The following is a 56454-nucleotide window of genomic DNA, read 5'->3' on the forward strand; positions in this document are numbered from 1 at the left end:
CGTTCGCGACCAATTCATGGAAATAAGTTGGCGAAATCCAGCTAGACGCGGCAGAGCAGCCCTCATCTAGCTTCAAGTCCGACAGACTGCTAGGGCCGCCGCCGGGGCCGCCGGCGCCGGCGGGGCCATCGGTTAGAATGGCGCACCACCGCAATCGTCACCAAGGATACGTATGAGACTCGTTCGCTATGGCCGTCCCGGCAAAGAAAAACCAGGCCTGATCGATGATGAGGGCAAACTGCGCGACCTGTCCGGCGTGATCGCCGACATCGACGCCAGCACCCTGTCCGACAAGGCGCTGCGCAAGCTGGCCAAGGTCGCCAGCGCCAGCCTGCCACTGGTGCGCGGCACGCCGCGCTTCGGCGTGCCGCTGGCCGGCATCGGCAAGTTCATCGGCATCGGCCTGAACTACGCCGACCACGCCGCCGAGGCCGGCCTGGAGGCGCCCAAGGAACCGATCGTGTTCATGAAGGCGATCAGCTGCCTGAACGGCCCGGACGATCCCGTCATGCTGCCCAAGGGCTCGAAGAAAACCGACTGGGAGGTCGAGCTTGGCGTGGTGATCGGCACCCGCGCGCGGTATGTCGGCGAAGCCGAGGCGCTGAACCATGTCGCCGGCTACTGCGTCGTCAACGACCTGTCCGAGCGCTCCTTCCAGCTCGAACGCGGCCCGCAGTGGGACAAGGGCAAGGGCTGCGACACCTTCGGCCCGGTCGGCCCCTGGCTGGTCACCCGCGACGAGGTGCCCGACGTGCAGCGCCTCGACCTGTACCTGGAACTGAACGGCAAGCGCATGCAGACCGGCAGCACCGAGACGATGATCTTCACGGTGGCGCAGATCGTCAGCTACCTGTCGCAGTTCATGACCCTGGAGCCGGGCGACATCATCGCCACCGGCACGCCGCCCGGCGTGGGCGCCAGCCGCAAGCCGCAGCGCTTCCTGAAGAAGGGCGACACGCTGCGCGCCGGCATCGCCGGCCTGGGCGAGCAGCAGCAGGACGTGATCGCCTGGCAGGCGGCCTGAGGCCGCCAAGTCGGGAAAACCCGGGGGCGTGAAGCCGGGGTCGGACCCGCTGGGTCCGCCCCCCGCCGTGCGCCGTCGGGTGGTTTTGTGGCCGCCGGCAGCAACGACAAAGGGACCCGCGCGGGTCCCTTTGTCGTTTGGCGCGCGCCGGCTCAGTCCAGTTCGGCCAGCGCCGCGTCCAACGCCTCGGCCAGCCGCGTCACGATCTCGCCCAGCTCGGCCTCGCTGACGATGAACGGCGGCGCCAACAGGATGTGGTCGCCGCGCTCGCCGTCGACGGTGCCGCCCATCGGATAGATCATCAGCCCGCGCGCCATCGCCTGCCGCTTGATGCGCGCGTGCAGTTGCAGCGCCGGCGCGAACGGCGCCTTGCTGGCGCGCTCGCGCACCAGTTCCAGTCCCAGCAGCAGACCGCGGCCGCGGATGTCGCCGACGTGCGGATGCGCGTCGAAGGCCCGGTGCAGCAACGCGCGCAGTTGCGCGCCGCGCCGCGCCGCCTGCGCCACCAGGCCGTCGCGCCGCAACACCCGCTGCACCGCCAGCGCCGCCGCCGCCGCCACCGGATGGCCGCCGTAGGTGTGGCCGTGCTCGAAGGCGCCGCCGCCCTCGCTCAACTGGCGCACCAGCGGCGCGCGCGCCAGCACCGCGCCGATCGGCTGGTAACCGCCGCCCAGCCCCTTGCCCAGCGCCACCAGGTCGGCCACCACGTCGTCCTGCTCCAGCGCGTGCAGCGTGCCGGTGCGGCCCATGCCGCACATCACCTCGTCGGCGATGAACAGGATGTCGTGCTTGTCGCACAGCGCCCGCACGCCCTTGAAGTAGCCCGGCGTCGGCGGGATCGCGCCGCCGGTGGCGCCGACCACCGGCTCGGCGCAGAAGCCGATGACGCGCTGCGGCCCGGCGCCGACGATGCAGGCCTCCAGCTCGGCCAGCAGGCCGGCCGTGTAGTCGTCCTCGCTCTGGCCGGGCGCGCGCTCGCGCCAGGCGTAGCAGGGCGCCACCCGCGCCACGTCGATCAACAGCGGGGCGAAGTGGCGCCGGCGCTGGGTGTTGCCGCCCAGCGCCAGCGCGCCCAGCGTGCTGCCGTGGTAGCTCTGCCGCCGCGCGATGAAGATGGCGCGCTGCGGCTCGCCGCGCTCGACGTAGTACTGGCGCGCCAGCTTCAGCGCCGCCTCGACCGCCTCCGAGCCGCCCGAGGTCAGGTAGACGTGGTCGAGGTCGCCCGGCGCGTCGGCCGCCAGCAGCGCCGCCAGCTCCTCGGCCGCCTCGGTGGTGAAGAAGCCGGTGTGGGCGTAGGCGGCGCGCTCGATCTGCGCGTGCATTGCCGCCAGCACGTCGGGATGGCCGTGGCCCAGCGAGGAGACGGCGGCGCCGCCGCTGGCGTCGAGGTAGCGGCGGCCCAGGCTGTCGTCGACGTAGACGCCGCTGGCGCCGACGGCGACCGGCGGGCGCTGGCAAAGATGGCGATGGATCAGGTGGCTCATAGTGTCCTTGCGGAAGAAAAGCGACGGGGTGTCCGCAAACGATAAGCGCGGCGGGCTTGTGCTCTGTTGATTTTTCCCTGACTATGGGCAAATAGTTTCCCCACCAAAAGGATGTCCATGATGCAGGATAGACTAGGCCCGATTCCCTTCGCGCAGATGAGCGCGTCCCAGCAACTGGCCGCCCAGGCCGTCATCGACGGTCCGCGCGGCGCCCTCTACGGCCCCTTCGTGCCGCTGATCCGCAGCCCCGAGCTGATGGAGAGCGCGCAGAAGATGGGCGCCTACCTGCGCTTCCGCAGCGCCATCGGCCTGCGCCTGAGCGAGCTGGCCATCCTGGTCACGGCGCGGCAGTGGAGCCAGCAGGTCGAATGGGCCATCCACGCCCCCATCGCCGCCGAGCAGGGCATCGCCGCCGGCGTCATCGACGCCATCGCCGAGCGGCGCCGGCCCGCCGTCATGGGCGCCGACGAGACGCTGGTGTACGACTTCTGCACCGAGCTGCACGAAAGCAAGCGGGTCGGCGACGCCACCTACGCGGCGGCGCTGGAGCGCTTCGGCGAGCACGGCGTGATGGACTTGATCGGCATCAACGGCTACTACACCCTGCTGGCGATGGTGATGAACGTCGCCCAGACGGCGGTGCCTGAGTCGCCGGCCGCGCCGCTGCCGGAGTAAGGCCGGAGTAGGGCCGGAGTAGGGCCGGAGGACGCGCCGGCGCGCGCCGGGCGCGCCGGCTGGGCCAGGCCCACGGCGCCGCGCACTGCTGGCGCGCCAACGGCAAATTGCGCAGGCTGCAAACGCAAAAATCCCCGGACCGGCCGGGGATTTTTGTGAGGAACTGAAGGTGTCGCGGATGCCGGCGAACCCCAGCGGCAAAGAGCCGGGGTCAGACCCGCCGGGTCCGACCCCGGGTGTCGTCCTTGGGTTTTGCCGGCGTCGCCGTCCCGCCTACAGCAGCACGCGCTTGAGCCAGGCGCCGATGTGCGCCACTTCCTCCTGGCACACCGAGTGCTGCATCGGATACTCGTGCCATTCGACCTGGTAGCCGAGCTGCTTGAGCAGGTCGCGCGACTGCTCGGCGCGTGCCACCGGAATCACCGGGTCCATGCGGCCGTGCACCATGAAGATCGGCGTGGCCAGGCTGGCCGCCGTGTGCTCCTTGACCGCCAGGTCGGCGATCGGCACGTAGCCGGACAGGCACATCAGGCCGGCCAGTTTTTCCGTCTGCCGCAGGCCGGTCTGCAAAGTCATCGCGCAACCTTGCGAGAAGCCGGCCAGGATGATGCGGTTCGGCGGGATGCCGCGCGCCACTTCGCGTGCGATCAAGGCTTCGACCTTGAGCTGCGAGGCGCGCAGGCCGGCCTCGTCCTCGTGCCGACCCAGGTCGGTGGCGACGATGTCGTACCACGAGCGCATCACATGGCCGCCGTTGATGGTGACGGGCATGGTGTCGGCGTTGGGGAAGACGAAGCGGATCGCCGGCAGGCCGCGCAGATCCAGCTCGCGCACCATCGGCACGAAGTCGTTGGCGTCGGCGCCCAGGCCGTGCATCCAGATGATGGCGACACTCGCGTCAGGCGCCGATTCGATGTCGATGGTTTCTAACAATGTGCTCATTCGTTTCCTAGGGCTTCAGGCGGCGGGCGGACGCAGCGCCGACTTCGGCCGGAACGTCTTGCTCACCGCTGGGTTGGTTTCCATGTAGGGGCCGCCGATCAGGTCGACGCAATACGGCACGGCGGCGAAGATGCCGCCCACCAGCAGCTTGCCGTCGGCGTCGCGCAGGCCTTCGAGGGTTTCCTTGATGGCCTTCGGCTGGCCCGGCAAATTCATGATCAGGGCGGCGTGGTCGGCCGTCTCGCGGATCACCGCCAACTGGCGCGACAGGATCGCGGTCGGCACGAAGTGCAGGCTGATCTGTCGCATCTGCTCGCCGAAGCCGGGCATTTCCTTGCTGCCGACGGCCAGGGTGGCCTCCGGTGTGACGTCGCGCCGCGCCGGGCCGGTGCCGCCGGTGGTCAACACCAGGTGGCAGCGCACCGTGTCGACCAGCTCGATCAAGCTCGCCTCGATCTGCGCGCGCTCGTCGGGAATCAAGCGGGTCTCGACGCGGAACGGCGTGCTCAACGCGGCCGCCAACCATTCCCGCAGGGCCGGAATGCCCTGGTCCTGGTAGACCCCGCCGCTGGCGCGGTCGGACACCGACACCAGGCCGATCACCAGCTCCGCCGCGCCGCCGCTGCTGCTGCCGGCGCCGCCGTTGCCGATACCGGCGCTGTTACTCGTCATCTTCTTCGTCGTCTTGCGCGTCGGCCGCGGCGGCCGCGTCGGCGGCCTTCGCCTTGGTCTTCTTCGCCTCGACCTGCTTGAGGATCTGGAAGATCTCGCGGTAGGCCTTCGGCGGCTTGCTCTCGGCCTGCTCTTTGCGCGCGTTGCGGATCAGCGTGCGCAGGTGCTGCGCGTCGAGTTCCGGGTTTTCCGCCAGCAAGGTTGTCAGAATCTTATCGTCGGTCAGCAGCTTCTCGCGGCGGCGCTCCAGCGCGTGCATGGCGTTGGTGTCGGCCTTGGACAGACCCTTCCAGCTGTCGATCGCCTGTTGGATCGCCGCCACTTCGGCCTCGTCCAAGGTGCGCATCTTCTTGCCGACGTATTGCAGCTGGCGGCGGCGGCCTTCGTGGTTGGTGATCAGCTGGCACTCGAGGATGGCGTCGCGCACGTCCTCCGGCATCGGCACCCGCTTGACGCGGTCGCGCGGCTCGGCGATCAGGGCGGCGCCCAGTTCCTGCAGGGCGTTGACCTGGCGCTTCATTTCGGATTTTGACGGACGTTCGTATTCCTGCTCGAACTCGGATGATTGGAAGCCGCAAGCGCCCCGGTTTGGATTTGGCATATTATTAACTCCAGGTTTAGCGCAAGGCCGCCCCTGTAAACTGTAAACGACTGCTATGATACCTGTTTTAGCGGCCATCCGAAGAAAACAGCCCATGAACGACTCCGTATTTACCCACAGCCAGGACCAATTGAAACAACTCGCCCGCGACGTCTTGACGTTCGCCCGGGAGAAAGGCGGCACCGATTGCGCCGTCGAAATCAGCGAGGGTAGCGGGCTGTCGGTGTCTGTGCGCAAGAGCAAAATCGAGACCATCGAGCAGAACAAGGACAAGGGCATGGGCGTGACGGTCTTCATCGGCCAAAAGCGCGGCAACGCCAGCACCTCGGACTTCTCGCCGGCGGCGCTGCGCGCCACGGTCGAGGCGGCCTACAACATCGCCTGCTTCACCGCCGACGACGACTGCGCCGGCCTGGCCGACGCCGACATGCTGGAAATGGCGCCGCGGGACCTCCAGCTGTTCTACCCGTGGACCATTTCCACCGAGGAAGCCGTCGCCCTGGCCCAACGCGCCGAGGCGGCCGCTTTCGCCGTCGACCCGCGCATCACCAACAGCGAGGGCGCCGGCGTCCACGTGCAGCAATCGCACTTCATCTCGGCCAACTCGCGCGGCTTCATCGGCGGCTACCCGTATTCGCGCCACACCCTGTCGGTCGCGCCGATCGCCGGCAAGGGCGCCAAGATGCAGCGCGACGACTGGTACACCTCGGTGCGCGACCCGGAAAAAATGTCCTCGGCCGAAGCCGTCGGCCGCTACGCCGCCGAACGCGCGCTGGCGCGCCTGAACGCGCGCAAGCTCGACACCCGCACCTGCCCGGTGCTGTTCGAGGCGCCGCTGGCGGCCGGCCTGCTGGGCGCCTTCGTCCAGGCCACCTCGGGCGGCGCGCTGTACCGCAAATCGACCTTCCTGCTCGACTCGCTCGGCACCGCCGTGTTCCCCAGCCACATCCAGGTCAAGGAAGACCCGCACGTGGTCGGCGCCGTCGGCTCGGCGCCGTTCGACGAGGAAGGCGTGCGCACCGTCAAGCGCGACGTCGTCAAGGACGGCGTGGTGCAGGGCTATTTCCTGTCGACCTATTCGGCGCGCAAGCTGGGCATGCAGACCACCGGCAACGCCGGCGGCTCGCACAACCTATCGCTGACCTCCAGCCTGACCAAGCCGTCGGACGACTTCGTCGCCATGCTCAAGAAGATGGGCACCGGCCTGCTGGTCACCGAGCTGATGGGCCAGGGCACCAACTACGTCACCGGCGACTACTCGCGCGGCGCCTCCGGCTTCTGGGTCGAGAACGGCATCATCCAGTACCCGGTCGAGGAGATCACCATCGCCGGCAACATGAAGGACATGCTGGCGCAGATCGTCGCCGTCGGCGCCGACGTGCTGGTGCGCGGCACCAAGCAGACCGGCTCCATCCTGCTCGAAAACATGGTGGTGGCTGGCGGCTAGGCGCGAGCGCGGGCCGCCGCCGCGGCCCGACTGTTGTTTGTGACTGTTGTTTGTCCATGCCCGATGGCCGCCCCGCGCGGCCATTGTCGTTTCCGCCGCCATATTTTCGTTGCACGGCGCCGGGACAGCTCATACACTGTGCCCAGCATTTATCAATGCTGTAACGTTTTCGTGACGTCAAAAAACACTAGGAGACTTTAGGTATGGAACGTCGTTCCTTTCTGAAAAAAACAGCAGTCGGCGCCGGCGCCGGCGTCATCGCGGCCCCCGCCCTGGCGGCCGACGCATTGCCGACCATCAATTGGCGGCTGGCCTCGAGCTTCCCCAAATCGCTCGACACCATCTTCGGCGCCGCCGACACCTTCACCAAACGCGTCGCCGCGCTGACCGGCGGCAAGTTCAACATCCGCAGCTTCGCCGCCGGCGAAATCGTCCCCGGCCTGCAAGTGATGGACGCGGTCCAGGCCGGCACCGTCGAGATGGGCCACAGCGCCTCGTACTACTACTTCGGCAAGGACGCCACCTTCGCCTTCGACTGCGCCGTGCCCTTCGGCCTGACCTCGCGCCAGCACACCGCCTGGTACGACCAGGGCGGCGGCCGCGAGCTGACCCGCGAGTTCTTCAAAGGCTACGGCATCATCAACTTCCTCGGCGGCAATTCCGGCACCCAGATGGGCGGCTGGTTCCGCAAGGAGATCAAGTCGGTGGCCGACCTGAAGGGCACCAAGATGCGCGTCGGCGGCTTCGCCGGCCGCGTGCTGGAACGCCTCGGCCTGGTGCCGCAACAGCTGGCCGGCGGCGACATCTACCCGGCGCTGGAAAAAGGCACCATCGACGCCGCCGAGTGGGTCGGCCCCTACGACGACGAAAAGCTGGGCTTCTACAAGGTCGCGCCCTTCTACTACGCGCCGGGCTGGTGGGAGGCCGGCGCCTCGTTCTCCTTCTACGTCGGCATCAAGGAGTGGGAAAAGCTGCCCAAGGAATACCAGGCCGCGCTGGAAGTGGCCACCTACGAGGCGCATCTGGTGATGCAGGCCGAGTACGACGCCCGCAACCCGGCCGCCCTGGCCCGCCTGCTGAAGAACGGCGTCAAGCTGCGCAACTTCCCGAAAGACACGATGGATGCCTGCTACAAGGCCGCCAACGACGTCATGAACGAGGAGGCGGCGAAGAACGCCAAGTTCAAGAAGATCTACGAGCCGTGGAAGCGCTTCCGCCAGGACCAGAACCAATGGGCCTCGGTGGCCGAGGCGACCATGCAGAACTATCTGATCAGCGCCGGCCGCGGCGGCAAGTAAGCCGCCCCGTCGTGCGCTGCCAGCGAACCCGCCACGGCGGGTTTTTTTACGTCCGCCGCGGCGGCCGTCAAGGCGCCTCGCCTTCCCATTTGACGCGCAGGCGTTCCAGCGTGCCGTCGCCGCGCAGCTGGACGATGGCCAGGCGCATCCGCTCGACCCGCTCGGCCGGCAGCTTGCGCGAGGCGACCATGTACAGGCCCTCGCTGAGGATCGGCGGCGACAGCAGCTTGATCCGGTTGTCCATGCCGGCGCGGCTGATCTCCCACTGGATGCCGGGCGCGCGGTGCAGGTAGAAGCGGCCGCGGCCGGCCAGCAGCTTGTTGAAGTTGGTGACCGAATCGTTGCCGCCGTCGTCGACGCGCAGGCCGCCGATGCGCTTGAGGCGCTGGGCGATGCCGAAGCCGTGCATGACCAGCACGGTGCCCTGCTCGCCGAGCCGGCGCACGTCGTCCCAATCCTTGACGCGCACCTGGTCGTCGGCGCGCACCGCCAGATAGAAGTTGGCCGGAAACAGCGCCGGCTCGATGAAGTGGAAGCGCGCCTCGCGCTCGGGCGTGCGCAGCAGCGCGCAGGCGACATCCAGCGTGCCCGCCGCGACGCCGGCCTCGACCCTGGGCACCGGCAGCCAGTGCTGCGTGCCGACGAAGCGCAGCTCCGGGTCGAGCCGCTCGATGGCGTGCAGGATGTCGATGCACAGGCCGCCCACCTGGTGTCCGCCGACGCCGTGCTGGGCGACGAATTTCGGCGCCGTGGCGTCCTGCGCGGCGGTGCGGATGTCCACCGCGCCGGCGCCGCCGGCCCACAGCAGCAGGGCCAGCGCGGCGGCGCGGCGCAGCCGGCCGTGGCGCGGGGGAGGCAAGGACACGGACATAGGCATGACTTTCCGGGAAGTGGGGACTGCTTGGCCATCCAGTCCGGGCATTGTACTGCGTAATCTGCGTAATATTACTTGCTTGTCATGCGCGTCATGCCGCCGCCGACAAAGATTTTTCATGCCCGCGGCGGCGCCGGCCGGACGCCGCCGTCATGCTTTGCAGCAGTTCGCCGAAAGCCCGCGCCGCCGGGCTTTTGTCGCCGCCGCGCCAGACCAGCACGAAATCGGCCGCCGGCAATGGCGGCAAGCCGTATTCGCCGTCGACGCAGCGCATGCCCGCCGTCAGATCGCTGGGCAGTTGCACCGTCACGCCCAGCCCGGCCAGCACCGCCGCCCGTATCCCCTCCGCGCTCGGCGAGGTGAAGGCGATATGCGTGCTCAACGCCGTGGCGGCCAGCGCCAGCTCGGCCACGCTGCGGTTGACGCAGGGCGGCGGCGACAGCGCCAGCGGCAGCGAGGCGCCCGGCGCCGCCGCGAAACCGTCGGCGGCGGCCCAGATGAAATGGGTGCGCCGCAACACGTCGGCCGCCGCCACCGCGTCCGCTTCGCCCAGCACCACGGCCAGGTCCAGTTCGCCCGCCTTGGCCATCGCCCGCAAGTCCAGATAGGTGCCGACCTGAACGTCGAGCCGCACCGCCGGATAGTCGCGCGAGAACTGGCCCAGCAGCGCCGGCAGACGCTCGCCCATGAAGGTTTCCGGCACGCCGAAGCGCAGCACGCCGGCCACCGCCGAGGTCTGGAAGCGGCGCGTCAGCGCGTCGAGCGCGTCGAGCGCGATGCGGGCGTGGCCGAGGAAGTCGTGGCCATCCTCGGTCAGCGTCAGGCTGCGCGTGGTGCGCTGCAGCAGCGGCCGGCCGGCCTGCTGTTCCAGCCGGCGGATCTGGTGGCTGACGGCCGACTGGGTCAGGTGCAGGCGCTGGGCGGCGCGGGTGAAACCGCCCGCTTCGGTGACGGCGATGAAGGCGCGCAGCAGGGCGGGTTCGAAATCCATGGTGTCGATCTATGATGGCAATTACTGAATTGTACAAAATTAAATCATTTCCGTCATGGCCGGCGTGGCGCGATACTGCCGGCCAGAGGCGTCCGCCGTGGCGGCGCCGTTCCGACCACGACCCGAAAGGAAAGATGATGCGCCTGTCGCGCTCCCGTAAAAACTCACTGGCCCTGGCGGCCAGTTGCCTGGCCTCGCTGATGTTCGGCCTGGAAATTTCCAGCGTGCCGGTGATCCTGCCGGCACTCGAAAAAGTGCTGCACGGCGATTTTCAAGACTTGCAATGGATCATGAACGCCTACACCCTGGCCTGCACCACCGTGCTGATGGCGACCGGCGCGCTGGCCGACCGCTACGGCCGCAAACGGCTGTTCATCGGCAGCATCGTCGCCTTCGGCCTGGCCTCGCTGCTGTGCGGGCTGGCCGCCAACACCGCCGCGCTGATCGCCGGCCGCGCTTTGCAAGGCGTGGCCGGCGGCGCCATGCTGATCTGCCTGCTGGCCATCCTGTCGCATCAGTTCCGCCAGGGCCCCGAGCGCACGCGGGCCTTCGCCACCTGGGGCATGGTGTCCGGCATCGGCCTGGGCTTCGGCCCCATCGTCGGCGGCATGATCGTCGCCCTCAGCGATTGGTCCTGGGTGTTCCTGATCCACTTGCCGCTGGCCGCGCTGACGCTGGCGCTGGTGCTGGCCGGCGTCGACGAATCGCGCGATCCGCAGGCGGCCCGGCTCGACGTGGCGGGCATCGCCACGCTGTCGCTGGCCGTGTTCGGCCTGAGCTACAGCATCACCCAGGGACCGGCGTTGGGCGGCGACGTGCTGCGCATCGTCGGCGCCGCGTTGGCGCTGCTGGGCGGCCAGCTTGACCTCGCGCCCGCCCTGGCGCCGGCCATCGCCGCACTGGCGGCGGGCGGCGTGGTGTTGGCCACGGCGCTGAGCCTGGTCGCCTTCGTCGTCATCGAAAAGCGCCAGCCGCATCCGATGATGGACTTCGCCGTATTCCGCAACCGCCGCTTTTCCGGCGCCCTGTGCGGCTCGCTGGGCATGAATTTCAGCTATTGGCCCTTCATGATCTATCTGCCGATTTACTTCCAGAGCGTGCTCGGTTATGGCAGCGTGCGGGCCGGCCTGGCGCTGCTGGCCTACACCGTGCCCACGCTGCTGCTGCCGCCCCTGGCCGAGCGCCTGGCGCGCGGCGAGCGGGCCGGCCTGGTGATCCCGGCCGGACTGTTCACCATCGGCTCGGGCTTCATGCTGATGTATCTGGGCGCCGGCGCCGGGCCGCTGGCCTGGCTCGGCGTGCTGCCGGGCGCGGCGCTGGCCGGCATCGGCCTGGGCCTCACGCATACGCCCGTCAGCAACACCGCCACCGCCGCCGTCGCCGCCAACCGCGCCGGCATGGCGTCCGGTATCGACACCAGCGCCCGGCTGATCGCGCTGGCGATCAACATCGCCCTGATGGGCTCGATACTGCTGGCCGGGATCTCGGCGTATCTGCAAGCGCGCCTGCCCGGCGCGCCGGACGCCGGCCGCGTGCGCGCGCTGGCCGAGCGGATCGCCGCCGGCGATGTCGCCGCCGCCGCGCAGAGTCTGGCGCCGGCCGACGCGGCGGCGCTGGCCGCGCAAGCCGCCGAGATCGCGCATGGCGCGCTGCTGCAGGGCTTCGAATGGGTGATGTTGTATGGCGGCGCGGGCGCCTGGCTGCTCGCCGGCCTCAGTTGGCTGACCTTCGCGCCCCGCGCCGGCACGGCGGCGGCCGGCGTGGCGGCGCCGCCGGCCTAGTGCGAACTGGTGTGGCCCGGTGTGGCCTAGTGCGCCCGGTGCGGACTGCCGCGCCGTCCCAGCGCCACGTGCAGCACGGTCAGCGCGCCCATCGCCAGGCCGACGATCCAGTGCGTCGCCGACCACAGCGGCCGGTCGGCCTCGCCGGCCAGGTAGTACAGGCCGTAGCCGCTGGCGGTGAGCAGCGCCAGCGTGAGCAGCATGCCCCAGCCGGTGGCCAGGTTGCGGCCGGCCTTGAGGGCGCGGCGGATGTGGGCGTTCATCAGGCTGCCGACGAAGAACAACATCAGCATCGCGCTGGCGCCGTGCAGCTTCATGGCCCAGGGTTCGAGCGGGTGGATGGTTTCGCCGAACTGGCCGACCGGCCGCATGAAGTAGCGCGCCAGCAGCCAGGCGGCGCCGCTCGCCAGCAGCGCGAAGCAGCTCAGGTAGATGCAGCGCCGGTGCCAGCGCTCCAGGCGCAGATTGATGTGGTGACGGGAGTGGTGGGTGGGGTGCATCGCTCAGATTATAAGCGCTGTGGCGGCGAAGGCTTGCAGCGCCGGGTGCGCCGCGTCGCCGCTGGCCAACACCACCTTGGTCAGCGCGTCGGCCACGGCGCAACTGGCGGCGCGCACCGAGACGCTGCCGGCGGCGGCGCCGAGCGCACTGCCGTCGCGGCCGTCGACCAGCGCGCTGACGTCGCGGCCCTCGTGCCGGCGGGCGGAAAAATAGCTGGCCGAGGTGGCCAGCGCTTCGTCGCGCAACTCCAGCACGGCGCCGGCGCGGCCCGGATCGCGCGGCGCGCGCAGCCGCACCGGCCACGCCAGCGGGCCGATGGCGCGCAAGTCGCCGCCGGCGTTGACACAGGCGCTGGCGATGCCGGCGTCGCCCAGCGCGGCCAACGCCAGATCGACGGCATAACCCTTGGCGATGCCGCCCAGGTCGACCCAGCCCGGCACCGCCTTGCGCACCCGCAGGCCGGCCTCGCAGCGCAGCACCGTCAGGCCGGGCCGGTAGGCCGGCACCTCCGGCTGCGGCGCCGGCAGGCAGTCCCAGGCCACCAGGCGCGGCGCGCAGGCGATGTTGAAGATCTGCTCGGATTGGTCGGCGACGCGCTGCGCCAGCTCCAGCACCCGCCAGGTGTGCGGATCGACGGTCAGCATATCGCCGGGCCAGGCGCGGTTGAGCCGCGCCACGTCGCTGTCGGCGGCGTGAAAACTCATCAGCCGGTGCACCAGCGCCACCTCGGCGAAGGCCAGCGAGATGGCCCGCTGCACGGCCTCGTCCGGCAGCGCGTCGGCCACCGTGATCTCGACCAGAGTGCCCAGCCAGGGCTGGGCGCGGCGGATCATTTTTTCAGCACCGCCTGGGCGATGGCGGCGATGCGCCGCACGCCGTCGGTCAGGTGGGTGCAGGACAGGGTGGCGCCGCTGATGTTGGCGATGCCCTCGCCGATGGCGATGCCGCCCTGCGCCGTCTTGCCGACGAACTGGCGGCGCCAGGCCGGCGTGCGGATTTCGCCGCCGTGGCTCTCGCGGTAGCTCAGCACCTCGACCTGGCGCACGCTGGCGTCCGGGTTGACGCCGACGGCGTAGGAGATCAGCTCGAACTTGCCGACCACGTCGTCGAGCACCATCCAGCCAAGCAGCGCGTCGCCCTTGTAGGCGCCGAACACGCGCCAGTTGACCGAGCGCGCCGCCAACCCGGCCAGCTTCTCCACCTGCTGCATCTGCGCCGCGTTGAGCGCGACGTTCTGCTCGCGGAAGGCGCTCGCCTCGGGGAACATCAGCTTCTGCGCCTGCTCGGCGCTCAGATACTGGGTGGCGAACACCGGCGCGCACACCGCGCCGGCCGCCAGCGGAATCCACTGTGAATAGCGCATGGCCGCTGCCCCTTAGTAGGAGAAGCCGACGCCAAGGTTCAGGCGGTCGCGCGTTTTATCCTCGCGGAATTTCTGATAGTCGGCCTTCAGCACCACGCCCTCGCCGACGCGCAGATTGGCGCCGACGGTGCTGACCTTCTCGTCGGCGGCCGGCGCCACGCCCAAGCCCTGCGGCACGGCGGCGTAGCTCTTCGCCGTGTTGAACTGCTCGTAGCGCACGAAGGGGCTGAGCGTGTAGTCGCCCGCCTTGAGCAGCTGGTAGGCGGCCTGCGCGTACCAGCCGGCGAAGCTGCGCGGCACCGGATTCGGGTTGCCGACGAAGGTGGCGTTGAGCTCCTCGGTGTTGCTGATCTGGCCGCGCGCATACAGCGCCGACAAGTCCCAGTGGCCCGGCGTGTAGCGGGTGTGCAGGTCGTAGACGGTGATGCGGGCGTCCTGCGCGGCGAAGCCCTCGGTCTTGTGGCCGGCCTTGCCGGTGAAGACGGAGCCGCCCACCAGCAGGCCGGGCACGCCGCGCCAGTTCAGCGCGCCGTGCACGCTCATGTGGCGCGACTTGGCCATCTGGCCCTCCTGGTGGATGCTGCCCAGCGGCGACTCGCGGCCGTCTTCGCCGGCGGCGTCCCACTTGCTCAGGTCGAAGCCGGTGGTGATGCCGGCGTCCCAGGTCAAACCGTTGGCGGTGTCGCCGGACAGGCCGAGGCCGGCCTCGCGCCAGGTCGACGGGATGATCGCCGTCTCGACGAAGTTGCGCTCGACGCCGTAGTAGGCGGTCGGTTCGTGGTTGGTGTTGAGCAGGCCGGCCGGGATCAGGAACAGGCCGGCCTTGCCGCGCAGGCCGTTGCCGAATTCGCGCTCGACGTACAACTGTTCGACCTCGCTCTCGCCTTTGTCGTCGGCCGACACGATGGCATGCTCCCACTCGAATTCCGAGACCAGCTTGGTCTTGTCGTCGAAGCGGTGGGTGATGCCGATGACGGCGCGGCGCACGTCGGTCTGGGCGGCACTGGCGTTCTTGCTCGGACGGTTGTAGTTGATCTCGCCGTAGCCGGTCAGCACGGTGCGGGGCGCCGCGGCGGAGGCTTGCACGGCGGCGGCGCCTGCGCTCTGCACGGCGCTGGCGGCGGCCGCTGCGGCGACGGCCGGCGCAGCGGCGGCCATTTCCTGCTGGCGCTGCTCGACGACGTCGGTTTTCTTCACGCTGGCCTTCAGTTCGGCCTTCAGCTGTTCCAACTCGGCGGCCATTTTCTCAATGCGTTGCAGCAGTTCGGCCTCGCCGGCGGTGGCCGACAGCGGTGCGCTCAGGAAGGTGGCCGCGAGGGCTGCGGCGATCAGGTTCTGGTTCATGGTCGATTCTCTTGAAAGTGATTGGGTGTGTTAGGGGGCGCGGTAGCCGTCGGTCAGCGTGCCGAGGAACTGCACGACATCGTCGATCTCGGCCGGCGACAGGGCCGGGGCCATGCCGGGCTTGCGGTTGTACGGTACTTCGCTGACGTTGACGTTGCCGCGATACCGCTCGGGCAAATCGTTGAACTTGTCCACCTTGCCGTCGGCGCCGAGCGGATACCACTCCTCCGGACTGGTGTCGCGCCGCACATAGAAGGCCACCACGTCCTTCAGATTGTCGAAGGCGCCGTTGTGGAAGAAGGTCTTGCGCGTGGCGACGTTGCGCAGGGTGGGCACCTTGAAGGCGCCGCACAGGTCGGCGCGGGCGGCCAGGTCGGCGCGGTCCGGGCCGCACAGGCCCAGGTCGAAATAGGCCGGGTCGGCGGTGGCCTTCAGGCGCGGATTGCGCGGCACACCCAGGTTGTCGTAGGTGAAGTCGGTGAACAGCGGCGGCGCGCCGTCGCTGCCGCGCATGCTGGCGTGGCAGCCGATGCAGTTGCCCTTGCTGGTGTCGTTGAACAGGGCCAGGCCGCGCAACTCGGCGTCGGCCAGCTTCACCTTGCCGGCGAGGAACTGGTCGTACTTCGAATCGAAGGGATGGAACTCCGGGTCCTCTTTCTGGTACTGCTGCAGCGCGAAGGTGATGCGGCCGAAGGCCTGCTCGGCGTTGTCGAAAATGGCGGCGCCGAACTGTTGGCGGAACTGCTCCGAGTAGCCGGCCTTGCGCAGGCGCGCGACCACCTCGTCCTTGCTGGCGTTGGCCATCTCGTGCGCCGCCAGGAAGGGGCGCTCGGCCTGCTCGGCCAGCGACTGGACGCGGCCGTCGCGGTTGAAGCCGCCGGTCGGCGTGCCTTCCTTGTCGAAGAAGAAGGCCGGCGTCTGGTTCAGGTAGCGCAGCGACGGCGCGGCGCGGAAGCCCTGCGTGTCGCCGTTCGGCCCGCCCAGCTCGGCCGACAGATTGCCGACCGGGCCGTGGGCCTTGTCCGGGCTGTGGCAACTGGCGCAGGACTGTTTGCCGGAGGCCGACAGCGTGACGTCCTTGAAGATCTTCTCGCCCAGCTGGGCGGCTTGGCTCAGGCCGGTGTCGACCGGCGGGGTGACGGTGGCGGGCGTGGCCGCGCCGCCGCCACCGCCACCGCCACTACAGGCGGCCAGGGCCAGGGGCAAAACGGCGGCGCCGAGCCGGGACAGGGCGTGGCCGAAGGAAAGTTTATTGTTGTGCATTGCCTGGGATGATGGGAAAGTTGATTGCAAATGAGAATGATTATAGTTTGCGATTGCAATCATGGCAATGAAATGGGGCGAATTGTTGCGTATTTGTCGAAAAATATGGGAAGTTAATATGGGATTGAGGACGGCGTTGGCACAAACGGCTACGTTTACAGCCGGCGCCAGATGGACTGGGCGGCCGTGGCGGGGTGGTCATCCGGCGCTGGCTCTGGCAAGATGCGCCCTTACTACCAACAACGAAAAGGCCGCGATTCCCATGCGCAAACAATTCACCGCATTACTTGTCGCCGGCGCCCTAACCTTGTTGCTGTTGTTTTTGCTGTCGAGCGTAGGCAATGCGCTCGCCCGGCAGTTTTTCGCGCTGGAGGCCGAGTGGCAGACGCGCATCAAGCTGGCCTGCGGCGGGTTGCTGCTGTTGGTCAACGGCGTGCTGGCCGTCGTGGTGATCCGCCGCAAGCTGCGCGCCAAGCGCGGCTGAGCGGCGGCGTCGACACCATGGCCACGCCCCCCGCATCCGCCGCCACCGCCGCGCCCGGGCCGGTGTTGCGCAAACGCTGTTTCGACCCGGTGGTCGACCAGCGCACGCGCCTGCTCGTTTTGGGCAGCCTGCCGGGCGACCAGTCGCTGCTGCGCAACGAGTACTATGGCAACAAGCAGAATAAATTCTGGGAGCTGCTGGGCGTCGTCATCGACGTTGATCTGCGATCCTTGAACTACGATGCACGCCTTGCCGCGTTGCTGGAGCATGGCATTGGCCTTTGGGACGTGATCGCGGAAGCCGAACGTGCCGGCAGCCTGGATTCGGCAATCTATAACGCATCGCATAATGCGCTGGCCGAGCTGGTGGCAACGCTACCGAGTCTGCGCGCCATCGGCTTCAATGGAGGCACTGCGGCGCGCCTTGGTCGAAAGCAGCTGCAAGCTACCGCTACTCGCCTTTCCCTGATTGATCTGCCGTCATCGAGTCCTGCATATACGATAGGCTTCGAGCCCAAACTGCAAGTGTGGCGCCAACTCTCAAATTACCTGCCCTTGTCCTAAAATCAGTCCATCGCTCGCGTTTGAATCGATCTTCATAAGAAAAGCATGTGGCACGCCACCGGCGGTCGGCGGTCGGCGTCGGCGGAACTGGCGGCGCTTATGTCGGCTGAATATCCGGCGCCGTCATTACTCTTCCCCGTCCGGATCGATGCCGCGCAGGGCGGCGTGCACGGCGCGCTGGGAAAAGCCGCGCTGCATCAGGAAGCGCATCTGTTTGTTGCGCTCCTGCGGGTCGGCCGCCACCGTGCCGAACTTGCGCCGCCACACCTCGCAGGCGCGCGCCGCCTCGCCCTCGACCAGGCCGGCCTTGAGCTCCTTCAACGCCTCGCCGCCGACGCCGTGGCTTTGCAGCTCGGCAAGAATGCGGCTGTTGCCGAAACGGGCCTCGCGGCGATGCACCAAGGACTCGGAAAACCGCTCGGTCGACAGCCAATTGTTCTTCTCAAGGAAGTCGAGCAGGGCCTCGACGTCGTCGCCCTCCTCGGCGTAGCGCGACAGCTTGCGCGCCAGCTCAAGCCGGCTGTGCTCGCGCATCGACAGATAGCGCAGCGCGCGTCCCTTCAGGCTAAGTTGCGGTGCTGCCATAAAACCCTTTGCGCAATGAGAAAACCACCGGCCCGCAAACGCGGCACGGTGGCTGACTGGTGTGGCGGGCCGGTACCCGCCACCATACTTCAGGGGCCGGCGCGCCTGCTGGCCACGCCCTCCCCGTCCTGCGATGACAATCCGGCCGGCTGCGGCCTTAGTCGACTGCTTTCAGCTTGGCTTCGGCCTTGTCGGCCTTCTCCGGCTTGTCGGCCTTGTCGGCGGTCAGCGCCGGCAGTTCGCGCACGCCCAGCGACAGGCGCACCTTGTTTTCGATCTCCCAGGCCAGCTGCGGACGCTCCTTGAGGTAGGCGCGGGCGTTGTCCTTGCCCTGGCCGATGCGTTCGCCGTTGTAGCTGTACCAGGAACCGGACTTCTCGACGATCTTCGCATCCGAACCCAGATCGAGGATCTCGCCTTCGCGGGAAGTGCCTTCGCCATACAGGATGTCGAAGTGGGCTTCCTTGAACGGCGGCGCGATCTTGTTCTTGACGACCTTGACCTTGGTTTCGTTACCGATCACCTCGTCGCCCGACTTGATCGAGCCGGTGCGGCGGATGTCCAGGCGCACCGAGGCGTAGAACTTCAGCGCGTTGCCGCCGGTGGTGGTCTCCGGGCTGCCGAACATGACGCCGATCTTCATGCGGATCTGGTTGATGAAGATGACCAGGGTGTTGGTGCGGTTGATCGAGCCGGTCAGCTTGCGCAGCGCCTGCGACATCAAGCGGGCCTGCAGGCCGGGCAGCGAATCGCCCATGTCGCCTTCGATCTCGGCGCGCGGCGTCAGCGCCGCCACCGAGTCGATCACCACCATGTCGACGCTGCCCGAGCGGACCAGGGCGTCGCAGATTTCCAGCGCCTGTTCACCGGTGTCCGGCTGCGAAATCAGCAGCTCGTGCAGGTTGACGCCGAGTTTTTGTGCATAGCCGACGTCGAGCGCGTGCTCGGCATCGATGAAGGCGCAGGTGCCGCCCAGCTTTTGCATCTCGGCGATGGTCTGCAGGGTCAGCGTGGTCTTGCCGGACGACTCGGGACCGTAGATTTCCACCACGCGGCCGCGCGGCAGGCCGCCGACGCCGAGGGCGATGTCCAGGCCGAGCGAGCCGGTCGAGACGACCTGCACTTCTTCGATCGGGGTGCTGGAGTCCATGCGCATGACGGAACCCTTGCCGAACTGCTTTTCAATCTGGGCCAGCGCGGCGGCCAGCGCCTTCGCCTTCTCAGATGCGGGTACAACAGCTTTTTTATCGTCCATAATATTCTTTCAGCCCGGGTAAGCGCGGTGAATGGGGGAATTGCGAGTCGAATTCTTCGTAACAGACGACACTGTATAAAAAAACAGTGCTTATTGCAAGCAGCATTTTGCGGCGGCCTTGAAATAGCGCAAAAAGGGGGCGGCAGAAAACCACCCAAGGGCAACGGCCGGGGTCAGACCCAGCGGGTCTGCCCCCAGATCTCGCCGGTGGGGTCGCTTCGCGGGTCCCGCCAACGCCGCCGTCACAAAAATTGGCCTCGCGACGGGAAATGCCACACAATGCACACTTACCCCGTCGGATTGCTGCCATGCGTATTTTACTTGCCGAAGATGATAGTGTGCTGGCCGACGGACTGACGCGCTCCCTGCGCCAGTCCGGCTACGCCATCGATTGCGTGAAGAACGGCCAGGAGGCCGACACCGCCCTGTCGACCCAGGAGTTCGACCTGCTGATCCTCGACCTGGGCCTGCCCAAGATGAGCGGGCTGGAGGTGCTGCGCCGGCTGCGCGCCCGCGCCTCGCTGCTGCCGGTGCTGATCCTGACGGCGGCCGACTCGATCGAGCAGCGCGTCAACGGCCTCGACCTGGGCGCCGACGACTACATGGCCAAGCCCTTCGCCCTGTCCGAGCTGGAGGCGCGGGTGCGCGCGCTGACCCGCCGCGGCGCCGGCGGCGGCGCCACGGTGATCCGCCACGGCCCGCTGAGCTACGACCAGGTCGGCCGCAGCGCCCACATCAACGAGCAGATGCTCGACCTGTCGGCGCGCGAACTGGGCCTGCTGGAAATCCTGCTGGCGCGCAGCGGCCGCCTGGTGTCGAAGGAGCAGCTGGTCGACCACCTGTGCGAATGGGGCGAGGAGGTCAGCAACAACGCCATCGAAGTGTATGTGCACCGGCTGCGCAAAAAGATCGAGGTGGGCGGCATCCGCATCGTCACCGTGCGCGGCCTCGGCTACTGCCTGGAGAAATTCAGCGAGGCCGCCAAGGCCGGCGCCGACGCGCCCGAGGCCAAGTGAGCGGGCGCGAGGCCGCCCAGGCCGGCCCGGCCGGCGCCGAGTTCGACGGCTACCAGCCGCCCGCCGGCGAGCCGGACGAGGGCATCCAGCACTCGCTGTTCGGCGAGATCCTCGACTGGATGCTGGCGCCGCTGCTGCTGCTGTGGCCGATGAGCATCGCCATCACCTACCTGGTGGCCAAGACCATCGCCAACCAGCCCTTCGACCACGCCCTGGAGGACAGCGTCACCGTGCTGGCGCAGCAGGTGCGCGAGGTCGACGGCAAGCTGGTCAAGCGGCTGCCCGGCTCGGCCCGCGACATCCTGCGCGCCGACGACGTCGACAGCGTCTACTTCCAGATCGCCGACGCCGACGGCGGCCATGTCGACGGCGACCGCGACCTGCCGCGGCCGCAGGACGACGACAACATCCGCGCCGGCGCCGTGCGCTTCCGCAACGACAGCATGCACGGCACGCCGGTGCGCGTGGCCTACTCCTACATCGAGCTCGACGGCCGCGGCCTGCCCGACGCCGGCATGGCCCTGGTGCAGGTGGCCGAGACGCTGGAAAAGCGCGGCAACCTGGCCAACGCCATCATCAAGGGGGTGATCCTGCCGCAGTTCATCGTGCTGCCGGTCGTGCTGGCCTTGGTCTGGTTCGCCCTGGCGCGCGGCCTGTCGCCGCTGGCCCAGCTGCAGGAGCGCATCCGCGCGCGCCGCTCGGACGACCTGTCGCCGATCGACTCGAAGCAGGTGCCGGAGGAGATTTCGCCGCTGGTGCGTTCGCTCAACGAGATGCTGGGCCGGCTCTCGCTGTCGATCGACATGCAGAAGCGCTTCATCGCCGACGCCGCCCACCAGATGAAAACGCCGCTGGCCGGCATGCGCATGCAGTCCGAGCTGGCGCTGCGCCAGACCGACAGCGGCGAAATCCACCGCTCGCTGGAGCAGTTGGCGAAAAGCTCGCAGGCGGCCACCCGCCTGGTCAACCAGCTGCTGGCGCTGGCGCGGGCGGAGAACCAGCCGCAGGCCGGCACCGCCCTCCTGCCGATCGCCCTGGCCGAGCTGGCCCGCAACGGCGTGCGGGACTGGGTGCCGAGCTCGTTCAACCAGCGCATCGACCTGGGCTTCGAGCCGCCGCTCGAACAGGTCGACATCGCCGGCGACCCGACCATGCTGCGCGAGATGCTGAGCAACCTGATCGACAACGCGCTGCGCTACACGCCGGCCGGCGGCAGCGTCACGGTGCGCGTGCGCGCCGACGCCGAACACGCCATCCTCGAAGTCGAGGACACCGGCCCCGGCATTCCGGCCGCCGAACGGCCCCACGTCTTCGAGCGCTTCTACCGCATCCTCGGCAGCAACGTCGAAGGCTCCGGCCTGGGCCTGGCCATCGTCCGCGAGATCGCCCAACAGCACGGCGCCGAGGTCGACGTCTACAACAACCCGCGCGCGCCGCAAGCCAAACTTCCCGGCTGCCTGTTCCGCCTCAGCTTCCCGCTGTTGCCGGCCGCGCCGGCAACAGAAAGCGATCCCGTCCACTATGGATAAAACCGCCGCCCCGGCCCCGGCCCAGCCCGCCGCCCGGCAGCGGGCCGAGCGGCTGCGCCTGGCGCGCCACTGGCGGGCCACGCGCCGGCTGTCGCTGCTGCTGTTGCTGCTGTGGCTGTTCACCGGCTTCGCCGCCGCCTTCTTCGCCCGCGAGCTGGCCGGCCTCAGCCTGTTCGGCTGGCCGCTGTCGTTCTACCTGGCGGCGCAGGGCGCCTCGCTGGTCTACCTGGCCATCATCGGCGGCTACGCCTGGCGCCTGCGGCGGCTCGACCGCGACTACCGCCACGCCCGCTTCCAGGACGGCGCGTGAAGGCGGCCCGCTCCCTCTTCCAGCGCCTGCGCGGCTACTACCTGCTGTTCACCGGCGGCTTCGCCTGCTTCCTGGTGGCGCTCGCCGTGCTCGAACAGGAGGGCATGCCGCGCGTCTGGATCGGCTACCTGTTCATGTTCGCCACCATCGTGCTGTACGCCACCATCGGCGTGCTCAGCCGCACCTCCAACGTGCTCGAATACTATGTGGCGGGCCGCCGCGTGCCGGCCCTGTTCAACGGCATGGCGACGGCGGCCGACTGGATCTCGGCGGCCAGCTTCATCAGCCTGGCCGGCGGCCTGTACCTGCACGGCTTCGACGGCCTGGCCTACATCATGGGCTGGACCGGCGGCTACTGCCTGGTGGCGCTGCTGATCGCGCCCTACCTGCGCAAGTTCGAGCAGTACACCATCCCCGACTTCCTCGCCGCCCGCTACGGCGACGGCGGCGGGCGCGCCGTGCGCAGCCTGGCGGTGGCCGCCACCATCATCGTCTCCTTCACCTACGTGGTGGCGCAGATCTACGCGGTCGGCCTGATCGCCTCGCGCTTCACCGGCGTCGACTTCTCGGTCGGCATCTTCCTCGGCCTGGCCAGCATCCTGGTCTGCTCCTTCCTCGGCGGCATGCGCGCCATCACCTGGACCCAGGTGGCGCAGTACATCATCATCCTGGTGGCGTTTTTGATCCCGGCCGTCTGGCTGTCGGCCAAGCACGCCGACAACCCGCTGCCCCAGGTCGCCTACGGCAAGCTGCTGCCCAAGCTGGGCGCGCGCGAGGCGGCGCTGGCGGCCGACCCGGGCGAACAGCAGGTGCGCGCCATCTTCCAGCAGCGCGCCCAGGCCTACGCCGACCAGCTGGCCGGCCTGCCCGCCTCGTGGGATGCCGGCCGCCTGACGGCCCAGCACCAGCTCGACCGGGTCAAGCAGCGCAACGCCTCGCTGCTGGAGATCCGCGGCGCCGAACGGGCCTTGCTGGCCTATCCGAAGAGTCCCGACGAGGCGGCCGCCCAGTGGGACCAGGCGCGCCGCTGGAATTTGGCCCGCGCCGCCCCGCTGACGCCGCACGGCCTGCCCTTCCCCGGCGCCGACCGCGCGCAGTCCGACATCAAGCGCAACAACTTCCTCGCCCTCGCGCTGTGTTTGATGCTGGGCACGGCCGCCCTGCCGCACATCCTGATGCGCTCCTACACCACCGCCTCGGTGCACGAGACCCGCGTCTCGGTGTTCTGGACCTTGTTCTTCATCCTGCTGGTCTACCTGACCATCCCGGCGCTGGCGGTGCTGGTCAAGTACGACATCTATTCCGGCCTGGTCGGCAGCGACTTCGCCCACCTGCCCACCTGGGTGTCGTACTGGTCCAACGTCGACAAGTTGACGCCGCTGATCCGCATCGCCGATGTCAACCACGACGGCATCGTCCAGCTGGCCGAGATCGTCATCGACGGCGACGTGCTGGTGCTGGCCACGCCGGAGATCGCCGGCCTGCCCTACGTGATCTCCGGCCTGGTCGCCGCCGGCGGCCTGGCGGCGGCGCTGTCGACCGCCGACGGCCTGCTGCTGGCCATCTCCAACGCGCTGTCGCACGACGTCTACTACAAAATGGTCGACCCGACCGCCTCGACGCAGAAGCGGGTCACCATCTCCAAGCTGCTGTTGCTGGCGGTGGCCTTCATCGCCGCCTACGCCGCCTCGCAGCGGCCGGGCGACATCCTGTCGCTGGTCGGCGCCGCCTTCTCGCTGGCCGCCTCGACCCTGTTCCCGGCGCTGGTGCTGGGGGTCTGGTGGAAGCGCGCCAACGGCCCGGGCGCCATCGCCGGCATGCTGGCCGGCTTCGCCGTCTGCGTCTACTACATGCTGCACAGCCATCCCGTGCTGGGCAGCGGCGCGGCCGGCCAGTGGTTCCACATCGCGCCGATCTCGGCCGGCATCTTCGGCGTGCCGGCCGGCCTGCTGGCGGCGGCCGTGGTCAGCCTGCTGACGGCGCCGCCGGCGCCGCGCATCCAGGCCCTGGTCGACTACGTGCGGGCGCCCGAGCGCGAGGGCTGAGCCGGCGCCGGCTTGACCGCCGGCGCCGGCCGTCGACGCCGCCGGTAGCATTTTCAACTGGCAGATGTTATTCTGTGGAAATTATTTATTTGGCAAAAATAGTAATTAACACAACACGGAGCGAGCATGTCAGCATCCCACCCCATCCTGCGTGCCGGCTGCCTGGCCGCCGCCATGCTGCTGGCGGGCGCCGCGGCTGCGGCGGACGCCGTCCCGGCCGGCGGCCCGGCCGCCGCCACCACATCGCCGCCGCCGGCCGCCAGCTTCTTCGAGCGGGCCCGCTTCAGCGCGCCCAAACTATCGCCCAGCGGCAAATTCCTCGCCGCCCGCACCGCCCTGCCCGACGGCCGCCTGCGCCTGTCCGTGGTGCGGCTGGACGACCTGTCGGTCAAGGTGGTGGCCGCCTTCGGCGACGCCGACGTCGGCTACTTCGACTGGGTCAACGACGAACGCCTGGTATTTGACGCCACCGACCTGCAGCAAACCGACAGCGACGACCGCACCGCGCCCGGCCTGTTCGCCGTCAACCGCGACGGCAGCGCCCTGCTCCAGCTGGTCGAGACCGGCTGGGGCGAGCGCGGCACCGGCAGCCATCTGGGCGTCAAGCGGCTCGACTGGGACTACTTCCTGCTGCGCCAGCCGGGCCGGCAGGACTCCGATTTCGTCTACGTGCTGCACCCGATCTGGAACGCCGACCATGGCGTGCGCAGCCAGACCCTGTGGCGCCTGAACACCGTCAGCGGCCAGGCCAGCGCGGTGCCGGCGCCCAGCTTGGGCGAGGTGCAGGACTGGCGGCTCGACCAGCACGGCGAACCGCGCCTGGCCACCACCCTCAAGGACCGGACCGCCACGGTGCTGCTGCGCGAGGGCGACACATGGCGCAAGCTGAGCCAGTACGACGCCTACTCGGGCGAAGACGGCGGCCGGCACAACTTTACCCCGCTCGGCTTCGGCCCGGACGGCACGCTGTACGTGGCGGCCAGCGGCGGCCACGACAAGCGCGCGCTGTACCGCTTCGACCTGGGCAAGGGCGAGCTGGATCAGGAACCCCTGCTGCAGCTCGACGGCTACGACTTCGACGGCGAACTGATCAGCAGCGACGACAAGCTGCTCGGCGCCAGCTACCTGAGCGACGTCCACGGCAGCGCCTGGTTCGAGCCGCGCATGCGGGCGCTGCAAGCCAGCGTCGACGCCCTGCTGCCCGGCCGCGTCAACCAGCTCGCCACGGCGCGGCGCGGCGACTCGCCGTGGCTGCTGGTGCACTCCTACTCCGACCGCGAGCCGGGCGACTACGTCCTCTACAACACTGTCAGCCGGCAGCTGACCCGCATCGGCCAGCACCGCGAACACATCGTGCCGGCGCAGATGGGCCACCAGGTGCTGGTGCGCTACAAGGCCAGGGACGGCCTGGAGATTCCCGCCTGGATCACCTACCCGCGCGACAGCACGCGCAAGAACCTGCCGCTGGTGATGCTGGTGCACGGCGGCCCCTATGTGCGCGGCAACTCCTGGGGCTGGAATCCGGACGCCCAGTTCCTCGCCTCGCGCGGCTACGCGGTGATGGAGCCGGAGTCGCGCGGCAGCACCGGCTTCGGCTATCGCCATTTCCGCGCCGGCTGGAAGCAATGGGGCCTGGCCATGCAGGACGACATCGCCGACGGCGCCAAATGGGCCGTCGCCCAGGGCATCGCCGCGCCCCAGCGGATCTGCATCGCCGGCGCCAGCTACGGCGGCTACGCCACCTTGATGGGCCTGGTCAACGACCCGGCGCTGTACCGCTGCGGCGTGGCCTGGGCCGGCGTCACCGACATCCAGCTGCTGTACGACGGCCACTGGAGCGGCGAGTCCGACCTCGGCGAGGGCTGGAAGCGCTGGGGCATGCCGCGCCTGGTCGGCGACCCGCTCAAGGACGCCGCCCAGCTGGCGGCCACCTCGCCGCTGCGCCAGGCGGCCCGCATCAAACGGCCGCTGCTGCTGGCCTACGGCGGCGACGACCACCGCGTGCCGCTCTATCACGGCGAAAAATTCTACGCCGCCGTCAAGGCCGGCAACCCCGGCGTCGAATGGGTCAGCTATCCGAAGGAGGGCCACGGCTGGAAGCTGCTGCCCGACCAGGTCGACTTTTGGAGCCGGGTCGAGAAATTCCTCGACCGCAACATCGGCCCCGGCGCCGCCACCGCCACCGCCACCGTTACCACCACCCAACAATAAGAACCGCCATGATGCCACGCCACACCACCGCCCAAGCCACCCTGCGCCTGCTGTGCGCCGCCCTGCTGCTCGGCGCCGCCCAGCAGGCCGCGCCGGCCCGCGCCGCCGGCGCCAGCGCCAACGCCAGTACCAGCGCCCCGGCGGCCACGCCGGCCGGCGCCGCCACCGCGCCGCCGCCGCTGGCCGCCTTCTTCAACAACGCACAGATGAGCGACGCCAAACTCTCGCCCAACGGCAAATTCCTCGCCGTGCGCATGGCCGCCGCGCCGGCCCGCGACGGCCTGGCCGTGATCGAACTCGACACGCTGACCCCGCTGCGCGTGGCCCAGTTCAACAACGTCGACATCGGCGACTTCGAATGGGTCAACGAGCAGCGCCTGATCTTCGACAGCCGCGACAACACGGTGGCGCCGGGCGACCAACGCCATGGCGCCGGCCTGTTCGCGGTGGACCGCGACGGCGCCAACTTCCGCGTGCTGGCCGAGAGCAGCTTCGCGCCGCCGTCGAGCACCGGCACCGTCATCAAGCGCAACGTGCAGCCCTGGAACACCTTCCTGCTGCGCCAGCCCGGCGCGCAAACCTCCAACCAGGTGTATGTGCAGCGGGCCGGCTGGGGCGACGCCAGCGGCAACGTCACCCACTGGGACCTGGTGCAGCTCGACACCACCAGCGGCCTGGCCAACGTCGCGCAGCGCCCCGGCAAGGTGCAGTCATGGCTGCTCGACCAGGCCGGCGAACCGCGTCTGGCCGTCACCGAGGACCAGGGCAAGAGCGGCGTGCACTACCTCGACCCGGCCAACGGCAAATGGCGCAAGCTGGCCGAGTTCGCCTCCTTCGGCGAGTCGTCCGACGCCTTCGAACCGCTCGGCTTCGGCGCCGATGGCAAGCTCTACGTGCGCGCCCGCGCCGGCCGCGACAAGAGCGGCGTCTACCTGCTCGACCTGGCCAGCGGCAAGCTCGCCGCCGAGCCGCTGCTCTCGCTGGCCGACTACGACTTCGGCGGCGCGCTGGTCTACGGCAAGGGCAAGCTGCTCGGCATCGAGGTGCTGTCGGACGCCCGCAGCACGGTCTGGTTCGACGCCGCCATGAAGACGGCCCAGCAGCGCGTCGACGCGCTGCTGCCCGGCACCGTCAACCTGCTGGCGGCGGCCCACAACGCCGACTCGCCCTGGCTGCTGGTGAACGCCTACTCCGACACCCAGCCGGCCGCCTTCCTGCTGTTCAACACGGCGACGGCCGAGCTGAAGACGGTCGGCCACAGCCACCCCGACATCGTGGCGGCGCAGATGGGCACCCAGGACCTGGTGCGCTACGCGGCGCGCGACGGCCTGAGCATCCCCGCCTGGCTGACCCTGCCGCGAGGAAAGGGCAAGCAACTGCCGATGGTGCTGCTGGTGCACGGCGGGCCGAACGTGCGCGGCGACGAGTGGGGCTGGAACGCCGAAGCCCAGTTCCTCGCCTCGCGCGGCTACGCCGTGCTGCAACCGGAGTTCCGTGGCAGCACCGGCTTCGGCGCCCAGCACTTCCGCGCCGGCTGGAAGCAATGGGGCCTGGCCATGCAGAACGACCTGGCCGACGGCGTGCGCTGGGCCGTCGCCCAAGGCATCGCCGACCCCAAACGGGTCTGCATCGCCGGCGCCAGCTACGGCGGCTACGCCACCTTGATGGGCCTGGTCAACGACCCCGAGCTGTACCGCTGCGGCATCGACTGGGCCGGCGTCACCGACATCGGCAAGATGTACTCGAACCGCCACAGCGTGCTGTCGGACATGGGCGACGAATGGCGCAACTACGGCATGCCCGAGCTGATCGGCGACCCGCTCAAGGACGCCGCCCAGTTCCAGGCCACCTCGCCGCTGGCCCAGGCGGCCCGCATCAAGCAGCCGCTGCTGCTGGCCCACGGCAGCGACGACCGCCGCGTCCCGCTCTACCAGGGCAAGGACTTCTACCAGGCCGTCAAGGCCGGCAACCCGCAGGTCGACTGGGTGGTCTACGACGGCGAGGGCCACGGCTGGTCGCTGGCGCAGAACCGCATCGACTTCTGGGGCCGCGTCGAACGCTTCCTGGCCCAGCACATCGGGCCGCGCTGAGCGGCGCGAACAAGGCTACGCAGCGGCGCCGAAATGCGCTACGCTAGGCGGACGCGGGCCGGCCGGCCGGCGCCACCGTTGCGGAGGAGTTGCGCATGTCGTCGGGAAAAATTCTGGTCGCACAAGGGGGCGGTCCGACCGCCGTCATCAACCAGTCGCTGGCCGGCGTGGCGCTGGAGGCGCGCCGCTTCCGCGACGTCAGCCGCGTCTACGGCGCGCTGCACGGCGTGCGCGGCATCGTCAACGAGGACTTCGTCGACCTGACCCAGGAGACCAGCCACAACCTCGAACTGGTCGCCGCCACGCCGTCCTCGGCGCTCGGCTCGACCCGCGACAAGCCCGACGTCAAATACTGCCAGGAGATCTTCCAGGTGCTGCGCGCCCATGAGATCGGGCACTTCTTCTACATCGGCGGCAACGACTCGTCCGACACCGTGCGCATCGTCAGCCTGGAGGCGGCCAAGGCCGGCTACCCGCTGCGCTGCATCCACATCCCGAAAACCATCGACAACGACCTGGTCGGCAGCGACCACACCCCCGGCTTCCCCTCGGCGGCGCGCTTCGTCGCCCAGGCCTTCGCCGGCGCCAACCTGGACAACGCCGCCCTGCCCGGCGTCTACGTCGGCGTGGTGATGGGCCGCCACGCCGGCTTCCTGACGGCCGCCGCCGCGCTGGGCAAGAAGTTCCCCGACGACGGCCCGCACCTGATCTACCTGCCCGAGCGCGTCTTCGTGCTGGAGCAGTTCCTGGCCGACGTCAAGGCCGTGTATGCGCGCCACGGCCGCTGCGTGGTGGCCGTCTCCGAGGGCATCCACGACGCCGCCGGCCAGCCGATCGCCGCCCTGCTGGCCAAGGAAGTCGAGCGCGACGCCCACGGCAACGTGCAGTTGTCGGGCACCGGCGCGCTGGCCGACCTGCTGTGCGACGAGATCAAGGCGAAACTCGGCATCAAGCGGGTGCGCGGCGACACCTTCGGCTATTTGCAGCGCAGCTTCATCGGCTGCGTCTCCGACGTCGACCAGCGCGAGGCGCGCGAGGTCGGCGAGAAGGCCGTGCAGTTCGCCATGTGGGGCCAGCGCGACGGCTCGGTGGCGATCCAGCGCACCGGCTTCTACTCGGTCGACTACGCCCTGCTGCCGCTGGAGGCGGTGGCCGGCAAGACGCGGGTGATGGAAGACCAGTTCATCAGCGCCAGCGGCACCGACGTCACCGACGCCTTCCGCCTGTACCTGCGCCCGCTGCTCGGCTCCGGCATGCCCGACGCCTACCGCCTGCGCCCGGCGGCCGTCGCCAAAATCCTCAAACCCTGAACCCTGAAACCAGCGGGGTCAGTGCCGACATTCGGACACAAGCTGAGCAATATGAATGCAATGGACTGCGTTCTACTGTTCAGGCCGTGTCCGAATGTCGGCACTGACCCCAAGGTCCTGCAAGGTCCTGACCCCAAGGTCCCAAGGTCCGCTAGCGCTCAGGGTGTATAGGCGCCGCAACTGACGACGTAGCCGTCGACCTTGGTGAAGAACATGGTCTTCGGCTCGATCTTGCCGGTGACGGGATTGAGGAAGCGGTATTTGATCGAACCGCTGTTGCTGGTCTTGAGCGCCTCGTTGCGCTGGCGCGTGATGTAGGTGCCGTCGGCGTCGCGCAGCTCGCTCAGGTCCTTGCCGACCAGGCGCTGGTTGGCGCCGTGCGCCAGGTTAATGTTCTTGCCGTCCATGATGGAGACGTACAGGTCGCGGTCGACGAACTGGCCCTTGGGCTGGTTCGCTTCGGCCACCGTCTTCTCGATGCCGTTCTTTTTCAGGTAGGCCACCGCTTTGTTCATCATCGCCTGGGCCTCCTCCAGCGTGGCGCGGCCCTCGCCGCGCCGGCGCCGTGCAAATAACCGCCGGCCAACATCAACAGGGCCGCGCGCAAAATCAGTCGTCGCATCATGTTCGTCTCCAAGGTGGGGGGGGGCGGCCCGGCCGCGCGTGCGCGGCGGGGTCCGCCAACCAGCTTACACCTTGCCCGATAGCAATTCCACCAGACATTGCATGGCGTGGCGGGAAAGGTACAAGCTTGCCGTAAACGAAAAAAGCGCGCCGCGGCGCGCTTTTCGGTCGAGCCGGGCCGGATCGGCTTAGATGACGGTGGTCTGGTGCTCGTCGCCGACGCGGGCGCGGATGCGGCCGATGCGCGAGACGGTCTCGCCGGCGGCCTGCAACTGGGCCACGGCGGCGTCCGCGTTCTCGGCGGCGACGATGACGGTCATGCCGATGCCGCAGTTGAAGACGCGGTGCATCTCGGCGTCGGCCACGCCGCCGTGCTGTTGCAGCCACTGGAACAGCGGCGGCATGGTCCACGCCGTCGAGTCCAGCTCGGCCACCAGGCCGGCCTGCAGCACGCGCGGGATGTTTTCCACCAGACCGCCGCCGGTGATGTGCACCATGCCCTTGACTTCCATGCTGTCCATCAGCGCCAGCAGCGGCTTGACGTAGATGCGGGTCGGCTCCATCAGCACGTCGGCCAGCTTGCGGCCGTGGAAGTCGCCTTCCAGGTCAGGCTTGGCCACTTCGATGATCTTGCGCACCAGCGAGTAACCGTTCGAGTGCACGCCCGACGAGGCCAGGCCCAGCACCACGTCGCCCGGCACGATCTTGGTGCCGTCGATGATCTTCGATTTTTCCACCGCGCCGACGGCGAAGCCGGCCAGGTCGTACTCGCCGGCCGGGTACATGCTCGGCATTTCCGCCGTCTCGCCGCCGATCAGCGCGCAGCCGGCCAGCTCGCAGCCCTTGGCCACGCCCTTGATGACGTCGGTCGCGGTCGGCACGTCGAGCTTGCCGCAGGCGAAGTAGTCGAGGAAGAACAGCGGCTCGGCGCCCTGCACCAGGATGTCGTTGACGCTCATGGCGACCAGGTCGATGCCGACCGTGTCGTGGCGGTTCAGCTCGAAAGCGAGCTTGAGCTTGGTGCCGACGCCGTCGGTGCCGGACACCAGCACCGGCTCCTTGTACTTCTTGCTGATCTCGAACATGGCGCCGAAACCGCCCAGGCCGCCCATCACCCCCTCGCGCATGGTGCGCTTGGCAAACGGCTTGATCGCTTCGACTAAGGCGTCACCGGCGTCGATATCGACGCCGGCGTCACGGTAGGACAGGGAAACATTAGATGGTTGGCTCATGGTGTATTTGGCAGCGGAGGCGGTAAAATAGAAGGCGGAGACCGGAATTGCGCACATGCGGCGGGCGCAGACTCAAATCCGTTCAATCCGCTATTTTATCAAACTGCCCCGTCCACCAGCCTTTTTATTCCTCTTTTTCAAACATCGAACCCTGAATCCATGGCATTTCCCCTCTCGCTAGAGCAAAAGCAAACGGCATTTTGGATCGCGGTATGGGGCGCCTTCCTGCTCTTGCTGCTCGCTTTGGGGCCGGTGCTGACCCCGTTCCTGGCCGCCGCCATCCTCGCCTACGCCCTCAATCCGGGCGTCGACCGGCTCGACCACCTGCGTTTCCGCCGCTTCGACGTGCCCCGTCCGCTCGCCGTGCTGCTGGTGATGGTGCTGTTCTTCTGCGCCCTGGCCGCCCTGGTGCTGATCGTCGTGCCGGTGCTGCAAAAGGAGATTCCGCTGCTGCAGGCGCAAATCCCGGCCTTCCTGGCCAAGCTCAACGACCTGCTCGGCCCGCGTTTGCAGGAACTCGGCGTCAAGGTGCGCCTCGACAGCGCCGGCATCAAGAAGATCGTCAGCCAGCAGATGGCCAGCAGCGGCGAGGAGATCTGGAGCGCCGTGCTGGCCTCGGCCCGCGTCGGCGGCACCGCCGTGCTGGGCTGGATCGCCACCGTGGTGCTGATCCCCGTGGTGCTGTTCTACCTGCTGCTGGACTGGCATCCGATGCTGGCGCGCATCGCCGGCGCCGTGCCGCGCCGCTACATCGGCCGCACCCTGGCCATGGCCAACGAGGTCGACACCCTGCTGGCCCAGTACCTGCGCGGCCAGCTGCTGGTGATGCTGGTGCTGGCGGTCTACTACTCGGTCGGCCTGATGATCGCCGGCTTCGACGTCGCCCTGCCGGTCGGCATCATCACCGGGCTGCTGGTGTTCATCCCCTACCTCGGCTTCGGCCTGGGCCTGGTGCTGGCGCTGATCGCCGCCGTGCTGCAGTTCGCCGACTGGAGCGGCGTCGTCGCCGTGGCCGGCATCTACGGCCTGGGCCAGCTCATCGAGGGCTTCTTCCTGACCCCGCGCCTGGTCGGCGAGCGCATCGGCCTCAATCCGCTGGCGGTGATCTTCGCCCTGCTGGCCTTCGGCCAGCTGTTCGGCTTCGTCGGCGTGCTGCTCGCTTTGCCCGCCTCGGCCATTTTAATGGTCGCTTTTAAGCACCTGCGCCGCCACTACCTGAGCAGCAGCTTCTATAATGCGTGACGTAACACAGAAAACGCATATGCAAACTATCAGGACAGGGCGAACGCCATGAAACAACTGGTGCTCGATTTAGGCGCAGACCAGGCGCACAGCCTCGAATCGTTCGAGGTCGGACAAAACGCCGAGGCGACCCAGCTGATGGGCCAGTTCGCCGCGCGCAGCTCGCGCGAGCACTTCGCCTACCTGTGGGGCGGCGCCGGCGTCGGCAAGAGCCATCTGCTCAAGGCGCTGGCCGACACCCGCCACGGCGACAAGACGGCGCGCTACATCTCGCCGTTTTCGATCGAATCGGAGTTCGTCTACCTGCCCGAGGTCGACCTGTACCTGCTCGACGACTGCGAAAAGCTGTCGCCGGTGGCGCAGATCGACGCCTTCGCCCTGTTCAACGAGATCCGCGCCAACGGCGCCTTCATGGTCTGCAGCGGCGCCGTGGCGCCGGCCGTGCTGCCGGTGCGCGAGGACCTGCGCACCCGCATGGGCTGGGGCCTGATCTACCAGATCCACGGCCTGACCGACGACGAGAAGGTGGCCGCGCTGAGCGCCGCCGCCGCCGCCCGTGGCTTGACGCTGTCGCCCGGCGTGTTACCCTACCTGCTGTCCCATTTTCGCCGCGACATGCGTTCGCTGTCGACCATGCTGGACTCGCTCGACCAGTATTCCCTTGAAACCCAACGACCGATCACCCTGCCGCTGCTGCGCGAATGGCTGCAGGCGGAAGCGAAAGAATGATGAATCTCGCCCTATTTGACCTCGACCACACCCTGCTGCCGATCGACTCGGACTACGAGTGGGGCCAGTTCCTGGTGCGCATCGGCGCCGTCGACGGCGCCGAGTTCGCGCGCCGCAACGACGCCTTCTTCGCCCAGTACCAGGCCGGCACGCTCGACCCGGTGGAATACCTCGAATTCTCGCTCGGCACCCTGGCGCGCTTCCCGCGCGCCGAACTCGACGCCATGCAGGCGCGCTTCATGGACGAGGTGATCCTGCCGGCCATCAAGCCGCAGGCGCGCGCCCTGCTGCAACGCCACGCCGACGCCGGCGACCTGGTGGCCATCGTCACCGCCACCAACCACTTCGTCACGGCGCCGATCGCCAAGGCGCTCGGCGTGGCCCACCTGATCGCCGCCATGCCCGAGCTGGACGCCGCCGGCCGGCCCACCGGCAAGCTGCTCGGCACGCCGACCCAGGGCGCCGGCAAGGTCACCCACACGCGCGCCTGGCTGGCCGGCCTGGGCCACCGGCTCGAGGACTTCGGCCAAAGCCATTTCTACAGCGACTCGCACAACGACCTGCCGCTGATGCGGCTGGTCAGCCACCCCGTCGCCACCAACCCCAACGCCGCGCTGAAAACGCACGCTTCAGCCCAAGGCTGGCCACTACTCGACCTATTCAATGATTAAGAAACTGATCCGCAAAATCCTGGGCACCAAAAACAAGGGCGGACGCGACGCCAACACCCCGGTGGTGCTCGGCCCGCAGGACCACGGCATCGAGCCACGGCTGCTGTCGTCGAACGCGGTGCGCGTCACCAGCACCCTGCAGGAGGCCGGTTTCGAGGCCTTCGTGGTCGGCGGCGCGGTGCGCGACCTGCTGCTCGGCGTCAAGCCGAAGGACTTCGACATCGCCACCAACGCCACGCCGGAGCAGGTGCGCAAGCTGTTCCGCCGCGCCTTCATCATCGGCAAACGCTTCCAGATCGTCCACGTCATGTTCGGCCAGGACCTGCTGGAGGTGACCACCTTCCGTGGCACCACCTCCGACTCGGCGCCCAAGGACGAACACGGCCGCGTCCTGCGCGACAACACCTTCGGCTCGCAGGCCGAGGACGCGGTGCGGCGCGACTTCACCATCAACGCCATGTACTACAACCCGGCCAACGAGCAGGTGCTCGACTACCACGGCGGCATCGAGGACATCCGCGGCAAGACGCTGCGCATCATCGGCCAGCCCGAGGCGCGCTTCCGCGAAGACCCGGTGCGCATGCTGCGCGTGGTGCGCTTCGCCGCCAAGCTCAAGTTCACCATCGAGCCGACCACCGCCGCGCCGATCGCCGTCATGGCGCCGCTGATCAACAACGTGCCGGCCGCCCGCGTCTTCGACGAGATGCTCAAGCTCCTGATGAGCGGCCAGGCGCTGGCCTGCCTGCAGCAGTTGCGCAAGGAGGGCCTGCACCACGGCCTGCTGCCGCTGCTCGACGTGGTGCTGGAGCAGCCGCTCGGCGTCAAGTTCGTCACCCTGGCGCTGGACTCGACCGACTCCCGCATCGCCGCCGGCAAGACCGTTTCGCCGGGCTTCCTGTTCGCCTCCCTGCTGTGGCACCAGGTGCTGGAAAAGTGGACCGCCTACCGCGCCGCCGGCGAATTCCCCATCCCCGCGCTGCACCTGGCGGCCGACGACGTGCTCGACTCGCAAACCGAAAAACTGGCCCTGCAACGCAAGATCGGCTCCGACATGCGCGACATCTGGTCGATGCAGCCGCGCTTCGAGCGGCGCAACGGCAAGTCGCCGCACAAGCTGCTGGAACACCCGCGCTTCCGCGCCGGCTACGACTTCCTGCTGCTGCGCTGCGCCTCCGGTGAGATCGACGCCGAGCTGGGCGAATGGTGGACCGCCTTCTACGAGGGCGACGAGGCCACCCGCGACGACCTGGTCGACAACGTCGGCCGCGCGCCGGAAGGCGGCAAGAAGAAGCGTCCGCCACGACGCGGCGGTCGCGGCAAGGCCGCCATCGTCGACGGCACCGGCAACCCCGGCGGCGGCGACGGCGAATGAACGCAGGGTTTGATCCCGTCGCCGCGCCGGCGGCGGCCGGCACAGACGGCACCGTCGGCACCATCGGCACCATCGGCATGGTGACCGCCTACATCGGCATCGGCGCCAACCTGGGCGACGCCCGCGGCAACGTGGTCGACGCGCTGGCCCGGCTGGCGCGTCTGCCCGGCTGCACCCTGCAAGCCGCCTCCGGCCACTACCGCAGCGCCCCGATCGACTCCAGCGGCGACGACTACATCAACGCCGTCGCCCGCATCGACACCACCTTGGGCGCCGAGCAACTGCTGCAGGCGCTGCACGCCATCGAACAGGCGCACGGCCGCGAGCGGCCCTACCGCAACGCCCCGCGCACCCTCGACCTCGACCTGCTGCTGTACGGCGCACAGCGCATCGCCAGCGCCACGCTGACGGTGCCGCACCCGCGCATCGGCGAGCGCGCCTTCGTGCTGGTGCCGCTGCTGGAACTGGCGCCGGCCATCGACATCCCCGGCCTCGGCCCGGCGCAAGACTACCTGGCCGCCGTCGCCGACCAGGCCATCAGCCTCCTCGTTTAAACCGGTATGCAAATCCCTGTCATCGTCCAAACCGTCGGCCTGCTGACGCTGTCGAACGTCTTCATGACGATCGCCTGGTACGGCCACCTGAAAAGCCTGTCCAACAAGGCCTGGTGGATCGCCGCCCTGATCAGCTGGGGCATCGCCCTGTTCGAATACCTGCTGCAGGTGCCGGCCAACCGCATCGGCTACACCCAATACAGCCTAGCGCAGCTGAAGATCATGCAGGAGGCGCTCACGCTGACCGTGTTCGTCCCCTTCGCCATGTTCTACATGAACCAACCTTTCAAGCTGGACTACGTTTGGGCCGGGCTGTGCCTGGTCGGCGCCGTCTACTTCATCTTCCGCAGCTAGCGTAGCGAACCGGTCGATTGGCGCCCGCCTGCGCGCAAACCGCAACAGGGCTACACTAGCGCCGTTAGCATTTTCTATTTTTAAGGATTTACCATGTCTGCTTATTTGCAAGGCAACGAAATGACGGCCAGCCAAAAGCCCGCCGCCGCGACGACACCTGCACCGGCCAAGCCGGTCGCGACCAAGGCTGTCACCGTCACCACGCTGGGCGCGCTGCGCGCCGCCGGCGAAAAAATCACCATGTTGACCTGCTACGACGCCAGCTTCGCCTCCTTGATGGACCGCTGCGGCGTGGAAGTGCTGCTGATCGGCGACTCGCTCGGCATGGTCTGCAACGGCCACCACTCGACCCTGCCGGTCACCGTGGCCGAACTGGCCTACCACACCGCCGCCGTGGCGCGCGGCAGCAAGTCGGCGCTGATCGTCGCCGACCTGCCGTTCGGCGCCTATGGCACGCCCGAGCAAGCCTTCGCCAACGCCGTGCAGATCATGCAGGCCGGCGCCCACATGATCAAAATCGAAGGCGGCGCCTGGCTGGCCGAGACCGTGCGCTTCCTCACCGAGCGCGCCGTTCCGGTCTGCGCCCACATCGGCCTGACGCCGCAGTCGGTGCACCAGCTGGGCGGCTACAAGGTGCAGGGCAAGACCACCGAAAGCGCCGACGCGTTGAAGGCCGACGCGCTGGCCTTGCAGGCGGCCGGCGCCTCGATGGTGGTGCTGGAGGCGATTCCTTCGCAGCTGGGCAAGGAAGTCACCGAGCTGCTGAACATGCCGACCATCGGCATCGGCGCCGGTCCCGACTGCTCCGGCCAAGTGCTGGTGATGCACGATCTGCTGGGCGTTTTCCCGGGCCGCAAAGCGCGCTTCGTGAAGAATTTCATGGAAGGCCAGACCAGCATCGACGCCGCCGTCACCGCCTACGTGACCGAGGTCAAGGACGGCAGCTTCCCGGCGCTGGAACACTGCTTCTAAGCGCAAAGCCGCTAGCGTAGGCGGCAAACCCCAGAGGCGCAACCTGGGGTCAGACCCCTCGGGGTCTGACCCCGGCTCTTTGCCGCTGGGGTTCGCATGCCATCCCACAGCTCTCGCTTTACGGCCACTACAGCAACTCGCCCAAACAGTCGTCGAACACCGCCAGCAGCCGCGCCACATCCTCGCCGCCGGTCTGCGGACAAACCAGCAGCATATTGTGGAAGGGCGTAATCAACAGCCCCCGGTTGAGCAGGTACAGATGGATGATCTGCTCCAGCTCGCCGTCCAGCATGACGGCCGCCTCGCTGCCGTTGCGCGGCGGTGTGGCGGCAAACTGAAACTCCGTGCGCGCCCCCACCTGCGTCACACACCAAGGCAGGCCATGTCGCGCAATCACCGCGCGCAGGCCGTCGGCCAATTGCGCCGCCAGCGTGAACATATGCCCATAGGCTTGCGGCGTCATCACCTGCTCCAAATTCGCCCGCATCGCCGCCATGGCGAACATATTCGCGCTCAACGTGGTGCCCACGCCCGAATGGCCGGACGGCGCCGCGCGCTTGGCCTGTTCCACCCGCCGCGCCACCTCCGCCGAAAACCCATATACCGCGCAGGGCACGCCACCGCCTATCGGTTTGCCCAACACCAGCGCGTCCGGCGTCATGCCGTGCTCGCGCGCGTAGCCGCCCGGGCCGCTGCTGATGGTGTGCGTCTCGTCGATCACCAACAAGCTGCCATGACGCCGCAGGATCTGCTGCGCCGCCGCCCAGTAATCCGGCTGCGGCAGCACCATGCCGATGTTGGTCATCACCGGCTCGGCCAGCACGCAGGCGACGTCGCCGCCCGCCAGCGCCGCCTCCAGCGCGGCCAGATCGTTGAACTCGACCACCACGGTGTGCTCGGTCAGCGCATACACCTGGCCCAGCAAACTGTCGCGCTGCACCGGCACGCCGTCGACCAGATCGACGAACACATCGTCCACCGTGCCGTGGTAGCAGCCGTTGAACACCAGGATTTTGCTGCGTCCCGTGGCGGCGCGCAGCCAGCGCAGCACGAAGCGATTGGCGTCCGAGGCGGACAAGGCGAACTGCCAGAACGGCAGACCGAAGCGGCGCGCCAGTTCGGCCGCCACCGGCGCCGCGTCCTGCGACGGCAACATCGCCGTGTAGCCGCGCGTGGCCTGCCGCGCGATGGCCTGTGCCACCGGCGCCGGCGCATGACCGAACATGGCGCCGGTGTCGCCCAGGCAGAAGTCGATGTAGTCATGACCGTCGACGTCTGTGAAGCGCCCGCCGCTGGCCTGCGCCACGGTCAAGGCGAACGGCGTCGACCAGTCCTGCATCCAATGCATCGGCACGCCGAACAGCATATGCTCGGCGGCCTGCCCGGCCAGCGCCTGCGAGGCCGGGTTGCGCACCACGAAGGCGGCGCGCTCGCGCACCGCCAAGGCCTGCGCGCGCGTCCAGTCGACGCCGTGTCGTATGGTTTTTGTCATGGCCGCCGTCCTACACTAGCAACATCAAGTGTTCGCGCTCCCACGAGCTGATGACCCGGCTGTAGGTGGCGAATTCAAGCTCCTTCACTTCGCAGAAGGCCTGCACGAACAGCTCTCCCAGGATCTCGCCGAGCGGCTTGCACTCGCGCAGGCGGACTATGGCATCCTCCAAATTGCGCGGCAGCTGGTCGTGCACGTGCTCGGCGCTGTCGGCGGTTGGCTCGGACGGCGTCAGGCCGTCGCGCATGCCAAGATAGCCGCAGGCCAGCGTGGCCGCCATCGCCAGGTAGGGATTGACGTCGACGCCCGGCACGCGGTTCTCGACCCGGCGGTTGACCGGCGCCGAGTTGGGAATGCGGATGCCGCAGGTGCGGTTGTCGTAACCCCAATGGACATTGGTCGGCGCCGACATGAAGCGCGACAGCCGGCGGTAGGAATTGACGTACGGTGCCAGCAGCAGCGTGGCCGGCGCCAGGTAGGTTTCCAGCCCGGCGATATAGTGGAAGAACAGCGCGCTGGCGCCGCCGTCGGCCTGACTGAAAATGTTGGCGCCGCTGGCGCGATCGAGCACGCTCTGGTGGATGTGCATGGCGCTGCCCGGCTCCGCCTCCATCGGCTTGGCCATGAAGGTGGCGAAGATGCCGTGCCGTAGCGCCGTCTCGCGCACTGCGCGCTTGAACAGGAAGACGCGGTCGGCCAGCTCCAGCGCGTCGCCGTGGCTGAAGTTGATCTCCATCTGGCCGGCGCCGGCCTCGTGGATCAAGGTCTCCACACCCAGCTCGTGCTGCTTGCAAAAGCTCGACAGCTCAAGGAAGAAGGGATCGAAGTCGTTCACCGCGTCGATCGAATACGACTGCCGGCCCGACTCGGTCTTGCCGCTGCGGCCCAGCGGCGGCACCAGCGGCTCGTGCGGGTTGGCGCTGCGCGCCACCAGATAGAACTCCATCTCCGGCGCCACCACCGGCTGCCAGCCGCGCTCCTGGTACAAGGCCAGCACCTTGCGCAGCACCGCGCGCGGCGACAGGCCGACCGGGCTGCCGTCGAAATTCTGGCAGTCGTGGATCACCAGCGCGACCGACTCGGCCGCCCACGGCACCTGGCGCAGCGTGGCCAGGTCGGGCACGCAGATCATGTCAGGATCGGTGGCGCCGACATACGGCAGGTTGTTGGGCTGCTCGCCGTTGACGGTGTTGAGCAGCACGCTCTTCGGCAGCCGCATCTCGCCCTCGCTGAGGAACAGATCCTTGGGCAGTATCTTGCCCCGGGCGATACCGGTCATGTCGGCGATCACGCACTCCACCTCGTGGATATTGCGTTCGCGCAGAAAGTCGCGCATGGCTTGGCTCATCTCTACTCTCCTGAAAAATAGCTTCCTCGTGGATCGCCTGAGACGCCGGCAAACCCCAGCGGCAGAAGCTAGGGTCAGACCCCTCGGGGTCTGACCCTGGCTCTTCGCCTGTGGGTCCAGCCAGCCCCGCAGCCGGAAAACTAGAAGCGATCCAGATAGCGCTTGGTCTCCCAGGCGCTGACGTGCTGGCTGTACTCATGCCACTCGGCGCTTTTCAGCGCGGCGAATTCCTCCACCAAGGCCTTGCCCAGCGCGGCGCCCAGCACCTCGTCGGCCTTCAAGGCGGCGGCGGCCTCGCCCAAATTCTGCGGCAGGATGTGCAACCCCAGCTCGGCGCGCGCCGCGTCGGACAGCTCGTAGACGTCGTGGTTGACCGGCTCGCCCGGATCGAGTTGGTGCTCGATGCCGTCCAGGCCGGCGGCGATCACGCCGGCCAGCGCCAGGTAGGGATTGGCCGCGCTGTCCGGCAGCCGCCATTCGACACGCTGGTAGACCACCCGCGCCACCGTGGTGCGGTTGTTGTCGCCGTAGCCGATGAAGGCCGGCGCCCAGCTGGTGCCGGACAGCGAGCGGCCGCACATCAATCGTTTATACGAATTGACGGTGGGCGCGCACAATGCCGTCAAGGCCGGCGCATGCAGCAGCAGCCCCGCCAAAAAATGATACGCATTTTTGGACAGACCAAGTCCACGCCTATCATTTTCCGCCGCGAAGACCGGCTTGCCGTCGGCGTCCGCCAGCGATAGGTGGAAGTGCAGGCCGCTGCCGGGACGATCGGCGAAAGGCTTGGGCATCATCGAGAACAGCAGGCCCTCTTCTTCGGCGATGTGCTGCGCCGCCATCTTGAAGAGCATGAAGTTGTCGGCCGCCTTGAGCGCGTCGGCGTAGCGGTAGTTGACCTCGAACTGGCCGCTGGCATCCTCGTGGTCGATCTGGAACACGCCCAGGCCGCAGGCGTCCAGCGCGGTCGTCAGCTTGTCCAGAAAGCCGCGCTGGCGCAACAGGCTCTTGCTGTCGTAGGACGGTTTCTCCAGGCTGTCGGCCGCCTCCGCGTCGTAGCCGTCCGGCCCCTTCCGCAGCAGGAAAAACTCCGGTTCCAGACCTGCGTTCAAGGTCCAGCCATGCGCCGCCAACCGCTCGACCTGGCGCCGCAACACCTGGCGCGGACACAGCTCGAAAGGCTGGCCGGCGACATGCCCGTCCAGCACCACGCGGGCGTAACCCGGCAGCCAAGGCATGGGCTGCAAGGTGCTCAGGTCGGCGCGGCCGTAGTACTCCGAGCGCGGCCCGTTGCGCGGCAGGCCGGTGCCCCAGATCGACGGCCCGGAGAAGCCGGCGCCGGGATGGACGATGTCGTCCAGATGGGCCAGCGGAATCAGCTTGCCCTTGGCCGCGCCGTGAATGTCGGTGAACTGCGCGAAGACATACTTGATGCCGCGCGCGGCCAACTCGGACGGGTGATCGGCTGCGGTTGTCGTGTCAGTTTTTCTCATGTTTTTCTGCCAGGGTACTGTGCCGTTGACTCCAACCAAACCCAAGGGCGTACATCCGGGGTCAGACCCGGCGGGTCTGACCCCGGCTCTTTGCCTTTGGGTGCAGCGAGTGTTGCCGGCACTTTTACTTTGGATACGCGATCCAGACTAGCCGATCTGAATCCAGGTCGTCTTCAGTTCGGTGTACTTGTCCAGGGCGTGCAGCGACTTGTCGCGGCCGTTGCCGGACTGCTTGTAGCCGCCGAAGGGCACGGTGACGTCGTCGCCGTCGTACTGGTTGACGTGCACCGTGCCGGCCCGCAGCGCCCGCGCCGTCTGGATCGCCTTGCTGATATTCGAGGTCCACACCGCCGCCTGCAAGCCATAGGGTGTGGCGTTGGCCTGCCGCACCGCCTCGCGCACGTCGGTGAAGGATAGCACCGACAGCACCGGCCCGAAGATCTCTTCCCGCGCGATGGTCATCGAGCTGTCGACCTGGTCGAACAGGGTCGGCTCGACATAGAAACCGCCGCTCTCGCTGCGCGCCTGGCGGCCGCCGGCAAGCAGTTTGGCGCCGCCGCTCTTGCCCGCTTCGATGTAGCCCATCACGATTTTCAGTTGCGTGGCATCGACGATGGCGCCCATCACGCTGGCCTCGTCGAGCGGATCGCCGGGCTGGAAGTCCGGCATCATGGCCAGCGCCTTCTCCAGGAAGCGCTCCTTGATCGACTCTTCGACGAACAGCCGCGACGGCGCGTTGCAGCTCTCGCCCTGGTTGAAAAAGATCGAGCCGACGGCCGAGGCCACCGCCGCATCCAGGTCCGGGCAGTCGGCGCAGACGATGTTGGCCGACTTGCCGCCCAACTCGGTCCAGGCCCGCTTCAGGTTGGACTGGCCGGCCATTTGCAGGATCTGCTTGCCGGTGCGGGTCGAGCCGGTGAAGCCGATGCAGTCGACGTCCATATGCAGCGCCAGCGCGGCGCCGGCCTCATGGCCAAAGCCGGGCAGCACGTTGAACACGCCGGGCGGAATGCCCGCCTCCAGCGCGATGTCGGCCAGCCGCAGCGCCGTCAGCGGCGACTTCTCCGACGGCTTGAGCACCACGCTGTTGCCGGCCGCCAGGGCCGGGGCGATCTTCCACGCCGCCATCAGCATCGGATAGTTCCACGGCACGATGGCCGCCACCACGCCGACCGGCTCGCGGGTGATCAGCGCCAGGCTGTTGGCGGCGGTCGGCGCGATCTCGTCGTAGATCTTGTCGATCGCCTCGCCGTACCAGCGCAGCGTGTTGGCCGTGCCGTTCACGTCGACGCTCTGGCTGTACTTGATCGGCTTGCCCATGTCCAGCGTCTCCAGCAACGCCAGTTCGGCGCCGTACTTCTGCACCAGGTCGGCGAACTTGATCAGCACGCGCTTGCGCTGCGCCGGCGACTTACCGGCCCAGCGCCCGTCGTCGAAGGCGGCGCGCGCGGCGGCCACCGCCGCGTCCACGTCGGCGCCGTCGCAGCGCGCCACCGCGCCGAGGTTGCGGCCGTCGATCGGCGACAGATTGTCGAAACGCTGCTCCGATTTTGCCCAGACCCGCTCACCACCGATAAAGGCGCGGCCGTCGATGCTCTGCGCGGCGGCGCGTTCATGCCATAAATTTGTACTCATCACATCCTCCTGAAATCTTGAAACTAAGCTTAAAAACTGACCACGGTCGAGACGCCCAGCACGTGGTTGTCGCGACGGTATTGCTCGTCCGAGGTCTTGAACACATTGGCCGACGAACGGTCGTAGCGGTACTCGCCCTTGAGGTTCACGCCCGGCATCAACGCGTAGTTCACGCCCAGCGACAGCGCGTAGCGGTTGCTGCCGACCGAAGGATCGGCCACCACCCATGCCGTGCCGTCGTAGACCATGCCGGAACCGAAGCCGTTGCGGCCGTCCGGACAGTTGGCGTCGGCTCCGGTGACGTCCTTGCACACGCCGCCGAAGGTCGAGCCGAACACGCCGCCACCGTTGCTCTTGTTGTTGATGTAGTCGAAGCGGCCGACGGTCTCGAAGCGCGGCGTGACCTTGTACGAGGCCAGCGTCGACAAGCCCCACCAGTGCGAACGCTCGCCGCTGAAACCGTTGGACGGTGTCGCCTTCTGCCGGCCATACGACAGTTGGCCCTGCACGTTCCAGTCACCCCGCGTGAAGTAGCCGTCCACCTCGACCAGATCGGTGCGGCCGAACTGCGCCTTGTCGTCGAAACCGGAATGGATGCCGGAGAAGCCGAAGCCGTTGAACTCGCCCTTGGCGTAGTCGACGCGGTAGAACAGGCCCGGCGTCTCCTGCTTGGCGGTGTCGATGCGCGCGCGGTTCAGGTTCCCCAGCATGATCTTGGTGTCCCACTGGCCGCGTACCAGTTCGACTCCGGCGCCGGTGTAGAAGTTCGCGGCGGAGAAGTCGAACAGCAGGTTGTGGGTGATCAGCTTGTTGCCGGTCGACGGGATCAACTCATAGCCGGTCCAGTCGGCCCACTGGCCGCCGATCAGGCGCGTGTTCAGGTCGCCCAGCGGCACCATCACCGTGGCCTCGTGCACCAGGCTGCCGAAGTTGTAGCCGGCGCCGGCGCCTTTACTCGGCATCATCGACAGCTTGAGTTTCGTGCCGCCCTCCAGTTCCTTCTCGAAGTTCAGCATGGCGCTGCCGAAGAAGGTGTTGTCGTAGCCGAAGCTCTCGCCGGAACCGTTGATCGAGCTGTTGTTGTTGAAGAAAACGAAGCTCGAGGTCTTGGCGTTGCGGTTGTAGATATAGGTCGGGTCGACATAGCCGGAGATCTTCACGCCCTTGAAGCCGCTGGCCTCGATGTTGTCCTCCAGCGCCTCGGTCTTGATGCGGATGCGGTTGAACTCGGCCACGTCGACGCCGTTCTCGGCGGCCTTGTCGGCCTTGGCGACGGCGGCCACCGCCTGCGTGTTGGCTTCGGCCGCCTTGCTGTTGGCCTGCTGCGCCTGGGTGTTGGCCAACACGGCTTGGCCGCCGACCTTCTCGATCATCGCTTCCAGGCGTTTGACCTGGCTCTTCAAGGCATCCAGCTCCGCCTTCAGTTCCTTGGTGCTCTGCGCCATGGCGACTGCTGGGTAGGCGATGGCAATGGCGACGGCTATTTTCTTCAACAAATGCATGACTAATCCCCTTTTTCCTGGTTCTTGATACTTGATGGATGAATGCGGCTACTCGGTGTATCTCAATAGGGTCCGCCCCCCCCAGCAGCGGGCTCAGTGCCGCTAAGTTAAGCAAACCCAGAGGCATCAATCTGGGGTCAGACCCAGCGGGTCTGACCCCGGCTCTCCGCCTTAGGGTGGTTTTTGTAGCCGCCGGCGCCTTAACTTGACGGCACGAAGCACTGACCCCGCTTATCAAAACTGCTTGCTACTCGGCCTTGGCCGCCGCCTGCACCTGCTTCTGACGCAGCCGTTCGCCGCGCGCCATCCACACACTGGAGGCGATCACGGCGATGGTCACCGCCAAAATCGTCAGCGCGGCGACGGCGTTGACCCTCGGGTCGAGACCCAGTCGGGCACGCGAGAAGATCACGATCGGCATCGTTGACGAACCGGGGCCGGACAGGAAGGCCGACAGCACCACGTCGTCCAGCGACAGGGTGAAGGTCAGCAGCCAGGCCGAGGCCAGCGCCTGCGTGATATTCGGCAGCGTCACCAGGAAGAACACCTGGTGCGGCTTGCAGCCCAGGTCCATCGCCGCCTCTTCCAGCGACTTGCTCATCTCCTGCAAACGCGATTGCACCACCACCGCCGCGTAGGCCATGCCCAGCAAGGTGTGGCCGAGCCAGATGGTCAGCATGCCGCGCTCGGGGAAACCGAACACCTTTTGCACCGACACCAGCATCAGCAGCAGCGACAGGCCGATGATCACCTCCGGCATCACCAGCGGCGCGCTGACCATGCCCGAAAACAGCGTGCGGCCGAAGAAGCGCTGGTAGCGGTTCAGCGTGAACGCGGCGAAGGTGCCCAGCACCACCGAGGCGGTGGCCGTCAACACGGCGATTTTCAAAGACAGGCCGAAGCCGCTGATGATCTCCGTGTCGTTCATCAGTTCCGCGTACCAGCGCAGCGAGAAGCCGCTCCACACCATGTCCTGCCGCGAGCTGTTGAACGAGAAGACGATCAGCACCAAAATCGGCAAGTAGAGGAAGACATAGCCGAGCGACAGCCAGCCGCGCCCGAACCATCGTTGGATGAAGTTGCCGTTCATGCGCGTGCCTCCTGTTCCGCCTTGTACTTGTTGAAGATCGCCATCGGCACCAGGATCAACAGGATCACCACCACCGTCACCGAGGAGGCCATCGGCCAGTCGTTATTGGTGAAGAACTCGTCCCACAGCACGTGGCCGATCATCAACGTCTCCGGCCCGCCCAGCAGTTCCGGAATCACGTATTCGCCCACCGCCGGAATGAACACCAGCATCGAGCCGGCGATGATGCCGGACTTCGACAACGGCACGGTGATGCGCCAGAAGGTTTGCAGCGGCGTGGCGCCCAGGTCGGCGGCGGCTTCGAGGAAGCGCACGTCCATCTTCACCAGGTTGGCGTACAGCGGCAGGATCATGAAGGGCAGATAGGCGTAGGTCATGCCGATCACCAGCGAGAACGGGGTGTTCATCATGTGCAGCGGTTCGCCGATGACGCCGACGCTGATCAGCAGGTGGTTGAGCAGGCCGTTGTTGGCCAGGATGCCCTTCCAGGCGTAGATGCGCAGCAGGAAGGAGGTCCAGAACGGCAGCATCACCATCATCATCAGCACCGGGCGGATGGTCGGCCGCGCCCGCGCCATGAAGTAGGCGAAGGGGTAGCCGATGGTCAGGCACAGCACGGTGGTGATGGCGGCGTACTTGATCGAGCTGAGGTAGGTCAGCACGTACAAGTCGTCCTGCAAGATGAACAGGTAGTTGGAGATCTTGACCTTGAAGGTGATGACGCCGTCGACCAGGGTCATCAAGGTGCCGAAGGGGTTGCCGCCGGCGTCCGCCTCGGTGAAGCTGATGCGCATGACGATCAAGAAGGGCACCAGGAAGGCACAGCTCAGCCAGACAAAAGGCACGGCGATCACCAGCCGGCGGCCGGTGATCCAACGCAGCTTGAGGAAATCCATGATGGATGATTTTTTCATGGCGGCACTCAGCTGGTCAGGACCACGATGTCGGCGCCGTCCCACCAGGCGAAGACGCGCTGGTCGCGGCTCAGGCGCGAACTCTGGTGGCGCGCGGCGTTGGTGCGCGAGACACGCAGCACCATGCCACTGTCGAGCGTGACGTGGTAGCTGGTCTCGTTGCCGAAGTAGGCCATCGCGGTGATCCGGCCGGAGGCGCAGTTGAAGCCCTGCTCGGCGGCGCTGGCGCGCTGCTCCAGGGTCGGTTCCTCCAGCTGGATGCAGATTTTTTCCGGCCGCACCGCCACCGCCACCGCCATCCCCATGGTGCCGGTGATGCCGTGGTTGACGTAGTGGCGGCCCTCGGGCGACTCGATGATGACGTGGTCGGGCTCGTCGATCTTGACGTGGCCCTTGAACAGGTTGACGCTGCCGATGAAATCGGCGACGAAGCGGCAGTTGGGCGTCTCGTAGATCTCGCCCGGCGCGCCGACCTGCAGGATGCGGCCCTCGCTCATCACCGCGATGCGGGTGGCCATGCTCATCGCCTCGTCCTGGTCGTGGGTGACCATCACGCAGGTCACGCCAACCTGCTCGATGATGTTCACCAGCTCCATCTGGGTGCGCTCGCGCAGCTTCTTGTCGAGCGCGCCGAGCGGCTCGTCGAGCAGCAGCAGCTTGGGGCGCTTGGCGAGACTGCGCGCCAGCGCCACACGCTGCTGCTGCCCGCCGGACAGCTGGTGCGGCTTGCGCTTGCCGTAGGCGCCCAGCTGGACCAGGGCCAGCATCTGCGTCACGCGCACCGCCACCTCGTCGGCCGGCAAGCCGTCGCGGCGCAGACCGAAGGCGATGTTGTCCCACACCGAAAGATGCGGGAACAGCGCGTAGGACTGGAACATCATATTGATCGGCCGCTGGTAGGGCGGCACGTTGACGATGTCCTTGCCGGCCAAGGTGATCTGGCCCTCGGTCGGCGTTTCGAAGCCGGCCAGCATGCGCAGCAAGGTCGACTTGCCGCAGCCGGAGCTGCCCAGCAGAGCGAATATTTCACCCTTGTTGATGGTGACGGAGATGTCGTCCACGGCGCGCACGCCGTCGAAGGACTTGACCAGGTTGCGGATCAGCAGAAAGGGCTGGCCGGCTTCGCTGGCCGGTGCGGTGTTTGGAACTGCGGTAGTAGCTGTCGTCATGATGGCACAGTAAAAAAGTAAAGAGAACGCAAAAACACATGCGGCGGCCCCGCCCGGCGCCATGCCGGACGGGAGATCGAACGCTTACAGTCCGGTTTTGAACTTGGTGTAGACGCGGGTCATGACGCGGCGGATGTCGGAGCTGTACGGCTCGGGCACGGTCATGCGTTTCTTGTCTTCGTCACTGAGGTAGATCGTCTTGTTCTCGGCCAGGTCCTTGCGCACGAACTTGAGCGCGGCGGCATTCGGATTGGCGTAGAAGACCTTGTTGGTCAGGCCGGCGTGCACCTCGGGACGGGTGATGTAGTTGATCCACAGGTGGGCGTTGTTCGGGTGCGGCGCGTCGGTCGGAATGGCCATGGTGTCGAACAGCAGGGTGGCGCTGGTCTTCGGCACCAGCGCCTCGATCTTGTTACCGTTCTTGGCGTCGATGGCGCGTTGACGGGCGATGTTGATATCGCCCGACCAGCCCAGCGACAGGCACAGCGAACCGTTGGCCAGGTCGTTGATGTAGCCGGAGGAGCTGAACAGGGTGATGTTGGAGCGCACCGATTGCAGCAGGCGGCCGGCGTCCTGGTAGTCGGAGGCGTTTTTCGAGTAGGCCGGTTTGCCGAGGTAGAGCAGCGCCGCCGGCATGATCTCGGACGGCGAGTCGAGCACCGAGATGCCGCAGGACTTCAGCTTGGACGAATACTTCGGATCGAACAGCAGGTCCCAGGCGTTGTCCGGCATCGGCATGCCGCCCAGCGTGGCCTTGACCTTGTCGACGTTGATGCCCAGGGTGGTGAAGCCCCACAGCCAGATCACCAGGTGTTTGTTGCCCGGGTCGAGCTTGGCGGCGATCAGCGCTTGCAATTGCGGGTCCAGGTTGGCCAGGTTGGGGATCTTACTCTTGTCGAGTTCACGCAGCAGGCCGCCGTCGATCTGCAAACGCGCCCAGTTGGAAGAAGGGACCACGATGTCGTAGCCGGTTTTTCCGGCGGCCAGTTTGGCGTGCAGTACCTCGTTGCTGTCGAACAGATCGTAGCGGACCTTGATGCCGGTTTCCTTCTCGAAGTTCTTGATGGTGTCTTCGGCGATGTAGTCCGACCAGTTGTAGATGTTGAGGACTTTTTCTTCTTGGGCGCGGGCGGGGGCGGAGAGGAGTGCGGCGGCTGCGGTGGCGGCGAGGATGGTGCTTATGCTGCGGGTGATGGCGTTGCGGCAGTGTCGCTTGAATTGCGAGCGCGCTTGCGGCATATGCTTCGACGTTGGATTCGGCATCATCATTCTTGTTTCTCCCTATCGATACTGTGTGAGTAAGTGCATCTAAATTGTGCGATTTCTTTTATTCGACATTACTTCTACCAACCAGCAAGATTCATACCTGTGCTTACCTGTGCTTACCTGAGTTCACCCTCCAACGCGATCTGCAATTTGTCTTGAAACGCGCGCCCGGATTGTCTCCAACATCCATGTACACCACGCTTCAAAAGCCATACTAAACCCATAATTCGACGGGCGGAAAATATTCGAAAGCCTACAGCCAGCCGCGTTCCCGCACGTCCGCATGGGTGAGGTCGAGGCAGTGGCGGATCAGCGCGACCATCTCGTCGATCTGAGCGCGCGTCATCACCAGCGGCGGCGCGATGATCATGCGGTCGCCGACGGCGCGCATGATCATGCCGTTGTTGAACATGTAGCCGCGACAGACCATGCCGACCGCCAGCGCCGGATCGAATTCGACATTGTCGTGCACCACGGCGGCCTTAACACGCACCAGATTGAGGCCGGCGACGAAACCGCAGCTGTCGGCGAAACCGACCAGCGGATGATCGGCCAGTGTGGCGAAGCGCTGCTTCAAGTAAGGGCCGGTGTCGTCGGCGATGCGTTCGACCAGTTTCTCTTCTTCGATGATGCGGATGTTCTCCAGCGCGGCGGCGCAAGCCACCGGATGGCCGGAATAGGTGAAGCCGTGATTGAAGTCGCCGCCTTTTTCGATCAGCACATCGGCCACGCGGTCACCCACCAGCACGCCGCCCAACGGCACATAGCCGGAGGTGACGCCCTTGGCGAAAGTGATCAGGTCCGGCTTGATGCCGAACAGCTCGGAGGCGAACCATTTGCCCAGGCGGCCGAAGCCGCAGATGACTTCGTCGGCGATCAACAGCACGCCGTACCTGTCGCAGATGCGCTGGATCTCCGGCCAGTAGCTGGCCGGCGGGATGATGACGCCGCCGGCGCCCTGCACCGGCTCGCCGATGAAGGCGGCCACTTTGTCCGGCCCCAATTCAAGGATCTTATCTTCCAGCCAGGAGGCCGCCTTGAGGCCGAACTCCTCTTCGCTCATGCCGCGACCGGACTCCAGATAATTAGGTTGGCCGATGTGGACGATGCCGGGAATCGGCAGGCCACCCTGCTCGTGCATGCCGCTCATGCCGCCCAGCGAGGCGCCGGCCACGGTGCTGCCATGGTAGGCGTTGTGGCGGCTGATGACGGTGTGGCGCTCCTTGTGGCCGAGCAGGTCCCAGTAGCGGCGCACCATGCGCAGATTGGTGTCGTTGCCCTCCGAGCCGGAGCCCGTGAAGAACACGTGCTTGAACTGCGACGGCGAAATCTCGCACAGCTTGGTGGCCAGTTGCACCGCCGGCAGGTTGGTGGTGTTGAAGAAGCTGTTGTAGAAGGGCAGGGTCTCCATCTGGCGGTAGACCGCCTCGGAGATGCTGGTGCGGCCGTAGCCGACGTTGACGCACCACAGGCCGGACATCCCGTCGAGCACCTTCTTGCCCTGCGAATCCCAGACGTAGATGCCGTCGCCGCGCACCATCACGCGGGCGCCCTGCTCGCCCAGCGCCTTGCTGTCGGTGAAGGGATGCATGTAGTGGGCGCTGTCCATCTGCTGGATCGCGGCCGTGTCGAACAGCTCGGGACGGGCGGCGGCGCTTTTGACCGACGCGACCAAGGCGGCGCTGGGCGCCAATGGGTTTGAAGACATGATGATTCCTAGCTCAAAAAATCAATCGGTAAGTGGTGTCATCCCGTTTAGTCAAGGCGCTGGCGGCGCCCCCCCAAAGACAGAGGGCCGGGGTCAGACCCTCGTGGGTCTGACCCCAGGTTTGCGCCTGTGGGGTAGCGTAACTGAACGGCATTCCGGAAGGCGCCCCGGCCTTACACGTGCAGCAGCAAGTGCTCGCGTTCCCACGGGCTGATGACGGTCATGAACTCCTGGTGCTCCAGATCCTTGATCGCCGAGTAGACGTCGATGAAACGTTCGCCCAGGATGCTGCGCAGCTTGTCCTCGGCGCGCAGCGCCTGCAACGCTTCCGGCAGGCCTTGCGGCAGTTCGAACTTGAGGTCATAGGCGCTGCCTTCGGTGATCGGGGTCGGTTCCAGCGCCTCGACCATGCCGAGGTAGCCGCAGGCCAGCGTCACCGCCAGGGCAAGATAGGGATTGGCGTCGGCGCCGATGATGCGGTTCTCGATGCGGCGGTCCTGCACGCCCGACTCGGGGATGCGGAAGCCGACGGTGCGGTTGTCGATGCCCCACTGGATATTGATCGGCGCGGCGGTGTGGCGCACGATGCGACGGTAGGAGTTCACATACGGCGCGACGATCGCCATCGCCGACGGCATGTAGCGTTGCAGGCCGCCGATGTAGTGCTTGAAGATGGGCGCGGCCGAACCGTCCGGCGCGCTGAAGATGTTCAGACCCGTCTTGGCGTCGACCACGCTCTGGTGCACATGCATCGCCGAACCCGGTTCGCCGGCCATCGGCTTGGCCATGAAGGTGGCGTACATATCGTGCTTGAGCGCCGCTTCGCGCAGGGTGCGCTTGAAGAAGAACACCTTGTCGGCCAGGCCCAGCGGATCGCCGTGCAGGAAGTTGATCTCCATCTGGCCGGCGCCGATCTCGTGGATCAGCGTGTCGACGTCGAGGTTCATCAGGTCGCAGTAGTCGTAGATGTCCTCGAACAGCGGATCGAACTCGTTGACGGCGTCGATGCTGTAGACCTGGCGGCTGGTTTCGGCGCGGCCGCTGCGGCCGATAGGTGGTTTCAAAGGCAGATCGGGGTCGCTGTTCTTGGCGGTCAGGTAGAACTCCAGCTCGGGCGCGACCACCGGCTTCCAGCCTTTGTCGGCATACAGCTTGAGCACGCGGCGCAGCACCGAACGGGGGGCGAAGTCGACCAGGCGGCCGTCGGAGAAGTAGCAGTCGTGGATCACCTGCGCGGTCGGGTCGGTGGCCCAGGGCACCATGGTGATGGTGGTCGGGTCGGCCTTGAGGATCATGTCGCGGTCGGTGCTGGAAATGGCGCGGTCGTAGCCGCCGTCCTCGGTCGGGTAGTTGCCGGTCACGGTCATGCCCAACACCGCCTCGGGAATGCGCATGCCGCGCTCCTGGGTGAATTTGCCGCGCGGTAGAATTTTGCCGCGTGCGACGCCGGTCAAGTCGGGCACCAGGCATTCAATTTCGGTGACGCGCTTCTCGTTGAGCCACAGGTCCATATCGGTGTAGGTAAAATTTTCGCGGATAGCCATGCATTTCTCTCGTTTGTCTTATTCTGGCGCGCCGCCGGAGGCGATGCGCTTCTCACTTCTGTTCTATCTGGACAGCGGCACTAAGGAACCCGCCGCGCCCACTGCTCGTAGGTCTTCATGCGCCTCTCCCTGATTTGCTTTGATAATTCCGGCACGCTTGGCCGAATGCGAGAAACAACTTGATTGAGTCCGGGTTCTGCGCCAGTTGCCACTCCGGGTGCCACTGCACGGCCAGCGTGAAGCCGGCGGCATCGGCGACGCGGTAGGCTTCCACCAGGCCGTCGTCGGCGCGCGCCTCGACCGCCAGGCCGGGCGCCAGTTGCGCGATGCCCTGGCCGTGCAGCGAATTGACCATGATCTCGCCGGCGCCGCCGAGGATGCGCGACAGCGCGCCGTCCGCTTGCAGCAGCACGCGGTGCGACGCGGCGTACTGCTGCTCCAATGTGTGATGTTTGTTTTCGCGGTGGTCGTGCATGCCGGCCACCGTGTGCACCGCCTGGTGCAGCGTGCCGCCCAGCGCCACGTTCACCTCCTGGAAGCCACGGCAGATCGCCAGCAAGGGCAGGCCGCGCTTGAGCGCGGCGCGGATCAGCGGCAAGGTGGTGGCGTCGCGCGCGGCGTCCTGCGGCAGACTGGGGTCGAGCACGTCCTGGCCATACAGGCCGGCGTGGACGTTGGACGGCGAGCCGGTCAACATGACGCCGTCGGCGATGTCGAGCAGCGCCTCCAGGTCGGTCGCCGCGCCCAACGCCGGCACGATCAGCGGCATGCAGTGCGCGCCGCTGGCCACCGCGTCCACGTACTTCAGTTGCGCGGTGTGGTAGGCATGGGCGCCGATCTGGTTGATGCAGGCGGGGACGAGGACGAGTGGGCTGGGCATGATGTTCTTGTGTCAGTGTGGCTGTTTTGCGATCCATTGGGTTCTCGCGAACCTTGATTTCTCCGGCGGCTTGGGGCCACTCGGCGAGCTTTACATGAATGGGAACGACGAAGCTGATTTCAAACGCTGCTTTCTCTACAGCTAACTTAACATTTTTTCTACTAAGCATGAAACTTGATTCATCATATGCGAAATTTGGTATCATTGTCAGTGCCACTTGTGCAGTATCGATGGAACCACTTTCAAAAACTATGTCACCCGCCTCCGACCTTCTCGCCCATACTTTGGCCCAAGCCGAGTTCCATCCGCGCCTGCCGCAGCAGCGTCGCCTGTACGAGGCGGCGAAGGCGGCGATCCACCAGCAGCAGCTGGGCGCGGGGAACAAACTGCCGTCCAGCCGCGACCTGGCGCGCGATCTGGGCATCGCGCGCAACACGGTGATCGCCGCCTTCGAGCAGTTGGCGGCCGAGGGCTATGTGACCAGCGCGCTGGGCAGCGGCACCTATGTGGCGGATTTGCAGGCGCATACGGCGAGCATGCGCGGCGTTGGGTCGGCGCAACAGTCGAATAAAACTGCGGCCGCCGCCAGTGCCAAGGGCGGCGCCGGCGCGCCGCTGTCGCGCCGTGGCGAGGAGCTGACCGCCTTCGCCGCCGGGCCGCGCTACGAGATCCAACCGTTCGCGCCGGGCGACGCCGACTTCTCCTCCTTCCCCTTCAAGCTGTGGCAGCGGCTGCAAAACCGCATCTGGCGCGAGGCGCGCGCCGACCTGCTCGACTACGGCCAGTCCGGCGGCTACCTGCCGCTGCGCCAGGCGATCACCGAATACCTGCGCATCTCGCGCTCGGTCAAGGTGTCGGTCGAACAGGTGATGATCACCGCCGGCACCCAGCAATCGCTCGACCTGTGCGCCCAGCTGCTGGCCGACGTCGGCGACACCGCCTGGGTCGAGGACCCGTGCTACTGGGGCGCGCGCCGCGTGTTCCAGGCGCGCGACCTGAAGCTGCATCCGATCACCGTCGACAGCGACGGCATGGCGCTGGACGATGAGGACCTGGCCACCTCGCCGCGACTGATCTACGTGACGCCGTCGCACCAGTATCCGACCGGCGCGGTGATGAGCCTGGCCCGGCGCCGCGAGCTGCTCGACGTCGCCGTGCGCAAGAACGCCTGGATACTGGAGGACGACTACGATAGCGAATTCCGCTACACCGGCCGGCCGCTGGCCGCGCTGCAGGGCCTGGACACCGACGACCGCGTGCTCTACATGGGCACCTTCTCCAAGGTGCTCTACCCCGGCATCAAGGTCGGCTACCTGGTGGTGCCGCCGGCGCTGATCGCGCCGTTCAAGAGCGCGCTGTACGACCTGCAACGGCCCGGCCAGTTGATGGTGCAGGCGGCGCTGGCCGACTTCATCGCGCTGGGCCACTTCACCACCCACATCCGCAAGATCCGCCAGACCTACGGCGCGCGGCGCGAACTGCTGCGCCGCACACTGGTGGCGCAACTGGGGCCGCAACTGAGCCAGAGCGTGACCATCTCCAGCGAGGAGTCCGGCCTGCACTTGGTGGTCGAGCTGCCCGACCGGGTCGACGACGTCGCGCTGGAGAAGCTGGCGGCCGAATCGGGCATCCAGGTCAAGGCGTTGTCGACCTACTACCTAGCGCCGCCGGTGCGGCGTGGCCTGCTGGTCGGCTACGCCTACGTCACGCCGGAGAAGGTGGTCTACTACGGCCGCCTGCTGGCCGCCGTGATCCAGTCGGGCGTGCGCTGATGAAGACCCTGCCGTGGCGCGACTTCTTCGCGCTGGCGATCAGCATCGGCGTGGTCGGCCTGGGCCTGGGCGCGACCACGCCGCTGACCGCGCTGACGCTGGACCAGCGCGGCGTGGGCACCGACATCATCGGCCTGATCACCGCCGCCAGCGCGATCGGCATCCTCGCCTCGGCGCCCTTCGTGACGCGCCTGGTGGCCCGCTTCGGGCCGCGCGGCGGCATGCTGCTCTCCGTGTGGGCGGCGGCGCTGGCCACCGCGCTGATGGAATTGACCGACAACCTGAGCATATGGGCGCTACTGCGCTTCGTTTTCGGCGCGGCCATGGGCGTGCTGTTCACCATCGGCGAGGCCTGGGTCAACCGCCTGGCGCCCGGTAATTCGCGCGGCAAGGTGGTGGCCATGTACACCACCAGCTTCACGCTGTTCCAGCTGGTCGGGCCGGCCCTGGTGGCCGGCTTCGAGAGCAAAATCGACTGGCCCTTCGCCGCCTGCGGCGCCATGTTCCTGCTGGCCCTGCCGGGACTGGGCCTGATCGCCAACAGCGCCGGCGGCCATGAGGACGATCCCCACGTCGCCTGGCAGCTGGTGCTGCCGCGCATGCCGATGATCGTCGCCGGCGCCGCCTTCTTCGCCCTGTTCGACACGCTGGCCCTGAGCCTGCTGCCGCTGTACGCCCTACGCCACGGCATTCCCACCGAGCTGGCGCTGCTGTCGGCCACCGTGGTGCTGGTCGGCGACACGGCGCTGCAGTTCCCGCTCGGCTGGCTGGCCGACCGCGTCGGCCGCGCCCGCGTACACGCCGGCTGCGGCGTGGTGGTCTGCCTGCTGCTGCCGGCCCTGCCCTTCGCCGCCGCCACGCCATGGCTGTGGTGGACTTTGCTGCTGTTGTTGGGCGCCGCCGCCGGCGGCACCTACATGCTGGCCCTGGTGGCCTGCGGCGAACGCTTCCACGGCCAGTCGCTGGTGGCCGCCAGCGCGGTGGTCAACGCCAGTTGGGGCATCACCAGCAGTGGCGGGCCGATGCTGACCGGCGTGCTGATGCAAACCGTCGGCATCAACGCGCTGCCGGCCGTTCTTTGGCTCGGCTGCGCGCTGTTTTTGGTCAGCGCTTGGTGGGAACGGCGCAAGGGATTTAATCTCCAGTCGGATTAAGTGGCTCTACCGATATGCATATTGTGGCCCTATTAATGGTGCCGTTATGGGGTGTAGTATCAAAACCACCCTGTGACCA

The 56454-nt window shown here is 67.3% G+C and carries 49 protein-coding genes and 1 pseudogene; 23 read left to right on the top strand and 27 right to left on the bottom strand.

Annotation, left to right across the window (positions count from 1 at the left end; all coding sequences use genetic code 11):
• Positions 1-172: 172 nt before the first annotated feature.
• The gene (locus H7U20_RS27780; RefSeq protein ID WP_199762378.1) at positions 173-1024 is read left to right on the top strand and encodes a fumarylacetoacetate hydrolase family protein; all 852 of its coding nucleotides are present in this window, start codon (positions 173-175) and stop codon (positions 1022-1024) included.
• Between the two features lie 152 nt (positions 1025-1176).
• On the opposite strand, the gene H7U20_RS27785 is transcribed toward H7U20_RS27780, so the two are convergent.
• Positions 1177-2508: an aspartate aminotransferase family protein gene (locus tag H7U20_RS27785; RefSeq protein ID WP_199762379.1), complete on the bottom strand. Its 1332-nt coding sequence runs from the start codon at positions 2506-2508 to the stop codon at positions 1177-1179.
• Between the two features lie 120 nt (positions 2509-2628).
• Here H7U20_RS27785 and H7U20_RS27790 point away from each other — a divergent pair, with 120 nt between their 5' ends.
• On the top strand, positions 2629-3183 hold the full coding sequence (locus tag H7U20_RS27790) for a carboxymuconolactone decarboxylase family protein (RefSeq protein WP_199762450.1): 555 nt from the start codon (positions 2629-2631) through the stop codon (positions 3181-3183).
• 273 nt (positions 3184-3456) lie between these two features.
• Here H7U20_RS27790 and H7U20_RS27795 read toward each other — a convergent pair whose 3' ends face one another.
• Genes H7U20_RS27795 through yjgA form a run of 3 tightly spaced genes read right to left on the bottom strand, consistent with a single transcriptional unit; the run spans position 3457 to position 5398 of the window.
• On the bottom strand, positions 3457-4125 hold the full coding sequence (locus H7U20_RS27795) for an alpha/beta hydrolase (protein WP_199762380.1): 669 nt from the start codon (positions 4123-4125) through the stop codon (positions 3457-3459).
• Positions 4126-4140: 15 nt separating this feature from the next.
• Positions 4141-4731 carry a molybdopterin adenylyltransferase gene (mog, locus tag H7U20_RS27800; protein WP_233411148.1) on the bottom strand — a complete coding sequence of 197 codons (591 nt, stop codon included), beginning with the start codon at positions 4729-4731 and terminating at the stop codon, positions 4141-4143.
• Between the two features lie 55 nt (positions 4732-4786).
• Complete coding sequence (gene yjgA, locus H7U20_RS27805; RefSeq protein ID WP_199762382.1) at positions 4787-5398, bottom strand: ribosome biogenesis factor YjgA; 612 nt, start codon at positions 5396-5398, stop codon at positions 4787-4789.
• Positions 5399-5492: 94 nt separating this feature from the next.
• Here yjgA and pmbA point away from each other — a divergent pair, with 94 nt between their 5' ends.
• Together pmbA and H7U20_RS27815 are read left to right on the top strand one after the other, a co-directional pair.
• Positions 5493-6845: a metalloprotease PmbA gene (gene pmbA, locus H7U20_RS27810; RefSeq protein ID WP_199762383.1), complete on the top strand. Its 1353-nt coding sequence runs from the start codon at positions 5493-5495 to the stop codon at positions 6843-6845.
• Positions 6846-7048: 203 nt separating this feature from the next.
• On the top strand, positions 7049-8143 hold the full coding sequence (locus H7U20_RS27815) for a TRAP transporter substrate-binding protein (RefSeq protein ID WP_199762384.1): 1095 nt from the start codon (positions 7049-7051) through the stop codon (positions 8141-8143).
• A gap of 67 nt (positions 8144-8210) precedes the next feature.
• Here H7U20_RS27815 and H7U20_RS27820 read toward each other — a convergent pair whose 3' ends face one another.
• A complete protein-coding gene (locus H7U20_RS27820) occupies positions 8211-9020 on the bottom strand; it encodes a substrate-binding periplasmic protein (RefSeq protein ID WP_199762385.1) in 810 nt (269 codons plus the stop codon).
• Positions 9021-9108: 88 nt separating this feature from the next.
• On the bottom strand, positions 9109-10008 hold the full coding sequence (locus tag H7U20_RS27825; RefSeq protein ID WP_199762386.1) for a LysR family transcriptional regulator: 900 nt from the start codon (positions 10006-10008) through the stop codon (positions 9109-9111).
• A gap of 137 nt (positions 10009-10145) precedes the next feature.
• Here H7U20_RS27825 and H7U20_RS27830 point away from each other — a divergent pair, with 137 nt between their 5' ends.
• Positions 10146-11789 (top strand): MFS transporter, encoded by a 1644-nt coding sequence (locus H7U20_RS27830; protein ID WP_199762451.1) that lies wholly within the window; start codon positions 10146-10148, stop codon positions 11787-11789.
• Between the two features lie 26 nt (positions 11790-11815).
• Here the strand turns inward: H7U20_RS27830 and H7U20_RS27835 are convergent, their stop codons facing one another.
• From H7U20_RS27835 to H7U20_RS27855, 5 genes are read right to left on the bottom strand one after another with little or no spacing between them, the layout of a single operon-like run.
• Positions 11816-12289, bottom strand: coding sequence for a DUF4405 domain-containing protein (locus tag H7U20_RS27835; protein ID WP_199762387.1), 474 nt, complete (start codon positions 12287-12289; stop codon positions 11816-11818).
• 3 nt (positions 12290-12292) lie between these two features.
• Positions 12293-13123, bottom strand: a complete 831-nt coding sequence (locus H7U20_RS27840) for an FAD:protein FMN transferase (RefSeq protein ID WP_199762388.1) — start codon at positions 13121-13123, stop codon at positions 12293-12295.
• Positions 13120-13653, bottom strand: a complete 534-nt coding sequence (locus H7U20_RS27845; RefSeq protein WP_199762389.1) for an FMN-binding protein — start codon at positions 13651-13653, stop codon at positions 13120-13122. Before H7U20_RS27845 ends, H7U20_RS27840 begins: the two co-directional genes overlap by 4 nt.
• Before the next feature lie 12 nt (positions 13654-13665).
• Positions 13666-14997 (bottom strand): porin family protein, encoded by a 1332-nt coding sequence (locus tag H7U20_RS27850; protein WP_199762390.1) that lies wholly within the window; start codon positions 14995-14997, stop codon positions 13666-13668.
• Positions 14998-15027: 30 nt separating this feature from the next.
• Positions 15028-16260: a cytochrome-c peroxidase gene (locus tag H7U20_RS27855; protein WP_199762391.1), complete on the bottom strand. Its 1233-nt coding sequence runs from the start codon at positions 16258-16260 to the stop codon at positions 15028-15030.
• Between the two features lie 61 nt (positions 16261-16321).
• Here H7U20_RS27855 and H7U20_RS27860 point away from each other — a divergent pair, with 61 nt between their 5' ends.
• Positions 16322-16744, top strand: a complete 423-nt coding sequence (locus H7U20_RS27860) for a hypothetical protein (protein WP_233411142.1) — start codon at positions 16322-16324, stop codon at positions 16742-16744.
• A gap of 17 nt (positions 16745-16761) precedes the next feature.
• The gene (locus H7U20_RS27865) at positions 16762-17307 is read left to right on the top strand and encodes a DNA-deoxyinosine glycosylase (protein ID WP_199762393.1); all 546 of its coding nucleotides are present in this window, start codon (positions 16762-16764) and stop codon (positions 17305-17307) included.
• Between the two features lie 126 nt (positions 17308-17433).
• On the opposite strand, the gene recX is transcribed toward H7U20_RS27865, so the two are convergent.
• Complete coding sequence (gene recX / locus H7U20_RS27870) at positions 17434-17892, bottom strand: recombination regulator RecX (RefSeq protein WP_199762394.1); 459 nt, start codon at positions 17890-17892, stop codon at positions 17434-17436.
• A 157-nt stretch (positions 17893-18049) separates the two neighbouring features.
• Complete coding sequence (gene recA, locus H7U20_RS27875) at positions 18050-19147, bottom strand: recombinase RecA (protein WP_199762395.1); 1098 nt, start codon at positions 19145-19147, stop codon at positions 18050-18052.
• Between the two features lie 308 nt (positions 19148-19455).
• Between recA and H7U20_RS27880 the strand changes: the two genes are divergently transcribed.
• From H7U20_RS27880 to H7U20_RS27910, 7 genes are all read left to right on the top strand, one after another.
• The gene (locus tag H7U20_RS27880) at positions 19456-20163 is read left to right on the top strand and encodes a response regulator (RefSeq protein ID WP_199762396.1); all 708 of its coding nucleotides are present in this window, start codon (positions 19456-19458) and stop codon (positions 20161-20163) included.
• Positions 20160-21692 carry a sensor histidine kinase N-terminal domain-containing protein gene (locus H7U20_RS27885; protein ID WP_370593272.1) on the top strand — a complete coding sequence of 511 codons (1533 nt, stop codon included), beginning with the start codon at positions 20160-20162 and terminating at the stop codon, positions 21690-21692. The genes H7U20_RS27880 and H7U20_RS27885 overlap by 4 nt, the downstream gene beginning before the upstream one ends.
• Positions 21685-22002, top strand: a complete 318-nt coding sequence (locus H7U20_RS27890; protein WP_199762397.1) for a DUF4212 domain-containing protein — start codon at positions 21685-21687, stop codon at positions 22000-22002. Before H7U20_RS27885 ends, H7U20_RS27890 begins: the two co-directional genes overlap by 8 nt.
• Positions 21999-24047 carry a sodium:solute symporter family protein gene (locus tag H7U20_RS27895; RefSeq protein WP_199762398.1) on the top strand — a complete coding sequence of 683 codons (2049 nt, stop codon included), beginning with the start codon at positions 21999-22001 and terminating at the stop codon, positions 24045-24047. The genes H7U20_RS27890 and H7U20_RS27895 overlap by 4 nt, the downstream gene beginning before the upstream one ends.
• Before the next feature lie 126 nt (positions 24048-24173).
• Positions 24174-26258: an alpha/beta hydrolase family protein gene (locus tag H7U20_RS27900; protein WP_233411143.1), complete on the top strand. Its 2085-nt coding sequence runs from the start codon at positions 24174-24176 to the stop codon at positions 26256-26258.
• Between the two features lie 8 nt (positions 26259-26266).
• Positions 26267-28348, top strand: a complete 2082-nt coding sequence (locus H7U20_RS27905) for an alpha/beta hydrolase family protein (protein WP_233411144.1) — start codon at positions 26267-26269, stop codon at positions 28346-28348.
• 95 nt (positions 28349-28443) lie between these two features.
• Positions 28444-29658 carry a 6-phosphofructokinase gene (locus H7U20_RS27910; RefSeq protein ID WP_199762399.1) on the top strand — a complete coding sequence of 405 codons (1215 nt, stop codon included), beginning with the start codon at positions 28444-28446 and terminating at the stop codon, positions 29656-29658.
• Between the two features lie 158 nt (positions 29659-29816).
• Here H7U20_RS27910 and H7U20_RS27915 read toward each other — a convergent pair.
• Together H7U20_RS27915 and purM are read right to left on the bottom strand one after the other, a co-directional pair.
• Positions 29817-30197 (bottom strand): annotated as a pseudogene (locus H7U20_RS27915) (cache domain-containing protein); the annotation flags it as partial.
• A gap of 273 nt (positions 30198-30470) precedes the next feature.
• Positions 30471-31514, bottom strand: coding sequence for a phosphoribosylformylglycinamidine cyclo-ligase (purM, locus tag H7U20_RS27920; protein ID WP_199762401.1), 1044 nt, complete (start codon positions 31512-31514; stop codon positions 30471-30473).
• A gap of 159 nt (positions 31515-31673) precedes the next feature.
• Here purM and H7U20_RS27925 point away from each other — a divergent pair, with 159 nt between their 5' ends.
• From H7U20_RS27925 to panB, 7 genes are all read left to right on the top strand, one after another.
• On the top strand, positions 31674-32756 hold the full coding sequence (locus H7U20_RS27925; protein ID WP_199762402.1) for an AI-2E family transporter: 1083 nt from the start codon (positions 31674-31676) through the stop codon (positions 32754-32756).
• A gap of 48 nt (positions 32757-32804) precedes the next feature.
• Complete coding sequence (gene hda / locus H7U20_RS27930) at positions 32805-33485, top strand: DnaA regulatory inactivator Hda (RefSeq protein WP_199762403.1); 681 nt, start codon at positions 32805-32807, stop codon at positions 33483-33485.
• Entirely contained in the window at positions 33485-34156 is a 672-nt protein-coding gene (locus H7U20_RS27935) for a histidinol-phosphatase (RefSeq protein ID WP_199762455.1), read from the top strand. Before hda ends, H7U20_RS27935 begins: the two co-directional genes overlap by 1 nt.
• Positions 34149-35528: a polynucleotide adenylyltransferase PcnB gene (pcnB, locus tag H7U20_RS27940; protein ID WP_199762404.1), complete on the top strand. Its 1380-nt coding sequence runs from the start codon at positions 34149-34151 to the stop codon at positions 35526-35528. The genes H7U20_RS27935 and pcnB overlap by 8 nt, the downstream gene beginning before the upstream one ends.
• 77 nt (positions 35529-35605) lie before the next feature.
• The gene (gene folK / locus H7U20_RS27945) at positions 35606-36082 is read left to right on the top strand and encodes a 2-amino-4-hydroxy-6-hydroxymethyldihydropteridine diphosphokinase (RefSeq protein ID WP_199762456.1); all 477 of its coding nucleotides are present in this window, start codon (positions 35606-35608) and stop codon (positions 36080-36082) included.
• A gap of 6 nt (positions 36083-36088) precedes the next feature.
• A complete protein-coding gene (locus tag H7U20_RS27950) occupies positions 36089-36436 on the top strand; it encodes a DMT family protein (RefSeq protein WP_199762405.1) in 348 nt (115 codons plus the stop codon).
• Between the two features lie 93 nt (positions 36437-36529).
• Entirely contained in the window at positions 36530-37408 is an 879-nt protein-coding gene (gene panB / locus H7U20_RS27955; RefSeq protein WP_199762406.1) for a 3-methyl-2-oxobutanoate hydroxymethyltransferase, read from the top strand.
• A 127-nt stretch (positions 37409-37535) separates the two neighbouring features.
• Here the strand turns inward: panB and H7U20_RS27960 are convergent, their stop codons facing one another.
• The 12 genes from H7U20_RS27960 to H7U20_RS28015 form a co-directional block, all read right to left on the bottom strand.
• On the bottom strand, positions 37536-38900 hold the full coding sequence (locus H7U20_RS27960) for an aspartate aminotransferase family protein (RefSeq protein ID WP_199762407.1): 1365 nt from the start codon (positions 38898-38900) through the stop codon (positions 37536-37538).
• Between the two features lie 10 nt (positions 38901-38910).
• Positions 38911-40248 (bottom strand): glutamine synthetase family protein, encoded by a 1338-nt coding sequence (locus H7U20_RS27965; protein WP_199762408.1) that lies wholly within the window; start codon positions 40246-40248, stop codon positions 38911-38913.
• Positions 40249-40388: 140 nt separating this feature from the next.
• Positions 40389-41741 (bottom strand): type III glutamate--ammonia ligase, encoded by a 1353-nt coding sequence (gene glnT, locus H7U20_RS27970; protein ID WP_199762409.1) that lies wholly within the window; start codon positions 41739-41741, stop codon positions 40389-40391.
• A gap of 147 nt (positions 41742-41888) precedes the next feature.
• On the bottom strand, positions 41889-43376 hold the full coding sequence (locus tag H7U20_RS27975) for an aldehyde dehydrogenase (protein ID WP_199762410.1): 1488 nt from the start codon (positions 43374-43376) through the stop codon (positions 41889-41891).
• 29 nt (positions 43377-43405) lie between these two features.
• Positions 43406-44878 (bottom strand): DUF3138 family protein, encoded by a 1473-nt coding sequence (locus tag H7U20_RS27980; RefSeq protein WP_199762411.1) that lies wholly within the window; start codon positions 44876-44878, stop codon positions 43406-43408.
• Between the two features lie 247 nt (positions 44879-45125).
• Positions 45126-45968, bottom strand: a complete 843-nt coding sequence (locus H7U20_RS27985; RefSeq protein ID WP_199762412.1) for an ABC transporter permease — start codon at positions 45966-45968, stop codon at positions 45126-45128.
• Positions 45965-46882 (bottom strand): ABC transporter permease subunit, encoded by a 918-nt coding sequence (locus tag H7U20_RS27990; RefSeq protein WP_370593273.1) that lies wholly within the window; start codon positions 46880-46882, stop codon positions 45965-45967. The genes H7U20_RS27985 and H7U20_RS27990 overlap by 4 nt, the downstream gene beginning before the upstream one ends.
• Positions 46883-46890: 8 nt before the next feature.
• Positions 46891-48051, bottom strand: coding sequence for an ABC transporter ATP-binding protein (locus H7U20_RS27995; protein WP_199762413.1), 1161 nt, complete (start codon positions 48049-48051; stop codon positions 46891-46893).
• 84 nt (positions 48052-48135) lie between these two features.
• The gene (locus H7U20_RS28000; RefSeq protein ID WP_233411145.1) at positions 48136-49320 is read right to left on the bottom strand and encodes a polyamine ABC transporter substrate-binding protein; all 1185 of its coding nucleotides are present in this window, start codon (positions 49318-49320) and stop codon (positions 48136-48138) included.
• Between the two features lie 250 nt (positions 49321-49570).
• The gene (locus H7U20_RS28005) at positions 49571-51025 is read right to left on the bottom strand and encodes an aspartate aminotransferase family protein (protein WP_199762414.1); all 1455 of its coding nucleotides are present in this window, start codon (positions 51023-51025) and stop codon (positions 49571-49573) included.
• 173 nt (positions 51026-51198) lie between these two features.
• Positions 51199-52569, bottom strand: a complete 1371-nt coding sequence (locus H7U20_RS28010) for a glutamine synthetase family protein (RefSeq protein WP_199762415.1) — start codon at positions 52567-52569, stop codon at positions 51199-51201.
• A gap of 115 nt (positions 52570-52684) precedes the next feature.
• Complete coding sequence (locus tag H7U20_RS28015) at positions 52685-53449, bottom strand: gamma-glutamyl-gamma-aminobutyrate hydrolase family protein (protein ID WP_199762416.1); 765 nt, start codon at positions 53447-53449, stop codon at positions 52685-52687.
• Positions 53450-53700: 251 nt separating this feature from the next.
• On the opposite strand from H7U20_RS28015, the gene pdxR reads away from it, so the two are divergent.
• Complete coding sequence (gene pdxR / locus H7U20_RS28020; RefSeq protein ID WP_199762417.1) at positions 53701-55221, top strand: MocR-like pyridoxine biosynthesis transcription factor PdxR; 1521 nt, start codon at positions 53701-53703, stop codon at positions 55219-55221.
• Positions 55221-56375, top strand: coding sequence for an MFS transporter (locus H7U20_RS28025; protein WP_199762418.1), 1155 nt, complete (start codon positions 55221-55223; stop codon positions 56373-56375). The genes pdxR and H7U20_RS28025 overlap by 1 nt, the downstream gene beginning before the upstream one ends.
• Positions 56376-56454 lie beyond the last annotated feature (79 nt).

The sequence above is a fragment of the Rugamonas violacea genome, from assembly GCF_016461825.1.
Taxonomy (GTDB): Bacteria; Pseudomonadota; Gammaproteobacteria; order Burkholderiales; family Burkholderiaceae_D; genus Rugamonas.

What these genes read in the sequence shown, in the direction of transcription:
- recX (WP_199762394.1), bottom strand. Translation starts at nt 17,892, where the DNA reads ATGGCAGCACCGCAACTTAGCCTGAAGGGACGCGCGCTGCGCTATCTG.
- H7U20_RS27910 (WP_199762399.1), top strand. Translation starts at nt 28,444, where the DNA reads ATGTCGTCGGGAAAAATTCTGGTCGCACAAGGGGGCGGTCCGACCGCC.
- glnT (WP_199762409.1), bottom strand. Translation starts at nt 41,741, where the DNA reads ATGAGAAAAACTGACACGACAACCGCAGCCGATCACCCGTCCGAGTTG.
- H7U20_RS28015 (WP_199762416.1), bottom strand. Translation starts at nt 53,449, where the DNA reads ATGCCCAGCCCACTCGTCCTCGTCCCCGCCTGCATCAACCAGATCGGC.
- H7U20_RS27935 (WP_199762455.1), top strand. Translation starts at nt 33,485, where the DNA reads ATGAATCTCGCCCTATTTGACCTCGACCACACCCTGCTGCCGATCGAC.
- H7U20_RS27855 (WP_199762391.1), bottom strand. Translation starts at nt 16,260, where the DNA reads ATGCACAACAATAAACTTTCCTTCGGCCACGCCCTGTCCCGGCTCGGC.
- H7U20_RS27905 (WP_233411144.1), top strand. Translation starts at nt 26,267, where the DNA reads ATGATGCCACGCCACACCACCGCCCAAGCCACCCTGCGCCTGCTGTGC.
- yjgA (WP_199762382.1), bottom strand. Translation starts at nt 5,398, where the DNA reads ATGCCAAATCCAAACCGGGGCGCTTGCGGCTTCCAATCATCCGAGTTC.
- H7U20_RS27950 (WP_199762405.1), top strand. Translation starts at nt 36,089, where the DNA reads ATGCAAATCCCTGTCATCGTCCAAACCGTCGGCCTGCTGACGCTGTCG.
- pdxR (WP_199762417.1), top strand. Translation starts at nt 53,701, where the DNA reads ATGTCACCCGCCTCCGACCTTCTCGCCCATACTTTGGCCCAAGCCGAG.
- H7U20_RS27860 (WP_233411142.1), top strand. Translation starts at nt 16,322, where the DNA reads ATGGCAATGAAATGGGGCGAATTGTTGCGTATTTGTCGAAAAATATGG.
- H7U20_RS27960 (WP_199762407.1), bottom strand. Translation starts at nt 38,900, where the DNA reads ATGACAAAAACCATACGACACGGCGTCGACTGGACGCGCGCGCAGGCC.
- H7U20_RS27985 (WP_199762412.1), bottom strand. Translation starts at nt 45,968, where the DNA reads ATGAACGGCAACTTCATCCAACGATGGTTCGGGCGCGGCTGGCTGTCG.
- H7U20_RS27890 (WP_199762397.1), top strand. Translation starts at nt 21,685, where the DNA reads ATGGATAAAACCGCCGCCCCGGCCCCGGCCCAGCCCGCCGCCCGGCAG.
- H7U20_RS28000 (WP_233411145.1), bottom strand. Translation starts at nt 49,320, where the DNA reads ATGATGATGCCGAATCCAACGTCGAAGCATATGCCGCAAGCGCGCTCG.
- hda (WP_199762403.1), top strand. Translation starts at nt 32,805, where the DNA reads ATGAAACAACTGGTGCTCGATTTAGGCGCAGACCAGGCGCACAGCCTC.
- H7U20_RS27845 (WP_199762389.1), bottom strand. Translation starts at nt 13,653, where the DNA reads ATGCGCTATTCACAGTGGATTCCGCTGGCGGCCGGCGCGGTGTGCGCG.
- H7U20_RS27975 (WP_199762410.1), bottom strand. Translation starts at nt 43,376, where the DNA reads ATGAGTACAAATTTATGGCATGAACGCGCCGCCGCGCAGAGCATCGAC.
- H7U20_RS27780 (WP_199762378.1), top strand. Translation starts at nt 173, where the DNA reads ATGAGACTCGTTCGCTATGGCCGTCCCGGCAAAGAAAAACCAGGCCTG.
- H7U20_RS27980 (WP_199762411.1), bottom strand. Translation starts at nt 44,878, where the DNA reads ATGCATTTGTTGAAGAAAATAGCCGTCGCCATTGCCATCGCCTACCCA.
- folK (WP_199762456.1), top strand. Translation starts at nt 35,606, where the DNA reads ATGGTGACCGCCTACATCGGCATCGGCGCCAACCTGGGCGACGCCCGC.
- H7U20_RS28025 (WP_199762418.1), top strand. Translation starts at nt 55,221, where the DNA reads ATGAAGACCCTGCCGTGGCGCGACTTCTTCGCGCTGGCGATCAGCATC.
- recA (WP_199762395.1), bottom strand. Translation starts at nt 19,147, where the DNA reads ATGGACGATAAAAAAGCTGTTGTACCCGCATCTGAGAAGGCGAAGGCG.
- H7U20_RS27785 (WP_199762379.1), bottom strand. Translation starts at nt 2,508, where the DNA reads ATGAGCCACCTGATCCATCGCCATCTTTGCCAGCGCCCGCCGGTCGCC.
- panB (WP_199762406.1), top strand. Translation starts at nt 36,530, where the DNA reads ATGTCTGCTTATTTGCAAGGCAACGAAATGACGGCCAGCCAAAAGCCC.
- purM (WP_199762401.1), bottom strand. Translation starts at nt 31,514, where the DNA reads ATGAGCCAACCATCTAATGTTTCCCTGTCCTACCGTGACGCCGGCGTC.
- H7U20_RS27925 (WP_199762402.1), top strand. Translation starts at nt 31,674, where the DNA reads ATGGCATTTCCCCTCTCGCTAGAGCAAAAGCAAACGGCATTTTGGATC.
- H7U20_RS27880 (WP_199762396.1), top strand. Translation starts at nt 19,456, where the DNA reads ATGCGTATTTTACTTGCCGAAGATGATAGTGTGCTGGCCGACGGACTG.
- pcnB (WP_199762404.1), top strand. Translation starts at nt 34,149, where the DNA reads ATGATTAAGAAACTGATCCGCAAAATCCTGGGCACCAAAAACAAGGGC.
- H7U20_RS27830 (WP_199762451.1), top strand. Translation starts at nt 10,146, where the DNA reads ATGCGCCTGTCGCGCTCCCGTAAAAACTCACTGGCCCTGGCGGCCAGT.
- H7U20_RS27835 (WP_199762387.1), bottom strand. Translation starts at nt 12,289, where the DNA reads ATGCACCCCACCCACCACTCCCGTCACCACATCAATCTGCGCCTGGAG.
- H7U20_RS27995 (WP_199762413.1), bottom strand. Translation starts at nt 48,051, where the DNA reads ATGACGACAGCTACTACCGCAGTTCCAAACACCGCACCGGCCAGCGAA.
- H7U20_RS27840 (WP_199762388.1), bottom strand. Translation starts at nt 13,123, where the DNA reads ATGATCCGCCGCGCCCAGCCCTGGCTGGGCACTCTGGTCGAGATCACG.
- H7U20_RS27815 (WP_199762384.1), top strand. Translation starts at nt 7,049, where the DNA reads ATGGAACGTCGTTCCTTTCTGAAAAAAACAGCAGTCGGCGCCGGCGCC.
- H7U20_RS27825 (WP_199762386.1), bottom strand. Translation starts at nt 10,008, where the DNA reads ATGGATTTCGAACCCGCCCTGCTGCGCGCCTTCATCGCCGTCACCGAA.
- H7U20_RS27965 (WP_199762408.1), bottom strand. Translation starts at nt 40,248, where the DNA reads ATGAGCCAAGCCATGCGCGACTTTCTGCGCGAACGCAATATCCACGAG.
- H7U20_RS27790 (WP_199762450.1), top strand. Translation starts at nt 2,629, where the DNA reads ATGCAGGATAGACTAGGCCCGATTCCCTTCGCGCAGATGAGCGCGTCC.
- H7U20_RS28010 (WP_199762415.1), bottom strand. Translation starts at nt 52,569, where the DNA reads ATGGCTATCCGCGAAAATTTTACCTACACCGATATGGACCTGTGGCTC.
- H7U20_RS28005 (WP_199762414.1), bottom strand. Translation starts at nt 51,025, where the DNA reads ATGTCTTCAAACCCATTGGCGCCCAGCGCCGCCTTGGTCGCGTCGGTC.
- pmbA (WP_199762383.1), top strand. Translation starts at nt 5,493, where the DNA reads ATGAACGACTCCGTATTTACCCACAGCCAGGACCAATTGAAACAACTC.
- H7U20_RS27820 (WP_199762385.1), bottom strand. Translation starts at nt 9,020, where the DNA reads ATGCCTATGTCCGTGTCCTTGCCTCCCCCGCGCCACGGCCGGCTGCGC.
- H7U20_RS27990 (WP_370593273.1), bottom strand. Translation starts at nt 46,882, where the DNA reads ATGAAAAAATCATCCATCATGGATTTCCTCAAGCTGCGTTGGATCACC.
- H7U20_RS27850 (WP_199762390.1), bottom strand. Translation starts at nt 14,997, where the DNA reads ATGAACCAGAACCTGATCGCCGCAGCCCTCGCGGCCACCTTCCTGAGC.
- H7U20_RS27795 (WP_199762380.1), bottom strand. Translation starts at nt 4,125, where the DNA reads ATGAGCACATTGTTAGAAACCATCGACATCGAATCGGCGCCTGACGCG.
- H7U20_RS27865 (WP_199762393.1), top strand. Translation starts at nt 16,762, where the DNA reads ATGGCCACGCCCCCCGCATCCGCCGCCACCGCCGCGCCCGGGCCGGTG.
- H7U20_RS27900 (WP_233411143.1), top strand. Translation starts at nt 24,174, where the DNA reads ATGTCAGCATCCCACCCCATCCTGCGTGCCGGCTGCCTGGCCGCCGCC.